Here is a 55684-nt window from a genome sequence, read left to right as displayed (position 1 = left end):
AAGCGGAATTCGTCCCGTCCGTCCTCCTGGTGGTAGATCTCGCTGCCGGTGATGTCGGCGGGCAGGAGGTCCGGGGTGAACTGGATGCGGGAGAGCCTTGCCGCCAGATGGCCGGCGAGGCTGCGCACCGCCCGGGTCTTGGCCAGTCCCGGCAGGCCCTCCACCAGCAGGTGGCCGTTGGCCAGGAGGCCGAGGATCAGGCCCTCCACCAGGGCCTGCTGGCCCAGCACTTCGCGGTTGAGGCGTTGCTGCAGTTCGAGAATGGCGCTACGCGGGTCCATGGTCACACGCTGAAAGGACAGTTAGCCCGAATATTTCACGAAAGTAGGTCGGCGGAATCGCCGTGAGGCGCGTTAATACTGGTGTCGAGACAGGGTTAACGGAGTATTCCGCCGATGCCAAATTGTACGCGTGGGGACATGGAGTTTGGGCGCCTGGGTCGTTGCACGATTGAGGCGAATTTTGAGGGTGGCGCGCTCAGTTCCGATGGCGGCCTGATGCTGCTGCGGCAAGTCGACCGGCGCATTGGATTGTCACGTGCGGTAGCGGAAGCACTGCACGACCCACGGGATCAGGATCGCATCACGCATGGGATGCGCGACCTGGTCGCCCAGCGCCTGTATGCCCTGTGCTGCGGGTACGAGGATCTGAACGACCATGCCGCCCTGCGCAACGACCCGCTGATGCAAACCGCCGTCGGCACGGGTGATGAATTGGGCAGCAGCCCGACCCTGTGTCGGCTGGAGCAGCGGGCCACGCGATCGGACATCGTGGCCTTGAACCGGGTACTGGTCGACCAGTTCATTGCTAGCCAGGCGACCTGTCCGGAGGAACTGGTGCTGGACATCGACGCCTCCGACATCCCGCTGCACGGGGAACAGGAACAGACCGAGTTCCACGCCTACTACGACCACTACTGCTACCTGCCCCTGTATGTGTTCGCTGGCAAGGCCATGCTCGCCTGCGTCCTGCGCCGCAGCCGGATCGACGGTGCCAAGCATGCGGCCGCCGTAATCAAGCTGATCGTGACCCGGCTACGCCAGACCTGGCCGGCCCTGCGGATCATTGTGCGCGGGGATTCGGGATTCTGCCGCCAGCGCCTGATCCGCTGGTGCGAACGCCACGGCGTCGGCTACATCATCGGGATGGCGAGGAATGCCCGTCTGCATCGCCACGTAGCTGACTGGGAGCAGACGATGGCGCAGGCTTTCCACGACACCGGGGTCAAGCAGCGACTGATCCGGCAATTCTCCTACGCCGCCAAGAGCTGGGATCGGGAACGACGCCTGATCACCCGCCTGGAGTTTGGCGTCCAGGGCACCAATCCGCGTTTCATCGTGACCAACCTCGACCGTCCTGCCGAGGAGCTGTATGACGACCTCTACTGCCAGCGGGGCGAGGCCGAGAACCGGATCAAGGAAACCCAGTTGGATCTGTTCGGTACGCGCGCCAGTTGCCACAAGTTCCTGGCCAACTGGCTGCGCATCTTGTTCTCGGCATTGGCTTACACGCTGATGCAACGCCTGCGCGAGATCGCGCTCCGGCACACCGATCTGGCGAAGGCCACGGCGGCGACGATTCGCGTAAAACTGCTCAAGATCGGGGCGGCGGTGATTCGCAATACGCGGCGCATTCGCATCCTGCTGGCGTCGCACCATCCGCTGCGCGATATCTACTTCATCGCCGCCAACGCCTTGGCGTCTCCATAGCCGCAACCGAGTGCGTCCCCGACATGGTGAGCTTCGGGGGTTGGGGGAAGTCCGTCTGAAATTCGCTTATTTGATCAAGATTTGATCAAATGCCTCCACACGCATCACGATCAACCCGTCCAGCATATCTACGCGCCCAAATCATAGGGCTGGTGAAATATCCGGGTTAGGACAGTTGCACGGAATGAAAAGGGCTGTCGCGGCCGAACCGGGACAGCCCTCGCCGAGGTGCTCGGGTCTCAGTTGACTTCGATACTCAGGCTACCGCCTTTCTGGCGCGGGGGGAACTGCCTCAGGCTCATCATGTGCTGGCCCAGCACGTCCTTGAAGAGGCCGCCGATCCAGCTCTTTTCCATGGCCATGTGCTGGCTCTTTTCGCCATCCTGTTTCTCGAACGGGTCCATGCGCAGATTGAACAGCAGGGCCGCCGGTTTGTTCCAGTCGAAGAAGCCTTCGCGAGTCTTGAAATGGCCCTTCCAGGGACCGACGCGCACGGCGGTCAGTTCGCGCTCGTTGTAGTAGATGAAGAAATTGCGGGCCGATGGCGCCTTGCCCTGCCAATGCTCCAGATTGTTCACCCCATCGAGATGAACTTTCTGACTGGTCTTGAGTTCTTCCACGGTATTGGGATCGCCGGCCGCCGCCGCCAGGGTGGGCAAGATGTCCAGGTGGCTCTGGATGCCATTGGAGACGGAACCCGGCTTGATCCTGCCCGGCCAGCGTACCAGCATCGGCACCCGCACGCCGCCTTCCCAGGTAGTGGCCTTCTCGCCGCGGAAGGGCGTCGAACCGCCATCGGGCCACCAGGCGGACATGGCGCCGTTGTCGGTGGTGAAGATCACGATGGTGTTGTCGGCCAGTTTCTTGTCCTCCAGCCACTTGAGGATGCGCCCCACGTTCTTGTCCAGTTCCATCATGCCGCTGCCGTAGACGTCATAGTCCGACGAATACGGCTGGGCCAGATAGCGGCTCTCGGACTTGAGATGGGTATAGACGTGCATCCGCGTGGTGTTGAGCCAGGTGAAGAAGGGCTTGCCGGACTTGGAGGAACGATCCATGAAGTCGAACGCCGCGTCGGTGAACTCGTCGTCGATGGTCTCCATGCGCTTCTTGGTCAGCGGGCCCGTATCCTGGATCTTTTGCTTGCCGACCTTGCCGAAACGCGGATCGACCGTGGGGTCGTCTTCCGTGCTGGCCGTAGCGCGGATCACGCCGCGCGGCCGGTAGCGCTGGTTGAAGCCCGGGTCCTTGGGCCAGTCCATCTGCTCGGGCTCCTCTTCGGTATTCATGTGGTAGAGGTTGCCGTAGAACTCGTCGAAACCATGCACGGTAGGCAGGAACTCGTTGCGGTCGCCCAGATGGTTCTTGCCGAACTGGCCGGTGCGATAGCCCTGCTTCTTCAACACCTCGGCCACGGTCGGGTCCTTCTCGCTGATGCCGATGCGGTCGCCCGGCTGGCCGACGGTGGTCAGGCCCGTTCGGATCGGCATCTGGCCGGTGATGAAGGCGGCGCGGCCGGCGGTACAACTGGGCTCGCCGTAGTGGTCGGTGAACAGCATGCCTTCCCTGGCGATGCGGTCGATATTGGGGGTGGGCACCATCATGCCGTGGTTATAGGCGCCGACGTTCCAGTAGCCCACGTCGTCGGCCATGATGACCAGGATGTTGGGCTTGCCGGCCGCCTGGGCCAGGGGGAGCAGGCCGAGTGCCAGCAGGCACCCCAGACATAGCCGCCAGAATCCGCGTAGGGTCCGCATTGTTCTCTCCTTGTCGTCCGCTCCGTCGGCGGAGTTTTCGTGAATTTTCGTTATTGGGCCGCCCTTGGCGGCGCGATGAAGGAACGCTGGCATGATCGCGCCGTTCCTCGGCCAAGGGACACGAATTTAGCAGGAATGGGTCGGGGGTCGCGGACGGGGCCGCCCAAAAAGGGCGACAGGGCCGCCTGCCTGTGTGCAGGCCACAAGATCAGGAAAAACGCGCGCCCTCACCCCGGCCCTCTCCCGTGAGGGGAGAGGGCGCCTCCTGCGATATTCATCCCGCACCAGGAAATTGGCCTCAGGCGTCGTGCGCCGCGCCGCCGAAGGCCAGGCGCTCCAGCCGCCGCAGTTCGTCGCGCGCCGCGGCGGCTTCCTCGAACTCCAGGTTCCTGGCGTGACCCTGCATCGCCTTTTCCAGGCGCTTGATCTCGCGCGCCAGCTGCTTCTCGCTCATCGTCTCGTAGCGGGCCTGCTCCTCGGCCGCCTTGAGCTGCGCCCGCTCCTGGGCGGCCGACTCGGCGTCATAGACGCCGTCGATGATGTCCTTGATGCGTTTCACCACGCCCTTGGGGGTGATGCCGTGCTCGGCGTTGAAGGCGAGCTGCTTCTCGCGCCGGCGCTCGGTTTCGGCGATCGCCTTGGCCATGGAGTCGGTGATGCGGTCTGCGTAGAGAATGGCGGTGCCGTTCAGGTGGCGCGCTGCGCGGCCGATGGTCTGGATCAGGCTGCGGGTGGAACGCAGGAAGCCCTCCTTGTCCGCGTCGAGGATGGTCACCAGCGACACCTCGGGGATGTCCAGGCCCTCGCGCAGCAGGTTGATGCCGACCAGCACGTCGAATTCACCCAGGCGCAGGTCGCGAATGATCTCGACGCGCTCCACGGTGTCCACGTCGGAATGCAGATAGCGCACGCGAACGCCGTTGTCGGCGAGGAATTCGGTGAGCTGCTCGGCCAGGCGCTTGGTCAACGTGGTGACCAGCACCCGCTCCTCGACGGCGACCCGCTTCTTGATCTCCCCCAGCAGGTCGTCCACCTGCGTGGTGGCGGGACGCACCTGGATCACCGGGTCTACGAGACCCGTCGGCCGCACCACCTGCTCCACCACCTGGCCCTGGTGTTGCGCCTCGTAGTCCGCCGGAGTGGCGGAGACGAAGACCGTCTGCGGCATCAGGCTCTCGAATTCGGCGAATTTCAGGGGGCGGTTGTCCAGCGCCGAGGGCAGGCGGAAGCCGTAGTTGACCAGATTCTCCTTGCGCGAGCGGTCGCCCTTGTACATGCCGCCGATCTGGCCGATGGTGACGTGGGATTCGTCGATGAACAGCAGCGCGTCCGGCGGCAGGTAGTCGATCAGGGTCGGCGGCGGCTCGCCCGGCTGGCGGCCGGAGAGGTGGCGCGAGTAGTTCTCGATGCCCTTGCAGAAGCCGAGCTGGTCCAGCATTTCCAGGTCGAAACGGGTGCGCTGCTCGATGCGCTGGCACTCGACGAGCTTCTGTTCCTTCTGGAAGAACTCGATGCGGTCCCGCAGCTCGACCTTGATCGCCTCGACGGCCTTCACCACCGTCGCCCGCGGCGTGACGTAGTGGCTCGACGGATAGACGGTGAAGCGGGAGAGCTTCTGCCGCCGCTGCCCGGTCAGGGGATCGAACAGCGCCAGCGACTCCACCTCGTCGTCGAACAGGGTCACGCGCACGGCGTTCTCGGCGTTCTCCGCCGGGAAGATGTCGATCACGTCGCCCCGCACGCGGTAGATGCCACGCTGGAAATCCAGCTCGTTGCGCTCGTACTGCATCTCCGTCAGACGCCGGATGATGTCGCGCTGGCCGAGTTTCTCGCCCTCGCGCAGATGCAGCACCATGCTGTGGTAGTCGACGGGATCGCCGATGCCGTAGATCGCCGACACCGTCGCCACAATCACGCAGTCGCGCCGCTCCATCAGGCTCTTGGTGGCCGAGAGCCGCATCTGCTCGATGTGCTCGTTGATCGAGGAATCCTTCTCGATGAACAGGTCGCGCGCCGGTACGTAGGCCTCGGGCTGGTAGTAGTCGTAGTAGGAGACGAAATACTCGACCGCGTTCTCCGGCAGGAACTCGCGGAACTCGGCGTAGAGCTGGGCCGCCAGGGTCTTGTTGGGCGCCATCACCAGGGCCGGGCGCCCCAGCCGGGCGATGATGTTGGCCATGGTGTAGGTCTTGCCCGAACCGGTGACCCCGAGCAGGGTCTGGAACGACAGGCCGTCCTCGATGCCCTCCACCAGTTGGTCGATGGCGGCGGGCTGATCGCCGGCCGGGGGAAAGGGCTGGTGCAGGCGGAAGACGCCGTTGGGAAACTGGATCACCTCGGCCATGGGGCCGTCTCCGGGTCGAAGGAAAACCTGGATTCAACCATGCCCGGCCGGGGCAAGGCCAGCTCAGACCCCGCTGGCCGGGCTGGGAAATGCCAGGGCAATCAGGCCGCGCCCAGGGCGGGGTAGCGCAGGCCCGTGAGCTGCTCCGTCACTTCCCACAGGCGCTTGGCGGCCTCCATGTCCTGGCCGGCGGGCTTGACGACGGCGGCCTTCGGCGCCCCCTTCATTTCGCCGAAGCCGTCGGGCCCGTAGAAGCCGCCGCCCGTCGCCTCGGGCGACGCGGCCGCGTACATGGTCGGCAGGGCACCGGCCGCGGCCGGCTGGCCGAGGAAGGGCATGACCATCGACAGGATGGCGGTGATCATGTAATCGCCCAACTGGAACTTGCCCAGGTTCTTGCGATTGGCGCCGATGGCCGTCTGCGCCACGCCGGGATGAACGGCCATGCTCTTGATCCTGCCGCCGGCCGCGTCGATGCGGCGCTGGAATTCACGGGCGAAGAGCAGGTTGGCCAGTTTGGTCTGGTTATAGGGCCGCTGGGAGGTGTAGTTGCGCTCGATCTGCAGATCGTCCCAATCGAAATACCCCTTGCCGTGGACCATGCTGGACACCGTCACCACCCGCGGCGCGGGCGCTGCCTGCAACAGCGGCAGCAGCATGCCGGTGAGGACGTAGTGCCCCAGATGGCCGATGGCGAAGGTCAGTTCGAAACCGTCGGGACTCGTGCGCCGCTCGCTGATGGGCTGGATGCCGGCATTGTTGATCAGGACGTCCAGCGGTTTGCCCTCCGCCACCAGCGCGGCGGCGAAGTCCTTCACCGCCTGCTGGCGGCTCAGATCCAGGGGCAGGAATCGCACCCGGGCGTCGGCCCGCCGGGCGCGGATGCGCTCCATGGCCGCCTCGCCGCCCTTTTGATTGACGTCCGCCAGCAACACCTCGGCGCCATGCTCGGCCAGGGCGCGGGCCGCCTCGAAGCCGATTCCGCTCGCCGCCCCCGTCACCAGGATGCGCTTACCGTCCAACGCGGGAATGTCGCTCTCGTTCCATTTCGCCATGTTCTGCCGTCCCCATGCCTGCGCCCATCCGCCCGATGCGCGGATGGCGAATCAAAAAAGAGTGCATTGTAAAGAAAGTGCTCCACCGTTCAGGAGACATATAATTGGAAATCCATGAACGCCCAGCCCGCCCAGTTGCTCGACACTCGCGGCCGCCCGCTGCGGGATCTGCGGATTTCGGTCACCGACCGCTGCAATTTCCGCTGCCTGTACTGCATGCCGAAGACGGTGTTCGGCCGCGACTACCCCTTCCTGCCGCGCCAGGAATTGCTCAGTTTCGAGGAGATCACCCGCATCGCCCGGCTGTTCGTCGCCCAGGGCGTCACCAAGGTCCGTCTCACCGGTGGCGAGCCGCTGCTGCGCCACCGCGTCGAACAGCTGATCGAGATGCTGGCCGCGATCCCCGGCCTGGAACTGACCCTGACCACCAACGGCTCGATCCTCGCCAAGAAGGCGCAGACGCTCAAGGATGCCGGCCTGCACCGGGTCACCGTGAGCCTGGATGCGCTGGACGACGCCACCTTCCGCCGCATGAACGACGTCGACTTCCCCGTCGCCCAGGTGCTGGAAGGCATCGAGGCCGCCGGCAAGGTGGGCCTGGCGCCGGTCAAGATCAACATGGTGGTCAAGCGGGGCACCAACGACGAGGCCATCGTCCCGCTGGCGGAGCATTTCCGTGGCAGCGGCCACATCGTCCGCTTCATCGAGTTCATGGACGTGGGCAGCAGCAACGACTGGAAGATGGACGAAGTGCTGCCTTCCAGGGACGTGATCCGCCGCATCGACGCCGTTTTCCCGCTGGAGGCCATCGACCCCAACTATTCCGGCGAAGTCGCCCAGCGCTGGCGCTACAAGGACGGCGCGGGCGAGATCGGCGTGATTTCCTCGGTGACCCGGGCCTTCTGCTCCACCTGCACCCGGCTCCGCCTCTCCACCGAGGGCAAGCTCTACACCTGCCTGTTCGCCGACCACGGCCACGACCTGCGCGCCCTGGTCCGCGGCGGCAGCACGGACCAGGAGATCAGCGACCGGATCGGCGCCATCTGGCGGACGCGCGATGACCGCTATTCGGAAATCCGCACGGCGGAAACCGCGGCTCGGCGCAAGATCGAAATGTCCTACATCGGCGGCTGAGGGGTGACGGAACAAGTCACCGGCCTGGTCCTGGCGGGCGGCGAGGGGCGCCGCATGGGCGGTCGGGACAAAGGGCTGCTGGACTGGCACGGCCGCCCCCTGGCGGCCAATGCGCTGGCGCGGCTGCGGCCCCAGGTGGACGCGCTGCTGATCAGCGCCAACCGCCACCAGGCGGACTACGTGGCCCTGGGCGCCCCGGTCATCGGCGACCGGATGCCGGACTACGCCGGCCCCCTGGCCGGACTGCAGGCCGGGCTTCACGCCTGCGCCACGCCATTACTGGTCGCGGTGCCCTGCGACGTACCGGCCTTTCCCACCGATCTGGTGACGCAACTGCGGGCCGCGCTGGACCGCGCCGTCGCGCCGGTGGCCTACGCCGCAACGGCGCAGCGTCAGCACGCCACCTTCATGCTGGTCCGACGCGAAGCCTTGCCACACCTGGAGGTCTATCTGGCCGAAGGCGGACGCAAGATACGCGAATGGCTGCAACGCGTCGGCGCGACGGAAGCCCGCTTCGCCGACGAAGCCGCTTTCGCCAACCTCAACCGGCCGGAAGACCTGCTGCCCTCGCCATAGCCGGCCTCACGGCTCGCCGGCGACGGGCAAGGCCGTCCTGTCGATCACCCGGCGCAGCACGAAGCTGGAATGGACGCCCGTCACGCCCTCGATGCGGGTGATCCGGTTCAGCAGCAGCTCCTGATAGGCGTCCATGTCCTTCACCGCCACCTTCAACTGGTAATCGGCGGATTGCCCGGTGATCAGCAGGCACTCCAGCACCTCGGGGATTTCGCCCACCCGGGTTTCGAAATTGCTGAAGCGTTCCGGGGTATGCCGGTCCATGGCGATATGCACCAGCGCCATCAGCGACAACCCCAGCGCCTTGGCGTCCAGCAGCGCCCGATAGCCGACGATCAATCCGCTCTCTTCCAGCGCCCGGACCCGGCGCAGGCAAGGGGAAGGCGAGAGGCCGATGCGATCGGCCAGCTCCTGGTTGGTCAGCCGCCCATCCTCCTGGAGGATGCGCAGAATCGCCCTATCGTACCGATCCAGTCCGTGAATATTCTCCATGCCAGCCCCACTACGAAATAAAAATTCAATATCCGACTATTTTTAGTTATTAAATTCCAAAACAAGACGAATAGCCAGCAATATTCGCAAGCACATTTCCCGCCTCCCTGGATAGCATGAACACCGTCGCAGCATCGCTGCATCCCTATCCGGAGCCCCACCATGTTGCAAGATCCCGCCGGCAAATACCGCCCCTTCCCGCCCGTCGCCCTCCCGGACAGGCAGTGGCCCCAGCGCACCATCACCCAGGCCCCAGTCTGGATGAGCACCGACCTGCGCGACGGCAATCAGGCCCTCTTCGAACCCATGGACAGCCGCCGCAAGTTGCAGATGTTCCACATGCTCTGCGACATCGGCTTCAAGGAAATCGAAGTGGCCTTCCCTTCCGCCTCCCAGACGGATTTCGATTTCGTGCGCACCTTGATCGAGGATGACCATATCCCGCCCGACGTCACCATCGAGGTGCTCACCCAGGCCCGCGAACCCCTGATCCGCCGCACCATGGAATCCTTGCGCGGCGCCCGCCGGGCCATCGTCCACGTCTACAACGCCACCTCCCGCCCCTTCCGGGAATTCGTCTTCGGCATGAGCCGCGCCGAGGTCGTCCACATGGCGGTGTCCGCCGTGCAGTTGATCAAGGTCTTGGCCGAGGAACAGCCGGAAACGGAATGGGTGCTCGAATACAGCCCGGAAACCTTCACCGCCACCGAACTCGATTTCGCCCTCGAAATCTGCAATGCGGTCTCGGCGGCCTGGGATGCCCGACCCGAGCGGAAGATCATCCTCAACCTGCCCACCACGGTCGAGATCGCCACACCCAACGTCTATGCCGACCAGATCGAATGGATGCACCGACACCTCGAACGCCGCGACAGCGTGATTCTCAGCCTCCATCCCCACAACGATCGCGGTACTGCGGTCGCCGCCGCCGAATTGGCCCTGATGGCCGGCGCCGACCGGGTGGAAGGCTGCCTCTTCGGCAACGGCGAGCGCACCGGCAACGTCGACCTCCTCACCCTCGCCCTGAACCTCCACACCCAGGGCGTCGCCCCCGGCCTCGACTTCTCGGACATCAACGCCATCGCCCGCAGCTACGAGCAGTGCACCCAGTTGCCGGTGCCGCCGCGCCACCCCTACGCCGGCGATCTGGTGTTCACCGCCTTTTCCGGCTCCCACCAGGACGCCATCCACAAAGGCTTCGCCCGCCAGGCACCCGACACCCTCTGGGAGGTGCCCTACCTGCCCATCGACCCGGCCGACCTCGGCCGCAGCTACGACTCCATCATCCGCATCAACAGCCAGTCCGGCAAAGGCGGCGTCGCCTACCTCATGGAAAGCGAATTCGGCATCCGCCTGCCGCGCCGTCTCCAGGTGGACTTTTCGCGCATCGTCCAGGCCCATAGCGACCGCCATGGCAGCGAAGTGGATGCCGCAACCCTCTGGGCGCTTTTTACCGAGCACTACCTCGAACCCGCCGGGCCGTTCCGTTTCGGCAGCCATCAGCTGTTCGATCATGAAGGTAGCCAAGGCATCCGATTGACGGTCGAAACGCCCGCCGGACTCCGAAGTCTCGCCGGCACGGGCAACGGCCCCATCGATGCGGCGATCCACGCCTTGAACGCCCTCGGCATTCACGCCCAGGTCCGCAGCTTCGAAGAGCGCTCCCTGGGCCCCAGCGGCGAAGGCGGCAATGCCCGGGCCTACGCCCTGATCGAGCTGGCCGACGAGCAGGGGGAGGCCGAGGCCTTCGGCGCCGGCATCGACGGCAACATCGTAACGGCCTCCCTCAAGGCACTGTTCAGCGGCATCAACCGCCTGGCGGCCATGCATCCGCCGCAGCAAGCATCCCAAGCCGCCTGATTCCTGTCCGTTCCTTCGATAAGGAAGTAGGCGTTCTCTTTCACTTTCTCAGACACCTGAGTAAATCAAGCAGTGCTGCGGGCCTAGCCAAGTGGCGAAGACTGAGGGATTCAGCAAGGCAGGCGCTGACGGGTGTGCCCGAACAGCCCCTCGAACAACATCCAGATCCAGAAGAACACTGTCCAGCCCAGCAGCAGGTTGGTAATGAAGATCGCATCGGTGGCTACATGCCGCCGGACGACTGCCATCAGCGTCGGCAGGAAGTAGATCAGCAACAGGAACGAAAGCAGTGACATCACATCCTCCTGCTTCAAGAATAGGACATAGCCATGACATTTAAAGTCGGTAGCCTGGTGGTCGAAATGAGCGCCAACGTGGTGCGACGTCGCCGCCGCGCTGGCCGTCTATTCCCTCTTCGGGTTTCAATCCTCGCCCCTCGTTGCCGAGGGGCGCCACCCTCTGCGCCCAGACGCGGCCTCCCTGCTCCCGGAGTTTCAATCCTCGCCCCTCGTTGCCGAGGGGCGCCACGTCCAGGCGCAAGGGCCGAAGCAATCCGTACTCAAGTTTCAATCCTCGCCCCTCGTTGCCGAGGGGCGCCACGTGCTTGATTGCGACCGTTCCGCCAATGACCGCGAGGTTTCAATCCTCGCCCCTCGTTGCCGAGGGGCGCCACTCGGCGCAGGAAACAAGCCCGGCACGATGATCGTGTTTCAATCCTCGCCCCTCGTTGCCGAGGGGCGCCACGTAATCACTTGATAGTGATAACTCTGGCGTTGCGGGTTTCAATCCTCGCCCCTCGTTGCCGAGGGGCGCCACTCTGGTATAACACGACAAAAGGAATCCCCTATTTTGTTTCAATCCTCGCCCCTCGTTGCCGAGGGGCGCCACCTGGCGGGGCACGTCGACCGGCCAATAGGTGTTGACGTTTCAATCCTCGCCCCTCGTTGCCGAGGGGCGCCACCCGGAGCGGGTTGACGATTACTCGCCGCCACCTTGTTTCAATCCTCGCCCCTCGTTGCCGAGGGGCGCCACGCATGCAGAAGCGGCCGAAATTGCCGCCCGACAAGTTTCAATCCTCGCCCCTCGTTGCCGAGGGGCGCCACGCGGCTCTCTGAAACGCTAGGAAAATTTGTGTATGTTTCAATCCTCGCCCCTCGTTGCCGAGGGGCGCCACCGGGAACATTGCCAGCACTTCCGGCGACCCGTCATGTTTCAATCCTCGCCCCTCGTTGCCGAGGGGCGCCACCGAGACAAGCGGTAACCACGCCTTCGATACTGGAGTTTCAATCCTCGCCCCTCGTTGCCGAGGGGCGCCACCATCGATCTTGTCCTCAATGCGGTCTAGCTTGCTGTTTCAATCCTCGCCCCTCGTTGCCGAGGGGCGCCACTCGTGAGTAAGGCGGCCCCTGCTTTATCCTTGGGGTTTCAATCCTCGCCCCTCGTTGCCGAGGGGCGCCACACGAAATACCCGCGCTGGATGGCGTTTTTATCCTGTTTCAATCCTCGCCCCTCGTTGCCGAGGGGCGCCACTTTCTGTACCGCGCCGCCATCGACATACCAGAAATGTTTCAATCCTCGCCCCTCGTTGCCGAGGGGCGCCACGCCGTCGATCTGCGCCGCAATGACTGCTCCCGAGGGTTTCAATCCTCGCCCCTCGTTGCCGAGGGGCGCCACTCCTCCTGTTGCTGAGATTAAACTACCGAAGGAAGTTTCAATCCTCGCCCCTCGTTGCCGAGGGGCGCCACGTTTAACGCGGTATTCTCCGGGGGCTTCGGCTCCCGGTTTCAATCCTCGCCCCTCGTTGCCGAGGGGCGCCACTTTTGGGGCATCCGACTATTGCAGATCGCCGAGTTGTTTCAATCCTCGCCCCTCGTTGCCGAGGGGCGCCACAACCGCCTGGCCCTTCGGGGCCGGGCCTACTTCAAGGTTTCAATCCTCGCCCCTCGTTGCCGAGGGGCGCCACAATTGAAATGGCAAAACGACCGAATCATCGTTGAGTTTCAATCCTCGCCCCTCGTTGCCGAGGGGCGCCACGTGGGATGGCCGCATTCATGCCGGCACGAAGCGCAAGTTTCAATCCTCGCCCCTCGTTGCCGAGGGGCGCCACACGAAGCTCACCACGCAGCAAGCGCAAGCTGGCAGTTTCAATCCTCGCCCCTCGTTGCCGAGGGGCGCCACCAGGCACTGGTCACCGTCAAGCAGATGGAGACCGTTTCAATCCTCGCCCCTCGTTGCCGAGGGGCGCCACAGCCCGACCACTTTTTGACGGAACCGGAGATAGTGGTTTCAATCCTCGCCCCTCGTTGCCGAGGGGCGCCACCAATCCGATCATCCGCATGAGCATGGACATCCGGGTTTCAATCCTCGCCCCTCGTTGCCGAGGGGCGCCACCATAACCAACACCAAGAGCATAAAGGTCTAGATTTGTTTCAATCCTCGCCCCTCGTTGCCGAGGGGCGCCACGGCTTCGCTATCGTAAAAATAGCGGTCGGATTTTGTTTCAATCCTCGCCCCTCGTTGCCGAGGGGCGCCACATATTTTTGATGATATAGTGCTCGGCCCGTCGGTGTTTCAATCCTCGCCCCTCGTTGCCGAGGGGCGCCACCCCCCCGGGCGGCCCGCGACCTTGATGGCCGCGTTAAGTTTCAATCCTCGCCCCTCGTTGCCGAGGGGCGCCACGATTGCAAGCCCAGCAACCCTAAAGATGCTATTGGTTTCAATCCTCGCCCCTCGTTGCCGAGGGGCGCCACGGACGGCTTGCCGTGGGATTCCCGCATTCACGTTGTTTCAATCCTCGCCCCTCGTTGCCGAGGGGCGCCACAACGCCGAAACAAGCCCTTAAGTCGGGTGTTGACGTTTCAATCCTCGCCCCTCGTTGCCGAGGGGCGCCACACCGCCTGGCCCTTCGGGGCCGGGCAACCTTGGAGAGTTTCAATCCTCGCCCCTCGTTGCCGAGGGGCGCCACCCCGACGTTGCCAGCTATTACCCGCGGCTTATTCTGTTTCAATCCTCGCCCCTCGTTGCCGAGGGGCGCCACCTATGGCCTGTTGCACCATGAACGCAATATTGTTGTTTCAATCCTCGCCCCTCGTTGCCGAGGGGCGCCACAGCTGATGGAGTCCTGCAGCCTGCCGGCCATGGCGTTTCAATCCTCGCCCCTCGTTGCCGAGGGGCGCCACGTAGCCAGCATCTCTCTCCGCACTGGCCAGTCGCAGTTTCAATCCTCGCCCCTCGTTGCCGAGGGGCGCCACGTCCTCGAGATGCTTGGTGGTCACGCCGTACTTGGCGTTTCAATCCTCGCCCCTCGTTGCCGAGGGGCGCCACGAGCGTGGCACCGTTCCAGACGAGAGACCTCAGAAGTTTCAATCCTCGCCCCTCGTTGCCGAGGGGCGCCACCCGGGTGGGCCCCGCCTTCCACCATGCAATGGTCGTTTCAATCCTCGCCCCTCGTTGCCGAGGGGCGCCACTTCGACGGTGTGATCCTGGACGAGTCCAGCATTCTGTTTCAATCCTCGCCCCTCGTTGCCGAGGGGCGCCACTCCTCGCCGCCCGCACCCATGAGCTGACCGGGGGTGTTTCAATCCTCGCCCCTCGTTGCCGAGGGGCGCCACGCTGGCTGATCTGGCGCTATGAGCAGACACCGGGGGTTTCAATCCTCGCCCCTCGTTGCCGAGGGGCGCCACACGAGATCCGCAACCGGCTCATGCCTGCCATCCAGGTTTCAATCCTCGCCCCTCGTTGCCGAGGGGCGCCACCCTATACGTTGCCGGCGTCATTATTTGGAGTCACTGTTTCAATCCTCGCCCCTCGTTGCCGAGGGGCGCCACTCCCCAGCGGCTGGATCAGGGCGCTCATGACGTTGTTTCAATCCTCGCCCCTCGTTGCCGAGGGGCGCCACGGTTCGCGCATAACAGGTGGAAAATACGAAGATTTCGGCCCGCTTTGCGCGAACCGATGCACGAACCATTTCCCGTATTCCATTGGCAATCCAAGCGACTTTTACCGCCCTGAAAATTCATAGTGTTAGCCCTTGCGCGAACTTCCCAGGTATTTTCCATTACTCGGAGTTCGCGCAGGGAATAACAAACAATGCTGATGGTTACACCACAAGCGGCCCATCAAAATCCGTGGCGCGGAAGGTACCGTGCTCTCTGACCTCGCAGCCCCGGCTGCTGGCCAGGCGGTAGAGACGCAGGTTGTCCTGCTCGGGATCAATCTCGGCCAGCAGCTTGCGTTCCAGCGCTTCCAGTTTCGCCAGATCAACCTGGCATTCGAAAACGGATTTCTGCACCCGCTGCCCGACGGCCTCGCAGGCTTTTGCCACACGACGCAAACGGCGACGCCCTTCCCGGGTTTCAGTATTCACGTCGTAGCAAACAATGACCAGCACGATGTCACCTCAACAGGAAAGGCAGGTAGCTATCCATATCGCCGCGCAGGGTCCGGGCAAGAAAGCGGGCCTGGAGTTGAGGCAACAAACCCAAGACTACGGGCTGCTCCAGCAGAGGATGGGTAAGTAGTTCCTGTTTGCGCTCCTGCCAAGCCACCACCACCGCCTTTCGGCCTTTTTCTTCCAGGCTGACACCTCCGCCCTCATGGACCATGAAATCACCGGCCTGGACCTGTCCACGGTTGATCAGCGTCAATGCCAGCCGATCCGCCTGATGACGGAACTCTTCCATGAGATCGAGGGCCAGGGCCGCCCTTCCCGGCCGAACCGCATGCAGAAAACCCAACTGTGGGTCCAGACCCACCGTTTCCAGGGCGGAGCGGCAATCATTCATCAGCATGGCGGTAGAGGAAAGATAGCAACGCATTCATCCGATCACGGGGAGGACGGCGGGTACGGCCATCCAGGGCGAAATCCTGTCGCGCATCGGCCCGTACCAGATTATTGAGACAGCCGAAATACTGGCGCGCCGCCTCCCCCTCCACGCCGCGCACCGTGTCAAGGTCCGCTGCAATAGGCAGGGCGCGCAGCGAGGCGGCCAGATCGTTCGCTCCTCGGGAAAGAATGGCTGCATCGTCTTCGCTCTTGGCCTCCCGAGCGCCACGCAACAACACCTGCCGGCAGTTACGAATCTTGCCCGCCACACAGGCCCGGGCCACGGCCAGGGCAAATGCGGCATCGCCCGCTTTCTCATGCTGTGCCCTACGTAGCAGGATGTTCCCCGACACCGGCCCTTCCAGCCGGGCCTTGAAGCGGCCGTGGCCGTCCAGCAGCACCAGACTCTGGCCATTGTCGGCCAGTCGATGCATCAACGCCGGCGAGACCAGGACATTGCCGAATACCACGATGCCGCCCAGATGGTGCAAGGGCACCCGCAAACGGGTTTCCCGTTCCACCTCGATACGCACGGTATCGTTGTCCAGGTGCAGATAGGCAAGGGGCGTGGTGACATAAAGCGTGTTAAGCAGGGTTTGCATGATCAAACCCCGTCGTCGGGTTCAAACAACTTCTTCGCCAGACCGGAGCGCCGCTCCCGGGCGGACATGGCTTCCGGCTGGCACAAATCAATCAGCGAGCACTCCCGACAGCGTTTGTCGTTAACGGGCGGGGGCAATTAGGGGGCAACAAGAGCGGCGCGTACCTCGGCGATGCAGACCTCCACCGCCTGTCGTAATTCGACCGTAATCGCCACCTCGCGCCGATGCCGCGAACTGGCATGGTAGATGGCGCCGAAGGGAACAGGGCGCCCCTCCATTTCCTCCAGGCACAGGGCCTGAGCGGCGAGTTGAATATCGTCGTGGAGCTTCTCGCGCTTCCTGCCGTGCTTGTACTCCACGGGGTAAGGTGTGCCATCGGCCAGAAACTCCACCACGTCGGACTTACCCACCAGCCCCAGCCGGTCACACCACAGGGGCACAGCCCGGGCGATTCGCCGACCCTGGCAACCGACCTCGACGCCCGGCTGATCGGTGCGGGCATGAACGGCCTGTCCGCGCAGGGTATGGATATTTTCCGCAAATGCCTGTTCGGCGTGAATCAGGCAGCACTGGCGCGGGCAATAGCTCCAGTGCTCAAGGGCGGAAATGGAAATCTGCTCAGTTTCGGTCACGCTCAGAGCGCTACGGCTTCGGCATGGAGCCGGAAACCCAGGGCCTTGACCACTTTCATCACCGTACCGAATTCCGGATTGCCCTCACCCGAGAGCGCCTTATACAGACTCTCTCGGGAAAGTCCGGTATCCCGCGCCAGTTGCGTCATGCCTCGCGCCTTGGCGATCACACCCAAGGCATGGGCGATCAGGGCAGCGTCCCCCTCCTCCAGACATGCCTCCAGATACAAAAGCATGTCCTCTTCGGTTTTCAGGTACTCGGCAGAGTCCCAAGGTCGCAATTTTGTCGATCCCATGATGGCTCCTATACATTCCGTGCCAATTCCAGGGCGCACTTTGCCTTGGCCAGGGTGGCCGTTTCATCACGGAGTTCCTGGGACAGTGCCGAACCCGGCGCATCATCGGGATGCCAGTCGGGGAGGCCGGCGTGATGACCAGCGATTAAGTAGGCCAGCAGCCGGCCATAAGGACCACAACTATCTACCCCATGAATCGCACCGGCAATCGCATGCTTGACCTTGCCGGGCGCGGTTTCGATATGGGCGTCGAAACCGCTTGTCGAACGGATGTATTGCTGGAATTCAGGCTGGTATTTGCCTAGATCGTGCCAGAGCCCGGTGCGGAAGGCCCAAGCCGGCGGAGCGAAAGGTGTCGAGAAATGGGCGGCCAAGGTTGCCACTTCGCGCAGATGCTCATCCAGCACATGGTGTTCCCAATTGTCATCACCGCAACCCAACTTGATATGGGCAATCAACGCCACCATTACCTCCATGACGATAAGTTATGCAGGGATTGTATCCAGTGTTGTCTCGTGCTCAGGCTATATGAATCACGCAACAACGATCCCAACCGTGATGACACCCTCAAACTAGTTTGCATTAGAACTTTACCCTTGATATAGTTCTCATGCGAACTAATATCCCATTCATGACCTCCATGTCCGGCAGCCGTTTTCTCCCGATGATCCGCGAACTGGCCCAATGCTTCCAGGCGTTCGAGAGCTACTCGGCCGCCCATATCCGCAGTCTGGGACTGACGCCGCCGCAGTTCGACATCATTGCCACCCTGGGCAACCAGCGCGACATGAGCTGCAAGGAGCTGGCCGAGCAGACCCTGATCACCAAGGGCACCCTGACCGGGGTGCTGGACCGCCTCGCCGCGAAGGGCCTGCTGAGCCGCCTGCCCTCGCCGGTCGACGGACGCAGTTGGATCGTCCGGTTGACGGCCGCCGGCCAGGCGCTGTTCGAAGACGTCTTTCCGGCCCATGTGGCGCACCTTCAGCCCATTTTCGAGTCCTATTCCGACGCCGAGCTGGATGCCTTGCGCACGCAGTTCGCCCGCCTGCGCCATGCCTTCGGCGAGAATTCCCCTGATAACCATCAAGAGGAGAACCATCCGTGACCAGCAACCGCTACACCACCGGCGCCATTCATCTGCATTGGCTGATCGCCGTCCTGATCGCCATCACCTTCGGCGTCGGCGTCTATATGCACGAACTGCCCCTGTCGCCCTGGAAACTGAAGGTCTATTCCTGGCACAAGTGGGCCGGCGTCACCATCTTCCTCCTGGTGCTGGTACGCCTGGCCTGGCGCCTGGGCCATCGGCCGCCGCCCCTGCCCGAAACCATGTCCCCGCTCTTGCGCCGATTGGCCGAAGCCACGCACTGGCTGCTGTACCTGCTGATGTTCGCGGTGCCGCTGAGCGGCTGGCTGATGAGTTCCGCCAAGGGTTTTCCGGTGGTGCTGTTCGGCGTGCTGCCCATTCCCGACCTGCTGGCGAAGAATCCGCCGCTGGGCGATCGACTGGCCCAAGTGCATCAGGCGCTGAATTTCCTGTTCCTGCTGCTGGTCGGCGGCCATGTCGCCGCCGCCCTGAAGCATCACTACATCGACCGGGACGACGTGCTGACCCGGATCCTGCCCGTCAGAAAGGAGACCCGCTGATGAACAAGATACTGACCGGCCTGTTACTGGCCTGCGCGCTGGCGGCATCGGCCGGGGCCGTCGAATACAACGCGGTGCAGACCGACAAGAGCCGCATCGACTTCGTCTTCAGGCAGATGAACGTGCCGGTGGATGGCCGCTTCAAGAAATTCACCAGCACCCTCGCCTTCGACCCGGCCAGGCCGGAAGCCGCCAAGGTCGGCCTCACCATCGAGTTGGCCAGCATCGACACCGGTTCCAAGGAGGCCGATGACGAGGCGATCGGCAAACAGTGGTTCAACGTCAAGGCGTTCCCAACGGCCAGCTTCGTTTCCAGTCGGGTCCGCAGTCTGAGCAAGGACCGCTATGAGGTCGGCGGCACCCTGACCATCAAGGGCAAGTCGCGCGAAATCGTCACGCCCGTCAGCGTCAAGACCGACGCCAGCGGCGCCGTCTTCGAAGGCGGCTTCAACCTGAAGCGCGCCGACTACGGCATCGGCGAAGGCCCCTGGGCCGATTTCGACACCGTCGGCAATGAAATTCAAATCAAGTTCCGCGTCGTTGCAGCAAGCACCACCCCTCGCAAGTAATCAACACCCCCAATCCTCAGGAGATACATCCATGAAAAAACTGACCATCCTGGCTCTCGCCGCCGCCTTTTCCAGCGCCACCTTCGCCGCTCCGGAAACCTACAACCTCGAACCCAACCACACCTTCCCGCGCTTCTCCTACAGCCACCTCGGCTATTCCGTGCAAGTCAGCCGCTTCGACAAGACCTCCGGCAAGGTCGTGTTCGACAAGGCCGCCAAGACCGGCGCCGTCGACATCGTGGTCGACGCCAAGTCGGTGAGCACCGGCTCCGCGCTGTTCAACGAACACATCCAGGGCGAGGATTATCTGGACACGGCCAAGTACCCCACGGCCACCTTCAAGTCCACCAAGGTCACCTTCGAAGGCGACAAGCCGGCCAGGATCGAAGGCAACCTGACCCTGAAGGGCATCACCAAGCCGGTGACCCTGACCGTCACCTCCTTCCAGGCGATGCCCCATCCGATGCTGAAACGGGATGCGATCGGCGCCAACGCCACCACCAAGGTCAAGCGCAGCGACTTCAACATGGGCAAGAACGCACCCTACGTCGGCGACGAGGTGACGATCGACATCGCCATGGAAGCGATCAAGGAGTAAATCTTCCCTGCCTCCGGAAGGCGGAACCTCTCCTTCCGCCTTCCTGGCGACGGATCAGTCGATGACCGCCACCGCCGATATCTCCACCAGCATGTCCGGAAAGCCCAGCGCCTGCACGCCGACCATGGTCGAGGCGTTGGGCGGGAAGGGTTTGCCGTCCAATGCCTCGCTCACGGCGCGGGAAAACTGCTCCAGGACCGCCGGGTTCAGATCCTTGACGTACATGACGCTACTGACCACGTCCGAGAGCTGCGCGCCGGCAGCTTCAAGGGCGGTGGCGAGATTCTGCAAGGCCTTGACCGTCTGGGCGTAGTAGTCGCCCGCCCCGATGAGCCGCATCTCGCTGTCGAAGGCTCCCTGGCCGGCCACGTAGACCGTCCGGCTCCCGGAAGCGACGACCACTTGCGAGTAACTGGACATTTTCATCAGGGTATCGGGATTGATGTGCTGCCTGGGCATGGCTGATCCTTTCGCGGTCCATGGTGGTTCGGTTATTCCGGTTTCAGCAGGGTCAGCGGGCTGCCGACCGCAATCGACCCGGCCCGCTCGACGACGACATTGACACCCAGGCGGCGCTCGCAGTGTTCGACCAGGCTGCGCATCAGTCCTTTCCGCTCCGCCACCCCGCACCAGGGCTGGGCGCGCACGGGCATGCCGCAGCGCACGGTCCGGCTATCCACCCGCAGCACGGCTTCGCCGATCCGCAGACGGGCGCCGACCCAGCCGTTCTCGGTCAGGGCCGCGGTCCCGGTCGCCTCGATCAACAGGTTCGGCCGAAAGCGCTGCACAACCGCATCCGCGTCCGTGCGATCTTCCAGATAGGCAAGCGAATCGGTGGTCAGCAGGTGCAGGGGAAAAGCGTCGAAATAGGTACCGGGCGGTGTCGCATACTCCTTGAGGAGCGCCAGCAGATCGGGCGGCGCCTCGGAAAAGTCGGGAATGGCCTCGCCAGCCTGCAAGGCCATGGCCTCGCTGAACTCCTCGGGCGTGGACACCGACGCCAGGCGATAGTGATCCCGATTGGAGGGGTGCGCCCGCGGAGCGAGCCGCAGCGCCTTTCCCAACGCCTCGCCGAGACGGATGCCGGTATCCGGATCGCGGGCGCTGAGCCGTTCGCCCCGAGGGGTCTCGATCACCACGTCGGGAACGTCGGCGTCGTAACAGTCGGCGGACGGCACCGCGCCGGACAGATGCCAGGCCCGGTATTGCAACAGGGCCGGCCACTTTTTCGCGTTACGGATTTCCCGCTTCTCCATATCGACGACCGCCCAGCAACGATCGCCGGGAATACCAAGAGGCGTCAGGAAAGCGGCGTCGATCCTCTCTCCCCCCATGCTCTTGACCGGATAACGCCATATCTCCTTCAGATGTCCAAGCAACATCGCCGCCTCCTGTATGTTTTTTATAGGCTCCCAACCATTTCACCGAATTATGTCACCGCCGTTCACCGACAAGGCGGACCGGAGCGAAGCACGGGCTGCCGGCATGGGCGGCATGAAAAATGGACGACCAGGGTAGACTCCGCCTCCAAATGAGACTCGGCGCCGTCTATCCCCGCTCCTTCCTGCAACTGCTCTCCATCGGCTTCATCCTGGTGGCTTTGCCCCTGGTGATCGGCCTGATCGCCAACGCCGTCTCCATTCGCCGCCTGTCCACGCAGAGCCAGCAGGCGGTTTTCCAAGCCTCGCAGGTCAGCCAGGCCAGTCGCGGGCTGATCGAGACCCTGGCCTCCCAGGAGCGAGCCGCCAGACAGTACCTGATCCTGCGCGATCCGGCCCTGCAGGAGCGTTACCTGACCCTGCACCAGTACCTGGACGACACCGCCGGCCGGCTCGCGGCTCTGCCTCTGAACGATAGTCAGCAGCAGGAACTGGCCGCGTTGCGGCGCCAGGCAGCCGAGCTGCACCGGGCGCTGACCGTTCCACCCAGCCCCTCCGCGCTGACGGACCGGCAGGTGGCCGAGCGCTTTGCCTCGCTCGCCACTGCCGCGCAGCTGATGCTCCAGCACAACAACGAGGCCATCGACCACGAGATCGCCGGCCTGCGCGAACTGGCGGCCGACGCCGAACGCATGATGCTGCTGCAACTGGCCGCGCTGCTGCCGGTCGTCGCCTTCCTCGTGATCGGTTTCACCCGCCTGCTCGCCCACCCCATCGCCCAGATGGAAGCGGCGATCGGCGGCCTCTGGGCCGGCCGCTTCGAACGCAGGATCGCGGTGGACGGCCCGCGCGACCTGCAATCCCTGGGCGAGCAGCTGGACCGGCTGCGGCTGCGCCTGGTGGCCCTGGAGGAACAGAAAAGCCGCTTCCTGCGCCAGGTGTCCCACGAACTCAAGACGCCGCTGACCGCCTTGCGCGAGGGTTCGGACCTGCTGGCGGAGGAAGCGGTCGGTCCGCTCAACTCCAAGCAGAAGGAACTGGCACGCATCCTGACCGACAACAGCCTGCATCTGCGCCAGTTGATCGAGGATCTGCTCAACTACAGCGCCGCCGACTTCGAGCAGGCCGCCCTGCGCCGTCAGGTGTTCCCGCTCGAGGAACTGGTGGCGGCGGTGGTGGAGAAACAGCGCCTGGCATGGAGCGCCCGCCAGCTGGCGGTGGATCTCGACTTGGCGCCGATCGCCCTGAATGCCGACCGGGAGCGCATCCGCACCGTGCTCGACAACCTGCTGTCGAATGCCATCAAGTATTCGCCGCCGGGCGGCCGCATCACCATCGCCGCCCGCAACGAAGACGGCGGCGCCCTGATCGAGGTCGCCGATCAGGGGCCGGGCATTCCCGAAGAAGACCGGGAACACATCTTCGACCCCTTCTACCAGGGCCGCATCCCGGCCGCCGGCCCGGTCAAGGGTTCGGGGCTGGGGTTGTCCATCAGCCGCGAGCACGTGCTCGCCCACGGCGGCCAGATCAGCCTGCTGCCGGGTGCCGGTGCCCGCTTCCGGGTGCGCTTGCCCCTACAATGAGCGCCATGCCACGCCTCGCTTGTCTTTTGTTGTCGCTGGCGCTGTCGGCCTGTTCCTCGGTCTCACTGCGCGGCAGCGGCAACCAGTATTGGCTGAAAGCCTCCGCCCCCGCCATCGTCACCGCGGCCGATTCGCTGTTCGCCTACCACGCCTACGTGCGCGGCCTGTCCGCGGCCGAATGGAGCAAGGAGAACGAGCAGGTGCGCGAAACCGCGAACCGCGAGAACAGCGAGTTCCAACGGATGCGCCAGGCCATCGCGGCGGCGGCCCCGGCCGCGGGAGCGCGGGAACACGTCCGAGCCCTGCAGCAGTTCGAGCAGCTCGAACGCGAGAGCGCGAAGCAGAACTCGTCCCTGCGCGGTCTGATCGCCGCCCTCAGGAGCGAACTGGCCGAACGGCGCCGGCTGGAGGACGCCCTGCGCGAGGAATCGCGGCGCGCGGAAGACCTGGAACAGAAGCTCGACGCCCTGAAGGCGATCGAGCGCAACCTGCAGGACCGCAGCCCGTCCGCGGTTCCCGCCGTCAAGAAAAGCCGATGAGCCAGGGCAGACTCCTGCTGGTGGATGATGACCGCGACCTGCTGCGCCTGCTCACCATGCGCCTGGAGGCCGCCGGTTACGCGGTGACGGCCGCCGACAGCGGCGAGCGAGCACTGGCCCTGCTGGCGGTGGAGCGTCCCCATGCGGTGATCACGGACATGAGGATGCCCGGCCTCGACGGCTCGGCCCTGTTCGAGGCCATACACCGGGGCTACCCGACCCTGCCGGTGATCATGCTCACGGCCCACGGCAGCATTCCGGAAGCGGTCGAGGCGACACGGCGGGGCGTCTTCGGCTACCTGACCAAGCCCTATGAGCCCCAGGCGCTGCTGGCCGAGGTGGCACGGGCGGTGAAGCTCGGCAACGTCGCCGCTCCCGGCGATGCCGCCGACGAAGAATGGCGCAACGAGATCATCAGCCGCAACCCGGCAATGGCGGCCCTGCTGGCCCAGGCCCGGCTGGTGGCGGCCGGCGAGGCGCGGGTGCTGATCCGCGGCGAATCGGGCAGCGGCAAGGAACTGCTGGCGCGGGCGATCCATCGGGCCAGCCCCCGCCACGCGGGCCCCTTTCTGGCGGTGAACTGCGGCGCCATCCCGGAGCAGCTGCTGGAATCCGAACTGTTCGGCCACCTGAAGGGTTCCTTCACCGGCGCCGTGCGCGATCACCGCGGCCTGTTCCAGGAAGCCGCGGGCGGCACCCTGCTGCTCGACGAGATCGGCGACATGCCCCTGCCCCTGCAGGTGAAACTGCTGCGGGTGCTGGAAGAGCGCCAGGTGCGGCCGGTGGGCGCGACCCGCAGCGTGCCGGTGGACGTGCGCATCCTCTCGGCCAGCCATCGCCGGCTGGAAGAGGAAATCGAGGCCGGGCGCTTCCGCGAGGATCTGTTCTACAGGCTCAACGTCGTCACCCTCAAACTGCCCGGCCTCGATGAGCGGCGCGACGACATTGCGCTGCTGGCGACCCATTTCCTGACGACCCTGGGCGCCAAATACGGCAAGACCCTGGGCGGCTTCGCCCCCGACGCCATGGAGCTCCTGACCAGCGCCGCCTGGCCGGGCAACGTGCGCCAGCTCTACAACGTGGTGGAACAGGCGGTGGCGCTGTGCACCGGCGGACTGATTCCCGCCACCCTGATCCGGAACGCCCTGGCCAGTCCGCAGGGCATGGCCTCCCTGGAAGAGGCCCGCACCGAATTCGAGCGCGACTACCTGGCCAAGCTGCTGCGCATGACCGGCGGCAACGTGGCCCAGGCCGCGCGCCTGGCCAAACGCAACCGCACCGAGTTCTACAAGCTGCTGCAGCGCCATCGCCTCGACCCGGCCTTGTTCAAATAGCTGTCGTCTACCGGCGACAAGCGCTTTCCCCTTCCGATCAGCCACTTGCCGTCCCATGGGGCGACTCCTGTCGTCCACCGGCGACAGAACCTCTGCGCCGATTTTTGGTGCGCTCTCCCAACACACTGATTCATCATTGTTTTTCATCCTGGCACGGGCATTGCCATAGGTAGCCCAGGACGGCCGCATCCTGGCCGTCGTCACCAGGAGAAAAACATGAATATCCAACGTTCAGCCACGCTGCTCGCCACCCTGTCCATCCTCGGGCTCGCCGGCTGTTCCTCCAACCCCAGCAAACAGGAGATCGGCATGGTCACCGGCGCCGTGATCGGCGGCGTGATGGGCTCGACCCTGACCGGCGGCAGCGGCGCCGGCACCGTGGCGGGCGCCGCCGCCGGCAGCTATGTCGGCAACCGCATCGGCCGCGACCTGAGCAGGAAATAGACCGGACACCCAGCCATGAGCGCCCGCAGCCCATTCCCTACCCTGTTTCCCACCCTGCGCCCGGCCCTGGCATGCGCCGCCGCACTGGCCGTGTTCGCCCAGGCACCGGTCCGGGCCGCAGTGGTCGCAGTGGTCGCAGTGGTCCTGGACCCGCCGAGCCAGCCCGGGCACGGCATCCGGGCTTCCCGCCCGGCGGGACCAAGCGCCGCGACCCGTCCCTGGTACGCCAGCCATGATGTCGCCACGATCCGCTGCGACACCGCGGCAATCAGCGCGCGGGCGGGCGCGCTACCCTCGATCCACATCGCCAGCCAGTTCGGCGCGGCGATGGACAACGTGGATCGCGCCTGCCTGGTCCATGCCCTGGAATGGGCACCGGAACGGCGCCTGGTGCGCTGGAAAAGCCGCCAGCCCAGTGAAGCCATGTATGACGTCATCCTCCTGCGCAAGGAGGACCGCGTCAACATGCATTGCCGATTTTTCGAAGCCGCGTCAGCTCGCGGCGGCCAGCGCCTGCCCTGGCGCGGCAAGGCCTGCCGTGCCGCGGACGGCATCTGGAAAATCACTTGACCCCGCAACAAGGAGAATTGAATGGAAACCGCCTTCCTCGTCAAACGCAGCCCTCCCAGACTGCTCTATCCGGCGCTGATCGTCGCCGCGATCTGCGTCACCCTTTTCAGCCTGCTCGGCATCGCCGCCATGACCGGTCATCTACCGCAGGCGTCGGCCGGTACCGCCGCGAATGCCGCTGAGTCCGCATCCGCAAACGAGTCGGCGGATCAAGCCCGATCGCTGCCGGAAAACCGGCACGGCGGGCCGGCGCGAGCCGCCCCCTGCGGCAACTGCGGCGTGATCGAATCGATCCGTGCCACAGAGGCCAAGGGCAGCGGCTCCGGCACCGGTGCCGTGATCGGCGGCATCGCCGGGGCCGTGCTGGGCAACACCATGGGCCGCGGCAACGGCCGCACCGCGATGACCCTGATCGGCGGCGGTGCCGGCGCCTACGCCGGCAACGAGATCGAGAAGAACTCCAACCGCCGCACCATCTGGCAGACCCGGGTGCGCATGGAAAACGGCAGCAGCCGCACCCTCAGCAGCAGCCACCCGCCGGAATTCGGCGTCGGCGCCAAGATCAAGCTGGTCGACGGCCAGTTGGTCGCCGATCGGATCGGACAATGAGCCCTCGCACCGCACTCGAAGTCCTGGCGATCGGGAGCCATCGCTGAAAGGCAACGCCGCCGGGCCCGGATGATGGGGCCTGGCCCCGAGCCGGATGACCGAGAGCCGGCCCGGCTCGGGTACACTTGCGCCATTTCCTTCCGGACCCACCAAGGCAATGGCTCAATACGTAATGTCGATGCTCCGCGTGAGCAAGATCGTCCCCCCCAAGCGCCAGATCATCAAGGACATCTCCCTGTCCTTCTTCCCCGGCGCCAAGATCGGCCTCCTGGGCCTCAACGGCGCCGGCAAATCCACCGTGCTGAAGATCATGGCCGGCGTCGAGAAGGAGTACGACGGCGAGGTGCAGTGGCAGCCCAACCTGTCCATCGGCTATCTGCCCCAGGAGCCGGAACTGGACCCGGCCAAGACGGTGCGCGAGGAAGTGGAGTCGGCGCTGGGCGAGGTGATGCAGGCCCAGCAGAAGCTGGAGGCGGTCTATGCCGCCTACGCCGAACCCGACGCCGACTTCGACAAGCTGGCCGAGGAACAGGCCCGGCTGGAGGCCATCCTCGCCGCCGCCGGGTCGGACACCGAGCACCAGTTGGAGATCGCCGCCGACGCCCTGCGCCTGCCGGCCTGGGACGCCACGATCGGCAACCTTTCCGGCGGCGAGAAGCGCCGCGTCGCCCTGTGCAAGCTGCTGCTGTCCCGTCCCGACATGCTGCTGCTGGACGAGCCGACCAACCACCTGGACGCCGAGTCGGTGGAATGGCTGGAGCAGTTCCTGGTGCGATTCCCCGGCACCGTGGTGGCCGTCACCCACGACCGCTACTTCCTCGACAACGCCGCCGAATGGATCCTTGAACTCGACCGCGGCCAGGGCATCCCCTGGAAGGGCAACTACTCCTCCTGGCTGGAGCAGAAGGAAGCGCGCCTGGAGCAGGAGAACAAGCAGATCGACGCCCACATGAAGGCGATGAAGCAGGAGCTGGAATGGGTGCGGCAGAATCCCAAGGCCCGCCAGGCCAAGAGCAAGGCCCGCCTGGCGCGCTACGAGGAGATGTCCAGCGTCGAATACCAGAAGCGCAACGAGACCCAGGAAATCTTCATTCCGCCCGGCGAGCGCCTGGGCGACAAGGTGATCGAATTCAACGGCGTCAGCAAAGCCTTTGGCGACCGGCTGCTGATCGACAACCTGTCCTTCGCCGCGCCGCCGGGCGCCATCGTCGGCGTGATCGGCCCCAACGGCGCCGGCAAATCCACCCTGTTCAAGATGATCCGCGGCCTGGAGCAGCCCGACAGCGGCGAAGTGGCGATCGGCTCCACGGTGAAGATCGCCGCCGTGGACCAGAGCCGCGAGGGCCTCGCCAACGACAAGACCGTGTTCGACGTGATCGCCGACGGCGCCGACGTGCTGACCGTGGGCAAGTTCGAAATGCCCAGCCGCGCCTACATCGGCCGCTTCAACTTCAAGGGCGCCGACCAGGGCAAGATCGTCGGCAAGCTCTCCGGCGGCGAGCGGGGCCGCCTGCACCTGGCCAAGACCCTGATCTCCGGCGGCAACGTGCTGCTGCTGGACGAGCCTTCCAACGACCTCGACGTGGAGACCCTCCGCGCATTGGAGGACGCCTTGCTGGAGTTTTCCGGCTGCGTGCTGGTGATCAGCCACGACCGCTGGTTCCTGGACCGGATCGCCACCCATATCCTGGCCGCCGAGGGCGACAGTCAATGGACCTTCTTCAACGGCAACTACCAGGAATACGAAGAGGACAAGAAAAAGCGCCTGGGCGAGGAAGGCGCCAAGCCGAAGCGCATCCGCTACAAGCCGATCAGCCGCTGACGCCCGCTCGGGCGCGGTCCTCGGCCCGCCACCCCTCGGGATGGCGGGCGTTCAGCGGATGGATCAGTGGCGAACCCTCAGGCTGGCCGCGAAGACCTGTTCGGCCGAGGAGGAGAAGTGGAACTGCTCGAACACGCGCTGAATGCTGGCCTCGTCCAGTTCACGCTCGGGATTCTCGAAGCGGATGCCCAACGGACCGCCGTTCGAAGCCAGGGTCATGAAGGCGAAACGCCAGCGCTGCACTTCCGCCAGGCGTTCGCGCAGTTCGCGCTCGTTGCTGATCACCACGCCGGCAGCCTTGAGGGAATCCAGGAATTCTTCAAAGGACTCGTCGCTGTAACTACCCATTTGTATCCTCGTTATCGGAAGCAGGTGTTTAGCCACCTGCATCCGATAACGCACTCGCCCGCCTCGGGTTGACAGGTCCTCAGGCCAGCCAGCGACCGAGGGTGGCGATGGCGATGGTCACCCCCGCCAGTACCAGGTTGAGCCCCACCAGCCGGCGGATGCGGTTCAGCGCCGCCGCCCCGGCGGGCCAGTCGGCCGCCGCGATGGCCCGCTTCAGGGCGCGGTAGGGCGCGAAATAGACGTGCGCGAAAATGGCCATCATGGCGAGCCCGACGGCCAGCATCAGGTGCCAGTTGAGCGGCGCTGCGGCGAAGCCCACTTCGACCAGCCGCACCAGCCCGCTGACCAGGATCAGCGCCACCGCCGCCCAGACCCAGGCGAAGAAACGCCCGAACACCGCCCGCCACAGGCGCAGGCGCTGGGGCGGCTCCAGCACCTCAACAGCCGCCGGACGCAGGCAGACATAGGCGAAGAACATGCCGCCGACCCAGACCACGACACCGCTGACGTGAAGAAAAAGCGTTATTGCTTGCAGGGACATTGCAGACTCCAGACTCCTTGCGCGGACCGTCCGCGGGACGTCACCATAGCATTTCACGCCAGACCGGGCACCGAGGAATAGAATCCGGTTCCGCTTTTTGCTCCTTTCGTCCATGGCTTCATCCCGCACCACCCTGGAACTCCTCGCGCCGGCCAAGAACCTGGAGTTCGGCATCGCCGCCATCGATCACGGCGCCGACGCCGTGTATATCGGCGGCCCGGCCTTCGGCGCCCGCGCCGCGGCGGGGAACTCGGTGGCCGACATCGAACGGCTCGCCGCCTACGCCCACCGCTTCAACGCCCGGGTGCTGGTGGCCGTCAACACCATACTCACCGACGCGGAGCTGGAAGAGGCGGAACTCCTGACGCACCAGTTCTACGACGCCGGCGCCGACGCCCTGATCGTCCAGGACATGGGCCTGCTGGAGCTCGACCTGCCGCCGCTCCAGCTCCACGCCAGCACCCAGACCGACATCCGCAGCCCGGCCAAGGCCCGCTTCCTGCAGGACGCCGGCTTTTCCCAGATCGTGCTGGCGCGCGAGCTGTCCCTGAAGCAGATCCAGGCGGTGGCGGCGCAGACCGACGTCGCCCTGGAATTCTTCATCCACGGCGCCCTTTGCGTCGCCTACAGCGGCCAGTGCTACATCAGCCACGCCCACACCGGCCGCAGCGCCAACCGCGGCGAATGCTCCCAGGCTTGCCGCCTGCCCTACGCCCTGGAGGGGCCGGACGGCCAGGTGGTCGCCCGCGACCAGCACCTGCTGTCGATGAAGGACAACAACCAGAGCGACAACCTGCGCGCGCTGGTGGACGCCGGCATCAGCTCCTTCAAGATCGAGGGCCGGCTGAAGGACCTCAGCTACGTCAAGAACGTCACCGCCCACTACCGGCTGCTGCTCGACCAGTTGCTGGAGGATCTGCCCGGTTACCGGCGCAGTTCCTCCGGCCGCAGCCACCTGCTGTTCACGCCCCGCCCGGAGAAAACCTTCAACCGCGGCACCACCGACTATTTCGTGCGCGAGCGCCAGACCGACATCGGCGCCTTCGACTCCCCCAAGTTCGCCGGGGAACCGATCGGCCGGGTGCGGGCGCTGGGCGCGCGCCACGTGGAGGTGGACGCCACCGAGCCGATCCACAACGGCGACGGCCTCAGCTACTACGACGCCGAGGGCAAGCTGGCCGGACTGCGGGTCAACCGCGCCGAGGGAGACCGGCTGTTCCCGGCGGAACCGGTGGCGGACCTGGCGGGCCTGACCGTGGGCGCCGCCCTCTACCGCAACCGCGACCAGGCATTCGAGCGCCTGCTGGAGAAGAAATCGGCCGAGCGCCGGATCGACGTCCGTATCGCCCTCGCCCGCACCGCCGCAGGACTGCGGCTCACCCTGGAAGACGAGGACGGCCACCAGGCCGCCGCCGAACTGCGCCAGACCCTGGAGCCGGCGCGCGATCCGGCGAAGGCCCGGGAAGCGCTCGCCGAGCAGCTGGGCAAGCTCGGCAACACGATGTTCGCCGCGCGGGAAGTCCGCATCGAAATGGAGACGCCCTGCTTCCTGCCCGCCGCCGCCATCAACGCGCTGCGCCGACAGGCGGTGGAGGCGCTGGAAGCGGCGCGCCTGGCGGGCTATCGGCGCCCGCCCCGGGCGGCGGCCGTGACCCCACCGGCGCCCTATCCGGAAAACGAACTCAGCTACCTGGGCAACGTGCTCAACCGCAGGGCCCGGGATTTCTACGCCCGTCACGGCGTACAGTTGATCGCCGACGCCTACGAGGCCAACCAGGAAACCGGCGCGGTATCCCTGATGATCACCAAGCACTGCCTGCGCTACAGCTTCAATCTCTGCCCCAAGCAGGTGAAGGGCATCCGCCCCGAGCCCATGACCCTGGTCAACGGCAAGGAGCGGCTGACCCTGCGTTTCGACTGCAAGCCCTGCGAAATGCACGTGATCGGCAAGCTGAAGAAAAACCGGGTGATCCCGATCCTGGACCGGGCCACCGCATCCTCCTGACGATCATGAAAAAAGCCTTGCTCCTCACCGCCGCGACGCTCCTCCTGGCGCTCGGCCTGCAATTCCTGATGCCGCCCGGCGCCGAACGGGCCGCCGGCAACGCCGTGCCGCCGCCCTGGCGGATCGAGAAGCTGGCGGACGGCCATACCCGCGTCCTCGGCCTGGTGCCCGGCGTCAGCACCCTGGGCGAAGCGCGGCAGCGCTTCGGCGCCGACCTGTTCATCGCGGTGATCGCCGCGCCGAACGAAACCGGCGCGCTGGAGGCCTACCTCGACGGCATGAACGCGGGCTCGATCACCGGCAAGCTGATCCTGACCATCGACGCGGCGCCGGAAATCGTCGCGGCGATGAAGCAGCGCTCGACCAAATCCGAATACATGGAAAGCAGCACCCGCAAGTACCGCCTCGCGCCCGCCGACCTGGAGGCCGCCCTGCGCCTGCCGATCCGCGCCGTCGGCTTCATCCCGTCGGCCAACCTGGACGCCGCGACGGTGGAACAACGCTTCGGCCGTCCCGTCGAACGCCTGCGCGCCTCGGCCGAGAGCGAACACCTGCTCTACCCCGACCTGGGACTGGACGTCGCGGTGAACGCCAAGGGCAAGGAGCTGCTGCAATACGTCGCACCGGCCCGCTTCGGCCTGCTGCGCGACAAGCTCACCGGCCCGGTACCGGGAGCCGCCGCTCAGTAGTGCGGCGGGATCTCGTCGCGCAGGCTGCGGAATTCGACGAACAAGCCATCCCTCCGCCATTCGCCATGGCTTTGTCGCCAAAATGGCGACAGTGATACACTGAAAACTCAAGTAATCGTTGGAGGTGAAGAATGAGTACCGCTGCTACCAAACAAGATCGTATCGGCGCCCGGGTTCCACACGAGGTCTACGAGACGCTGTGCCGCGCCGCCGAATTGACGGGCGCCACAGTCAATCAGTTTCTGGTGCAGGCCGCGCTGAAAGAGGCCCAGGAAGTCATCGAGCGCGAGGAGGTCATCCGCCTCAGCCCGCGCGACTGGAACTGGTTACTCGACTTGATGGAAAACCCGCCCAAGCCGAATGCCAAGTTGAAGGCTGCCCTGAATCGCTATCAAAAAGCCAAGCGAGACGATGCAGGTACTGCCTTTAACTGGGAACCATGACCGGCAGGCGTTCGACTGCGGCCGCCAGGAACTGAACGACTGGCTGCGGCAGGTCGCACGCCAGCATCAGGACAAGGGGTTGTCAAAAACCTTCGTCGCCCTCCGCGAAGAAGAGCCGGCGCGCATCTGCGGCTACTACGCGCTGACCTTGGCCGAACTCGAAAATCGGCATCTGCCGGAGGCCTGGCACAAGAAGCTGCCGCGCCGCATTCCCGGCGTGCGCCTGGGGCGACTAGCGGTCGACCGGCAATATCAGGGCAAAGGTCTGGGCGAACTGCTGTTGATCGATGCCCTGACGCGGGCGCGGCGCATCTACGCTGAGGCCGGTGGCATCGGCCTGTTCGTCGATGCGCTGGATGAGCAGGCGGCGGCGTACTACCGGCGCTTCGGCTTTCAGTCAGCACCGGACAATCCGCTGCTGCTATTTCTATCGGCACAAGCCGAAGGCGAAGGACGCCCGAAGGGCGGTCCCGCGCAGCGGGATGCCGTCACGAGCGAAGCGAGGCGGCACAAAGGTCGTGGAACGAGAATGATTGAAAAGTGAAATGACCAACAACAATAAAGAAACCGAACGGGCGGAACTCCACAAAACCATTTGGCGCATCGCCAATGACCTGCGTGGCAGCGTGGACGGCTGGGACTTCAAGACCTACGTGCTCGGCATGTTGTTCTACCGTTTCATCTCGGAAAACCTCACCAACTTTTTGAACGAGCACGAGCGCAGGTCGCCCGACAGCAGCCCCGATTTCGACTACACCATACTCAGCGATGAAGATGCCGAGTTTGGTCGTACGTCCACGGTAGATGCCAAAGGCTTCTACATTCTGCCCTCGCATCTATTTGCCAACGTGCGCAAGCGTGCTCGTCACGACCCTGACCTCAACCAAACCCTGTCCCGCGTGTTCAAGGACATCGAAGGCTCGGCCATCGGCGCAGACAGCGAGGATGATTTCAAGGGCTTGTTCGACGACCTCGACGTCAACAGCAGCAAGCTCGGCCTCACGGTCGCCAAGCGCAACGAAAAACTCGTGAAGCTGCTCGACGCCATCGGCGATCTTCCACTCGGCAGCTTCTCCGACAACACCATCGATCTGTTCGGTGACGCCTACGAATACCTGATGCAGATGTACGCCTCCACCGCCGGCAAGTCCGGCGGCGAGTTCTACACTCCGCAGGAAGTCTCCGAACTGCTGGCGTGCATCGCGGTCAGCGGCAAGACCGAAGTCAACAAAGTGTACGACCCCGCTTGCGGGTCGGGATCGCTGCTGCTCAAGTTCGCCAAGGTACTGGGGCAGGACAAGGTACGGCAGGGCTTCTTCGGACAGGAAATCAACCTGACCACCTACAACCTGTGCCGGATCAACATGTTCCTGCACGACGTCAATTACGAGAAATTCGACATCGCCCACGGCGACACGCTGACCGATCCGGCCCACTGGGACGACGAGCCCTTCGAGGCCATCGTTTCAAATCCACCCTATTCGATCAAATGGGACGGCGACGCCAACCCGCTCCTGATCAACGATCCGCGCTTCGCCCCGGCGGGCGTGCTCGCTCCCAAGAGCAAGGCTGACCTTGCTTTTACGATGCACATCCTGAGCTGGCTGGCGGTCAACGGCACGGCGGCCATCGTCGAGTTTCCCGGTGTGCTCTATCGCGGCGGCGCGGAACAGAAAATCCGTCAATACCTGATCGACAACAACTATATCGACGCCGTGATCCAGCTGCCGCCCGATCTGTTCTTCGGCACCACCATCGGCACCTGCATCATCGTGCTGAAGAAGTCGAAGCGCGACAACGCCACGCTGTTCATCGACGCCAGCGCCGAGTTCGTGCGCAGCGGCAACAAGAACAAGCTCACCGAAGCCAGCCGGCAGAAAATTCTCGGCGCCTTCAGCGCCCGCAAGGACGCGGCGCACTTTGCCAAGCTGGTCGAAAACGCCGACATCGCCACCAACGGCTACAACATCGCGGTCTCGTCTTATGTGGAACAGGAAGATACGAGCGAAGCGGTGGACATCCGGGTGCTCAACGCCGAAATCGCCCGCATCGTGGCGCGGCAGGCGAAACTACGCACCGCCATCGATGCCATCGTTGCCGATCTGGAAGGAGAAAGCGCATGACCAACGGTGACAGCAAGGTAAAACTCTTTGAATCCAGCCAAGTCCGTGCCGAATGGGACGCTGACAACGAGAAGTGGTGGTTCTCGGTGCTGGACATCATTGCCGTCCTGACCGACCAGCCGGACTACAAGAAGGTCAGGAACTACTGGAAGTGGCTGAAAAACAAGCTGATGACCGAGGGCAGCCAGTTGGTTAGCGCCACTAACCAACTGAAATTGAGAGCCGCCGACGGCAAGCTCTACAAGACCGACGTCGCCGATACCGAGCAGATCCTGCGGCTGATCCAGTCCATTCCCAGCAAACGCGCCGAGCCCTTCAAGCTGTGGCTGGCGCAGGTGGGCAGCGAGCGTCTGGACGAAACCGTCGACCCCGAGCTTTCCATCGACCGCGCCATTCAGAACTATCGCCGCCTCGGCTACAGCGAGAACTGGATCAACCAGCGCATCAAGTCGATCGAAGTGCGCAAGGCGCTCACCGACGAATGGGACAAGGCCGGCGTGCAACAAGGGCAGGAGTACGCCGCGCTGACCGACCTGATGAGCAAGGTCTGGAGCGGCATGAGCACACGCGAATACAAGCAGCACAAGGGGCTGAAACAGGAGAACCTGCGCGACAACATGACCAACACCGAACTGGTGCTCAACATGCTGGCCGAAGTGGCCGCCACCGACATTTCGCTGGTGCGCAACCCGCAAGGGCTGGCCGAGAGCGCCCAGGTCGCCGCCGAAGGCGCCCAGACCGCCAAGGCCGCACGGCTGCAATTGGAGAAAAGCACCGGCCAGCCGGTGGTGAACCGATTGAATGCGAAGAAGCTGGGCACGCGGCAACTGGAAGGAAAGAAAAAATGAGCCGCATCGATGCCCTGATCGCGGAGCTTTGCCCGGAGGGAGTGGAGTTCAAGCGTCTCGGGGACATTGCACGTATCAAGAACGGCAAGGATCACAAGACGCTCGATGACGGAGACATTCCTGTATACGGCTCTGGCGGAATCATGAGGTACGTCGACACCTACGCCTATGACAAACCATCAGTTTTGATTCCCAGAAAAGGCTCCCTTGGAAACCTGTTCTACGTCGACGTCCCATTTTGGAATGTCGACACCATCTTCTATACAGAGATCGACAAATCACGAGCGCTGCCGAAATTCCTCTACTACTTTTTGACCACTATTGGCCTTGGTGAGATGAACCAAGCTGGGGGAGTACCAAGTCAAACTCAGTCAGTTCTGAACGAATTGAAAATCCCCATCCCGCCGCTCAAAATCCAACGCGAAATCGTGAAAGTGCTCGACACTTTCACCAAATTGGAGACAGAACTGGAGGCAGAACTGGAGGCACGTCGACGACAGTACCAGTACTACCGCGACGCGCTGCTCACCTTCGATGAAACTTCTTGCGCGAGCGAAGCGAGCGCAAGCAAGCAAGCAAGCAAGCAAGCAAGCAAGCAAGCAAGCAAGCAAGCAAGCAAGCAAGCAAGCAAGCAAGCAAGCAAGCAAGCAAGCAAGCAAGCAAGCAAGCAAGCAAAATATGGTGGACGACGTTGGGTGACGTTGCAACCATCGTTCGTGGCGCGTCACCACGGCCTATTCAATCGTTCCTCACGGATGCCGAGGACGGCGTGCCGTGGATCAAGATCGGTGACATTGCCGCAGGCGGCAAGTACATCACCGATACCGCAGAGTGCGTAACGGAAGCTGGCGCGGCAAAGTCAAGACGGGTTTATCCTGGCGACTTCGTACTGTCCAACTCGATGAGTTTTGGACGGCCTTATATCTCTAAAATTGAAGGCTGCATCCACGACGGTTGGCTTTCCATAAGTGGTTTCAATGCCACGTTCGTACCGGATTTCCTGTATCACCTTCTTCGATCAACCCCTGTACAAGCCGAGTTTGCAAGACGGGCCGGGGCAGGAACGGTTCAGAACCTTAATGCTGATGTCGTGAAATCAGTTTTGGTTCCGGTGCCGTCATTGGATGAACAGAAGTACATCGTCGCCATCCTCGACAAGTTCGACGCATTGGTGAACGACATCTCCATCGGTCTGCCCGCCGAGATCAAGGCGCGCCGCCAGCAATACGAACACTATCGCGACCGTCTGCTCACCTTTCGGGAGGCGGCATGAGCGAAAACCTCAAGTCTTGCCGCTACGAACCGATTGCGCTTTCCAACGAAAGCACAGTCGTCGCCGAATTCGTGCGCCCGAACGAGGTGCGCGAGGAACGCTACCAGTCCGAGGTCGAGCTTGAGCGCGACTTCATCGAGCGCTTGCGGGTGCAGGCTTATGAATACCTGCACATCGCCAGCGAGGCGGAACTGGTCGCCAACCTGCGCCGCCAGTTGGAGGCGCTGAACAAGATCGCGTTTTCTGATGCCGAATGGCAAGCCTTCTTCGGCGAGAAGATCGCCGGGGCCAACGACGGCATCGTCGAGAAAACCGTGCGCATCCAGGAAGACCACGTGCAGGTGCTCAAGCGCGACGATGGCAGCACCAAGAATATCTACCTAATCGATAAACAGAGCATTCACAACAACCGCCTACAGGTCATCAACCAGTACGAAGTAGAAGGCAGGCGCGCCAATCGCTACGACGTGACCGTGCTGGTCAACGGCCTGCCGATGGTGCATGTCGAACTCAAGCGCCGGGGCGTGGATATCCGCGAGGCGTTCAACCAGATCGACCGCTACCAGCGCGACAGCTTCTGGGCCGACTCCGGCCTGTTCGAGTATGTGCAGTTGTTCGTCATCAGCAACGGCACGCTGACCAAGTATTACAGCAACACCGTGCGCGACGGCCATCTTGCCGAACAGTCGCCAGCCAAACGCCGCCGCAAGAAAACCTCCAACAGCTTTTCCTTCACTTCGTGGTGGGCCGATGCGAGGAACCGACCGATCACCGAGCTGGCCGACTTCACCAAGACCTTCTTCGCCAAGCACACGCTGCTGAATGTCCTCACCCGGTATTGCGTGTTCGACGTGGATCGCAAGCTGCTGGTAATGCGGCCTTACCAGATCGTCGCCGCCGAACGCATCCTGCAACGCATCGCCACCGCCACCAATCACCGTCAGCTTGGCACCGTTTCGGCGGGCGGCTACGTCTGGCACACCACCGGCAGCGGCAAGACGCTGACCAGTTTCAAGGCTGCGCAACTGGCGCGCGGGCTGCCGGAAATCGACAAGGTGCTGTTCGTGGTGGATCGCAAGGATCTGGATTACCAGACCATGCGCGAGTACGAACGCTTCGAGAAGGGCGCGGCCAATTCCAACACTTCGACGGCGGTGCTGCAAAGGCAACTGGAAGATGCGAACGCCCGCATCATCATCACCACCATCCAGAAGTTGAGCCGCTTCGTCGCCAAGAACAGGAAGCACCCGGTCTACGACGCGCATGTGGTGGTGATCTTCGACGAGTGCCACCGCAGCCAGTTCGGCGACATGCATCAGGAGATTACCCGCGTCTTCAAACGCTACCACCTGTTCGGCTTCACCGGCACGCCGATCTTCGCCGACAACGCGGGCACGGGCGGCAACCCCAGGCTGCGCACCACAGAACAGGCCTTCGGCGACAAGCTGCACACCTACACCATCATCGATGCGATCAACGACAAGAACGTGCTGCCATTCCGCATCGACTATATCAACACGATCAAGACATCACCGAGTATCAAGGACAAACAGGTGTCGGCCATCGATACCGAGCGGGCGCTGCTGGCGCCGGAACGCGTTGCGCAGATCGTCGGCTATATCCGCGAGCACTTCGACCAGAAGACCAGGCGCGACGCCAGCTATCGGGTGGGCGGCAAGCGGCTCAGTGGTTTCAATTCGCTGTTCGCCACGGCCTCCATCGACGCCGCCAAACGCTACTACACGGAATTCGCCAATCAGCAGAAGGACGTTCCGCCCGCAAAGCGGCTGAAGATCGGCCTGATCTACAGCTTCGCTGCCAACGAGGAGGAACCCGACGGGCTGCTGGGCGACGAGGAGTTCGAGACCGAAGGGCTGGATCAGGGCTCGCGCGATTTTCTGGACGCGGCCATCAAGGACTACAACGCCCTGTTCGCCACCAGCTACGACACCTCCGCAGACAAGTTCCAAAACTACTACAAGGATTTGTCGCAGCGGCTGAAGAACCGCGAGCTTGACCTCGTGATCGTGGTCAACATGTTCCTGACCGGCTTCGACGCCACCACCCTGAATACACTGTGGGTGGACAAGAACCTGCGCGCGCACGGACTGATCCAGGCGTATTCGCGCACCAACCGCATCCTCAATTCGGTCAAGACCTACGGCAACATCGTTTCCTTCCGCGATCTGGAGCAGGAGACCAACGACGCCCTGGCGCTGTTCGGCAACAAGGACGCCAAGGGCATCGTGTTGCTCAAGCCTTACGCCGAGTACTACGAGGAATATCAAAAGCGGATCGAGGAACTCATCACCAGTTTCCCGCTCGGCAAGGCGATCATCGGTGAAGCGGCACAGAAGGCGTTCATCAAACTCTTCGGTTCGATCCTGCGGCTGAAAAACATCCTTACGTCCTTCGACGATTTTGCCGGCAACGAAATTCTCAGCGAGCGCGATTTCCAGGATTACCAGAGCCTGTATCTGAATCTCTATGCCGAATTCCGCAGCATGTCAGATGTGGATAAGGAATCGATCAACGACGACGTGGTGTTCGAGATCGAGTTGATCAAGCAGGTCGAAATCAGCGTCGATTACATCCTGATGCTGGTCGAGAAATACCTGAAAGCCAAGGGCAGCGGACAGGACAGGGAAATCCGCGCCACCATCGAACGCGCGATCAACGCCAGCCCCAGCTTGCGCAACAAGAAAGACCTTATCGAACAGTTCGTGGACTCCGTCTCTACGAAGGCCAAGGTGGATGCGCAATGGCAGGCTTTCGTAACAACCAGAAAGGCCGAAGAGCTGGAACGAATAATCGCCGATGAGGGGCTCAATGCCGATGAAACGAGAGCATTCATCGACAATGCATTCCACGATGGGGTGATTCCGGTGACCGGCACTGCCATCACGAAAATACTGCCACCTGTTTCAAGGTTTACCAGAAACAACAACCATTCGGCGAAGAAGCAGGTGGTGCTGGACAAGCTTGCTGCATTCTTCGAGCGGTATTTCGGGCTGGCCTGAGTTCAAACCGTATTTCCCGCCACAGAGAGTGGCAGTCAATAGTGCGGCGGGATCTCGTCGCGCAGGCTGCGGGATTCGGCGGGCATCGATTCCTGCAACTGCTGGCGCAGCGCGCGCACCTCGCGCTGCAATTGCTCGATCTGCTGCTGTTGCCGGAACACGGTCTGATTCAGAGCCTCCAGCAGGTCCTCGGCAAAGCCGGCCTTGATCTCCAGTTCGGTCAGGCGATGCTCCTGCGCCGTGTCCATCGTCACTCCTCGGGCATGCCGCCGGTCCGGGTGGCCGGCCGGCGCAGATAATCGACCACCCCCGCCGCCGCGGCGCGGCCGCTGGCGAAACAGGCGGTCAGCAGGTAGCCGCCGGTGGGCGCCTCCCAGTCCAGCATCTCGCCGGCGCAGAAAACGCCGGGCAGCGCGCGCAGCATTAGCCCAGGCGTCAGCGCCTCGAAGCGCACCCCGCCGGCGCTGCTGATCGCTTCGTCCAGCGGGCGCGGCCGTTGCAGCACCAGATGCAGATCCTTGATGGCCGCCGCCAGGCGGACGGGATCGGCGTAGGTCTCCCGCACCGTGCATTCCCGCAGCAGGCCCGCCTTGACACCGGCGATGCCGGCCTTGCTCTGCAGATGGCTGGCCATCGAGCGGGCGCCGCGCGGATGGGAGACTTCGGCCTCGATCCGTTCCAGCGACTTGCCCGGTGCCAGGTCCAGCCGCAGCAGCGCCGTGCCGCCCGCCTCCAGCGCATCGCGCAGCGGTGCCGAAAGCGCGTAGATCAGGCTGCCTTCCACGCCGGTGGCCGTGACGACGAACTCGCCGCTGCGCTGGTGGCAGATGCCCTCGCGGTCGATGAAGGTCGCCGTCACCGACTTCACCGGCTGCCCGGCGAAGCGCTCGCGGAAATGCTCGCTCCAGACCACGTCGAAGCCGCAGTTGGCGGGCAGCAGCGGCGCGATATCGACGCCCCGCCGCGCCAGCAGCGGCACCCAGGCACCATCGGAACCCAGTTGGCGCCAGCTGCCGCCGCCCAGCGCCAGCACCACCGCGTCGGCCTCGACCTGCCGCTCGCCCTGGGGCGTGGCGAAGCACAGGCGGCTCTCCACCCAGCCCAGCCAGCGATGGCGCATGTGGAAGCCGACTCCGGCCCGGCGCAGCCGGTGCAGCCAGGCCCGCAACAGCGGCGCGGCCTTCATGTCGACCGGGAAGACCCGCCCCGAGGAGCCGACGAAAGTCTCGGTCCCCAGCTCCCGCGCCCATTCGCGCAGGGCGTCGGGACCGAAGGCCGCCAGCCAGGGCGCGACCTGGCCGCTACGGGCACCGTAGCGGGCGAGGAAATCCGGCGCCGCCTCGGCGTGGGTCAGGTTGAGTCCGCCCTTTCCCGCCATCAGGAACTTGCGCCCCACCGAGGGCATCGCATCGTAGAGATCGACCCGCAGACCGGCCGCCGCCAATCCCTCGGCGGCCATCAGGCCGGCGGGGCCGCCGCCGACGATGGCGACGCGGGATGAGGACACGGCATCGGCGGTCATGCGGCCTGGCCCCTAGTTCGCGCGCCGCGCCCGCTGCCAGGCGAGCAGCGCCCGCGCCGCGTGCGCCATGATGCGGTCGTGGTCCTGGCGCGGCAGGGTCTGGCGCAGGGATTCGAACAGGGCCTGGGTGGTCTCCTGGGCCAAGCCTTCCCGGGCCAGCCCCTCGTCCAGGCACTGGATCTGGATGTGGGCCAGGGCGTCGGCCACCAGGCGCCAGCCCAGGGTCGGCATGGCGCGGAGCAGCGCCAGCATCATGCCGCCCAGCTGCGCCAGCACGCGCAGCGCATCGTCGCGGCTGTCGCCGGCGATCATCGCGTGCCAGAGCGCCAGATGGAGATGACGGCGCAGTTCCACCTTGAAGTCCTGAGCGGCGAATTCCTCGGCCTCGACGGCCTCGAACTGACGCAGGAAGCGGGCGTCCGCCGCCGCGTCGAGGCCGGTGCGCAGATCGCCCAGCAGCCGGCTCAGCGCCGGGATGCCGACCAGGCCGAAGGCCTGGGTGTAGGCCAGTCCCCACTGGTCCAGTCCGCCCAGCAGCAGCGCCAGGCGCAGGGCGCGCGCCTCCGCGTCCGGCGTCGCCTCCAGCCACAGGCGCAGGGCGTCGGCGATGCCGGCCAGTTCGGCGTCCTCGGCGGCGGCGCCCTCCCCCACCGCCAGACGGAACACGCGGGCGAAAGTCTCCTGCACCGTATGCGCGGCCTGGCGCTGCGCCTCCGGCGAGAGCAGCGCGGCCAGCGGATCGGCGGGAATCGGGGCAATGATTGTGCTCATGGCCGGGGCGTCAGCCAGCGCGGTTCGACGGCGACGGTGCGCTCGCCGTCGGTCAGCCAGACGTGGCCGTCCTGGATCGTGCATTGCAACTCCATGGTGCGCCGGGTCAGCGCCGCCAGCCCGGCGCAGGTCTCGTCGTCTACGGCCAGCACCCGCACATTGGACAAGCGGCCGATGGCGTCTCCTTCCTTGGCCCACCAGGCATCCATCGCACGTCCGCCGTAGGCCAGCACCATCACCTCGGCCGCCCGCGACGAGGCGCGCCGCAGCAGGCGCTCGTCGGGCTGGCCGACCTCGATCCAGAGCCGCACCTCGCCGGAATATTCCTTCAGCCAGAGCGCCGGCTCGTCGTCGGCGGAAATACCGCGGCCGAACTCCAGCCGTTCATCGGCCGCCAGGACGAAGGCCAGCAGGCGCACCATCATCCGCTCGTCGGTCTCGGACGGATGCCGCGCCAGGGTCAGTCCGTGCTCGGCATAGTAGTTGCGGTCCATGTCCGCGATGTTCAGCGCGGCCTTGAAAACGGTGGATTTGAGCGCCATGAATCGAAAACGCCGGATCGTGACAAAGGGCGTGACTATACCCGACGCGGGACCGCCGCCCCCGGTTTCGGCAGGTGGGCTAACGCCCGCGCGCCAGCGTCTGGGAGGGCAGTTCCCCGAACAGTTTGCGGTAGGCGCGGGCGAAGACGCTGCCGTGGTAGAACCCCCAGCGCGCGGCGACGTCGCCGACGTTGCAGCGCGCCGGATCGGCGGCACGCAGCGCGTCGTGGACGCGGCGCAGGCGCGCCTGCTTGAGATAGGTGGCGGGCCCGATGCCGAACCGTTCCATGAAGCCGTACTGCAACGTGCGCAGCGAAACCCCCGCCGCCCGCACCAGGTCGGCGATGCCGATGTCCTCGTCGCAGCGGGCGTCGATCAAGGCCAGCGCCCGCGCCAGGTAGGCATGGCACTGGGTGCCGTTGGCGCCGCCGCCCAGCTGGCGGGGGGCGGCGCTTTCCGCCTGCGCCGTCAGCAGCGACAGCAGCAGCGTCTGTTCGATGGAGCGGGTGGTCATGCCGCGGCTGAAGGCCGATTCGGGATCGACGCTCTCCTGGCAGATGACGCCGAGCGCGTTGGCGAAGCTGCGGCCGCAGCCGGTGCCCAGCGCCATCCGCGGACGCAGCGGCAATGGCCCCGCCTCCAGGCCGGGAAAGGCGTCCCGCGCCAGCGCCCGCAGCCGCTCCCCCGGAATCGACAGCACCACGCTGATGCATTCCTCGCTCCAATAGGTGTCCAGACAGTCGCGCGGGGAATACACCAGGGCGCTGCCCGGCGCGACGGCGATCTCGCCGTGGCGGGTATGGCCCACCAGGCTGCCGCGCAGCGGCACCATCACCTGGTAGGAACCGATCGGGCCGGAGGTCGCGGTCACGGCGGCGCCGTGGGCGACGCCGAACAGATGGCCGAGATCCATCGCCACGTGGCTGATGCGGATGTCGGCCGGCCGGCGGCCGCCGCAGGTGACCAGCCGGCGCGGCTCGATCAGGTTGCTCACCGTCCGCTCGGCAAGCATGGGATCGTCGCAACGCAAACGCGTCGCGGCTCCCAGCGGAAAGCCCTTGATACCCGGAACAGCGTGCGTCATGAAGCGTCTCCTCGGGCCCGTGCCGGACAGGAGCGCCCTGTGCCGGGCCTCATGGTGGTGGCCTGACTCGCCGGATGCGACGGCGCATCCAGGAGACGCTTATAACAAAGGCCCATCCGGGTGTCGATGGATCAGACTGCAATCCCGCGGCAACGCCGCGACCGGATCAGGCCGGCGGCGGAGTCGTGCCCGGTAACGGGGCGGCGGGCTCGGGACGCCCGGCCCGTTCCGCCTCCTCCAAGTAGGGGTAGCGGAGATGGCCGTAGCGGATCACCAGCACGGCCACGGTCAGCAGCAGGATCGCCATGGCGATCGCCAACATCCGCGTCTCGCTCATCTCCTTGAGGTCGAGGATCAGGTAGCGGGCCAGGGCGACCATCGCGATGTAGAGCGGAAAGCGGACCGGGAGCTGCCCGGCCCGGAAGTACTGGCCGATCATGGCCAGCACCTCCAGATAGAGGAACATCAACAGCAGGTCGGAGAGCCCCACCCGGCCGGCCGCGACCATGGTCTGGGTCTCCTGGAACATCGAGTAGCTGGTGGCGAAGCCGACCACCAGCAGGCCGACGTATTCCACGGCGCTGAGACCCAGGGTGAAGAATCCGCGCACCTGTTTGAAACCCTCGGTTCTGGTATCCATCTCTCGGCTCCCGGTTTCGGCGTCCGACCGCCACAGGGGATTATCCCCTCATCGCCGACGCCTCAGCTATGTCCCAGATAACTGTGGAACACGCCGTTCGGATCGTACTGCTTGCGCAATTTCTGCAGCCGGTTCCAGTTTGCCGCCGTGAAGCACTGCCGGTAGCGATCCGGATTCAGGCGCCCCTCGACCTCGTTCACGTAGTGGCCGACCGCGTATTGGTCCAGCAGCGGGATGTTCTTCGCCAGCCAGTCGTAGATGCGCGGGTCGTCCTGTTCCTCGTCCCAGATCCCGTAGGCGCCGACGTAGCAGTCGGCCGCCCAGGAGAAGCATGCGTCGGCGCGGGGCTTGGTGGCCATGTTGAAGGAGGCGAGCACGTGGCAGTCCTTGGTCGGCGCGCTGCGGAAGTGGTCCGCCACCGCCAGCAGTGCCTTGCCGCCTTCGTTGGTCAGCACGTTGTCCACCGCGTAGCGGGCGCAGCGGCCGGCCGGATCGTTGAGACTGAAGTAGCGCTCGTACAAGCCCTCGAAGCTGAAGGGCTGGTTCTCCATTTTCACCAGGCACTTGGTGGCCAGGTCGGAAGCGGCGAAGGGCTTCAGGACCTCCAGGCACTTCTGCTCGCTGTCCTCGAACACGAAGGCGGTGAAGAAGACGATCTTGGACTTCTCCGGCGGCGCATCGGCGGGAACCTCCGGATGGTGCATCAGCACGGTGATCAGCTCCACCCCCGCGACATTGTTCTCCTTGCGGATCCTGTCCAGCGTGGCGGTCACCATTTCCAGTTGGGACAGCGGGAAGATGTAGGAACTGGCCAGGATGGCCTTGGGCACCGGATAAAGTTGCAGGTGCAGGCGGGTGACGACGCCGAAGAAGCCGGGACCGACGCCGCGCACCGCCCAGTAGATGTCCGGGTGCTCCCTGGCCGAGACGTGCAGCAGCCGGCCGTCGGCGGTGACCACGTCGGCGCCGACGATGGAGAGCGTGGCCATGCCGCCGCGCTGGGCATAGTTCCAGCCGATGCCGCCGCCCATGGTGAAGCCCCCCAGCCCCACCGAGGGACAATGCGGCACGGGGAAGCTCAGGCCCTTCTCCCGCGCGGCGGTGACCAGCTCCAGACTGCGCACGCCGGGCTGGATCGAGGCGATCCGCCGGTCGACTTCGATGCTGATCTCGTCCATCGCGGAAAGGTCCAGCAGCATGCCGCCGTCGCGCAGCGAGGGACCGCAGGAATTGTGGCCGCCGCTGCGCACCGCGACCCGCAGCTTGTGCTGCGCGGCGTATTTGACCGCCGCGACCACGTCCTCCGCCGACCTGGCCTGGACGATCATCTCCGGATAGCGCTTCGGCTTGGACATGTGCCAGACCATCGACTGGCGCCACATTTCGTAATTGGCGTCCTGGCGCCGGATGATCTTGCCGGCGACGCCGGGAATCGTGAAACGGGCCGGCTTTTCCGCGGCCAGCGCGCGCGGCGCGCGCAAGGCATTGACCGCACCCAGGGCGGTCAGGCCGACCAGTTGCTGCAAGGCCCGGCGGCGCGATGACGATTGTTGGTTCATGAGTTCCTCCCATGACATGAAAATGGAGCTTTTCCGCCGGGCAGACTTTCCCACGAAGAGGAGCGAGCCCGACAGAGCTTTTCCGCCGGGCCGCCCCAAGGAAAAGCGGCACGCGCCGGAGGCGCAAACGGCACACTGCTGCCACGAAGACCCCCAAACATCCGAGCGCAGCGAGCCATATCGAACCCCCCGGAGGGGGGCGAAGGGGGGTGAGCCTTTTTCAATTGACGTTCTCGAAGTAAGCCGCGAGGTTGGCGATATCCTCGTCCGACAGCGGCTTGGCCAGCGCGTTCATGTTGGAATCCTTGCGCTCGCCGGAGCGGAAGGCCTTGAGCTGCTTTTCCAGATAGGCCGCCTTCTGGCCCTGCAGATTGGGATACTGGGGCGCCTTGCCGATGCCGTCGGCGCCGTGGCAGGCGACGCAGCCCCCCACCTTGGACATCGCGGCGGCGGCATTGCCGGCGGCCAGCGCTGCCGGCGCCAGCAAGGCCAGCGCGGCGACGGACAAAGCGGCCGCGAAACGATCACGAATGCTCATTGAGAAACTCCTCCTGTTTTATTTTTTTCAGGGACGCAGCACGGCCTTCACCACCCGGCCGCTCTCCGAATCGCTCATCGCCTGGTTGATCTCGTCCAGGCGATAGAACTTGACGATCTTCTCCAGCGGCAGGCGCCCGCTGCGGTACAGATCGATCAGCTTGGGAATGAAGTTGTCGGGCACCGCCTGTCCCTCGATGATGCCCATCACCGTGCGGCCGAACATGATGCTGTTCATGTCGAAGGTGACCTCGGTGCCCAGCGGCGGCGCCCCCACCAGGCCGCACACACCGGGCACCACCAGGCTTTCCACCGCCTGGCGGAAGACCGCCGGAATGCCGGTGCATTCGAGAGAGAAATCCATGCCGCCGAGCTTCTGGGCCTCCTCCACCACATCCACCTGGCGCGGGTCCAGCGCATGGGTGGCGCCCAGCTCCAGCGCCACCTTCCTGCGCTCGGCGTTGGGCTCGACGGCGACGATCGTGGTGCAGCCCACGGCGACGGCGGCCATCACCGCCGACAGGCCCACCGCGCCGCAGCCGAAGATGGCGATGCGCGATCCGGCCGGGGGCCGCAAGGCGTTGATCACCGCCCCGGCGCCGGTCTGGATGCCGCAGCCGAGCGGCCCCAGCAGTTCCAGGGGCACGTCCTTGGGCACCTTCACCGTGTTGGCTTCGCTCGCCAGCGCATAGGCGGCGAAAGAGGACTGGTTGAAGAAGTTGGCGAAAATCGGAATGCCGTGCTGATGCACGGTGGGGGAACCGTCGATCCGGACCCCGGCGAAGTTGCAGCCGAAGATGTTGGCGCAGTGGGTGGGATCGCCGTTCCGGCAGGCCGGACAGTGGCCGCAGGCGCGATAGCTCATGACCACGTGGTCGCCGGGCTGGAGCTTGGTGACCCGGGCGCCCACCTTCTCCACGACGCCCGAGCCCTCGTGGCCGAAGACGGCCGGGAAACGCACCGGATACAACTGGTCGCGGCCGATCATGTCGGTGTGGCACACGCCCACGCCGACCACCCGCACCAGCACCTCGTCTTCGCGCAACTCCGCCAGTTCGACCTCGGTGACATCGAACTTGCCCGACTTCTCGCTGACAACGGCAGCCTTGGTTTTCATCTTTTCCTCCTCCTTGATTGCGACGGTCCCTCAGCGGGACGGTTTTTTCCAGATGCCGCGTTCCTGCATCAGGGCGATCTGGCGGTCGATCACCTTCTCCTTGTACTCGGCGTGCATCATCGGCGCGCGATCCAGGTACAGGTTCTTCGGGTAGATCTCGCGGTCGTAGATGATCTGCGCCAGTTCCGATCTGACATCCTTCATCCAGTTCGACACCTGGGCATTGGCGCGATGGTGGCGCAGTTGCTCGATGTCGATCACCCCGGCCACGTAGGTCGAGCCGGCGCCGTATTCCTGCCTGCCGACGATGGCGCCGCGATGGTTGATGATGTAGGAGCGGCCGCCGAAGGTGTCGATCGGCGTGGTCGAGTCCGGGAACAGGTAGTAGGTGCCCATGTTCGGCGACAGCACGTACATGTTGTTCTCCAGCGCCCGGGCGCGCGAGGAGATCTCGAAGAAGTCGTTGCCCGTGCCGGGATGGGGGAAGGAGGCGCGGTAGGCCACCTCGCAGCCGTTCATCGCCAGGCCGCGGCCGTTCTCGGGATAGGAAGCCTCGTTGGCCATCATGACGCCCAGGCGGCCGATCTCGGTATCCACCACCGGCCAGAACGCGTCGAGGGTGCGGCCGTACTTCTCGATCCACCAGTCGAAGATGTCGTGGGGCGTCATGCTGTGCTCCACCGGGTACAGCGTCGCCAGCTTGTAATGCTTGAGGATCACCTCCCCCTGCGGGTCCAGCACGAAGCCGACGTTGAAGAAGCGGTCCGGCCAGTCCGGATGCCGGGCCTTGGCCTGGGCCATGATGAAGACGTCGTATTCGCGGGCGATCCTGCCCAGGGCGTCGGTCTCCGGGCCGGGAATGTCGATGGCGCAGGTGTTGGCGAAGTCGGCGTGGTCGACGTCGAGCACCTCGTCGTTGAAGCCCTGCAGCCCGCCCTCCGGAATCACCAGCAGGCGCACCGGGATGTCCAGGCGCGACAGCCAGGCGGCGGCCTTGGTCAGGTGGCCCAGGTGCTCGATGTTCTTCATCATGTCCGAGCGCTGGCGGATGCCCCAGACGGTGGGGATCAGGCCGACGCAGTTGTACGGTTCGATCATGTGGTTTGCTCCTTGTCGATCGCGGAACGGGGTCAGGCCGGCAGTTGCACGGTGATCCACTTCCATTCGGTGAAGGTGTCGACGTCGATGTCGGTGCCTTCGCGGCCGAAGCCGCTGTCGCCGACGCCGCCGAAGGGCACGTGGGGCTCGTCGTGGAGGGTGGGCGCGTTGATATGCACCATGCCGGCATGGACGCGCTGGGAGAACTGCATGGCCTTGGTGATGTCGCGGGTGAAGATCGCCGCGCTGAGGCCGTAGCGGGTGTCGTTGGCGCGGGCGACGGCCTCCTCGAAGTCGGCGACCGGATAGATCGAGGTGACCGGACCGAAGGTCTCCTCGCGGCAGACCGTCATCGACTCGGCGACGCCGGTCAGGACCGTGGGCCGGCAGCGGTTGCCGATCCAGTCGCCGCCGGTGAGCAGCGTCGCGCCCTGGGCCACGGCGTCCTCGATGTGGTGGCGCACCCGCTGGCGCTGGCGTTCCGAGATGATCGGCCCGACCCAGGTGTTCGGGTCGCGCAGGTCGCCCATGCCCAGGCTTTCCGCCTTCGCCTTCAGGCGCCGGCAGAACTCGGCCTCGACGCCGCGCTCGACGTAGATCCGGCTCGACGCCATGCAGGCTTGCCCCTGGAAGAAGAACTGGCCCAGGGCGGCCGCTTCCACGGCGGCATCCAGGTCCGCGTCGGCCAGCACCACCAGCGGGTTCTTGCCGCCCAGCTCCAGCACCACGCGGCGCATCAGGGGGCCGCACAGGCCGGCGATGTGCTTGCCGACGCGGCTGGAGCCGGTGAACATCACCACCTTGACCAGGGGATGGGTGGTCAGCGCGTCGCCGATCTTGTCGCCGAAGCCGGTGACCACGTTGAAAGCGCCGGCCGGAATGCCGGCCTCGTGATATACCTCGGCGAGCAGGTGGGCCACCCGCGGCGCCTCCTCGGAAGTCAGCATCACCACGGTGTTGCCAGTGGCCAGCGGCGTCGAACTCAGCTTGACGTTCTTCAAGAGCGGCACGTTGAAGGGCGTGATACTGGCGATCACGCCCAACGGTTCGCGCACCGTCATGCTGAAGCGCCCCGGCGTCTCCGACGGAATGGTCTGCCCCGTCACCCGCCGCGCCACACCGGCGGCGGCGCGCAGGCAGTTGATCGCGTACTGCACCTCGAACTGCGCCTTGCCGAAGGGTGAGCCCACCTCGTCGGTGAGCACGTCGACGAACTCCTGGCGCCGCCGCTCGACGATCGCCGCGGCCCGCGACAGCCAGGCTTCGCGGTCGGCGGCGAGGGTCCGCCGATAGCCGTCGAAAGCCGCGTGGGCGGCCTGCACGGCGCGATCCACGTCGTCCGCGCCCGCCTCCGCCACCTGGGCGTAGGGCGCGTCGTCCTCCGGGTTGCGATCGATGAAATACCGGCCTGTCGCGGGCGCCACGTGCTGGCCGCCGATCCACAGATCCATGGGCGATCGCACCGGCATTGCTGTTGTCTGCACCATCATTTCCTCCTGGGTTTCTTCTGTCATGGGACCGCTCCGTCCCGTCGCGGCAGCGCAAGGCGGAAGCAGCCTTCCCCTTCGCATCCGCGGCCAATATAGCCACGACCCGATTCCGGGCGGTAGCGCGCTCGTGCAAGCGATAGCCCTTTTGCGCAAAAAAAACGTTCGCACCGGCCGCCTTCCGGCACGCCGGGATCGACATGTCGACTTCTCGATATTCCTTGGCCTGTTGTAGCAAGAACCCCATCCCCGCCCCGAACTAGGATTCCCCCACAGTCGGGCCGTCAGAGCCGCGACCATTCAGGAGGGTTCCAGATGAATGCAAACGAGCAGTCGCGCAGGATCAGCGTCATCACCCCGGTGCCGGTGCCCGCCGCCGCCCAGCCCCTGTTCCGCGCCCAGGTGCCGCCGGAGTGCGTGCGCCCCGGCACCACCCTGGAGTTTTCCTTCGCCCGGGAAGGCGGGCATTTCCTCGACAGCCACTACGACAGCGCGCTGGCCACCGCGTTTGTGCTGGAGCAGGCCGAACAGGCCGAGGCCGACGGCTGCGATGCCGTCTGCATCAGCACGATGACCGACACCGGCCTCGACGCGGTGCGCTCCCGGCTCACCATCCCGGTGGTGGGGGCCGGCCTCAGCTCCTACCTGCTGGCCTGCAACCTGGGGGAAAGATTCTCGGTCGTCACCCTCTGGCAACGCTGGGTGCCCTTCTACCTCAAGAGCCTGAAGCAGTACTGCCTCGATGAACGGCTGGCCTCGGTGCGGCATATCAACACCCACCCCAATCTCGAAGCCCTGCTGACGGGGAAGGAGGAAGTCGTCTTCGCGGCCCTGGAGCAGGCCGCTCGCCAAGCCATCGAGGACGACGGCGCCGACGTGATCGTACTGGGGTCGACCACCATGTACCAGTCCCACCGATATCTGGCGCAAAAGCTCGCAGTCCCGGTCGTGAACCCGGCATTGGTGGGGGTCCAGGCATGCGAAAACCTGCTGGACCTGTCGCTCTCCCACAGCAAGGCCTGCTACGTCGAACCGGAATTCCGCAACGACGGCCTATTGAACAACGTGCTGTCGAGATTCTGATCCCGCACCGGCACGGATCGCACAACCAACCGCAAGGAAACAACACCATGGTGAAAATCAAAGTCAATGGAAAGGAACGCACGCTCGACGTGGACCCGGAGATGCCGCTGCTCTGGGTCCTGCGCGAAGAGCTTGAAATGACGGGGACCAAGTTCGGCTGCGGCATCGGCGCCTGCGGCGCGTGCACCGTCCATCTCGACGGTGTTCCGGTGCGCAGTTGCGGCCTGCCGGTGTCGGCGGCGGCGGGCAGGAACGTCACCACCATCGAAGGACTGGTCGGCCGGATCGCCAGCAGCCTGCAGGCCGCCTGGGTGGCCGAGAACGTCGCGCAATGCGGCTACTGTCAATCCGGACAGATCATGACGGCGGCGGCCTTGATCGCATCGAATCCGCATCCGTCGGACAAGGAGATCGAGGCGGCGATGAGCGGACACATCTGCCGCTGCGGCACCTATCAGCGCATCAAGAACGCCATCCGCGCCACCGCCAGGAACCTGGCCTCGACTCACGCCGCCGGAGGTCGATCCAAATGAAGATGACTCGACGCAGCTTCATCCTCTCCGGAGTCGCCGCCGCCGCGGGCCTGGTGGTGGGCATCTCCTTCGCCGGCGAGAAAGCGCCGGCCGTGCCCTATCCGCACGCGTCGGACAGCGACCTGCAACCGAACGCCTGGCTACAGGTGACGCCCGACAGCCGCATCATCTTCCAGTTCCACAAGGCCGAGATGGGCCAGGGCACGATGACCGGTTTCGTCACCCTCGTCGCGGAGGAACTCGGCGTCGCCCCGGAAACCATCGTCCGTGAATTCTCCGGCATCCATCCGGCCTACCTGAATCCGCTGTTCAAGCTGCAGATCACCAACGCCAGCAGTTCCATGATCACCTGCTACCAGCCCCTGCGCGAAGCGGCGGCGACGGTGCGGATGCTGCTGCTCGCGGCCGCGGCGCAGCGCTGGAACGTGCCGGCGGCCGAACTCGAAGCGCGGGACGGCGTGATCCATCATCGCGGCAGCGGCCGGCGGGACAGCTACGGCAGCTTCGTCGCCGTGGCCAGGACCCTGCCGCCGCCGGACAGGCTGGAGTTCATGCCGCGCGAAAAATATCGCTTCGTCGGCAAGCACAACCGTCGCCTGGAGTCCAGGGAGAAGACCAACGGCTCGGCCAAGTACGGCATCGACATCACGCCGAAAGGCACCGTGATGGCGGTGATCGTGCGCTGCCCCCAGTTCGGCGGCACGCTCAAGCGCTTCGACGCCACGGCGGCCCGGCAGATGCGCGGGGTGCTGGACGTATTCCCGATCGACAGCGGCATCGCCGTGGTGGCCAGCCACTACTGGTACGCTCGCCAGGCCGCCGGCAAGCTGGAGGTCGAGTGGGACGCGGGCGCCATGAAGGGCGTCTCCAGCGCCACGATCGCCCACGATCAGCGCCAGGCGCTGGATCGGGTTGAAGCCGCCGCCGCGCTGCCCGTCGCCGCCGATGGCATCAGCGCCGAATACTCGGCCGGCTTCATGGCCCATGCGCCGATGGAGCCGATGAACGCCACGGTCGCGGTCGAGGGCGACAAGGTCGATGTCTGGGTCTCCACCCAGGCGCCCGACATCGTGCGCGGCGCCGTCGCCCTGGCCCTGGGCTGCGCGCCGGAGAAGGTCACGGTCCATGGCTGCTATCTCGGCGGCGGCTTCGGCCGCAGGGTGATCGCCGACGTCTCGGCGGACGCCGCGATGGTCGCCAAACGTATCGGCAAGCCGGTCAAGGTGATCTGGAGCCGGGAGGACGACATCCGCCACGACCACTACCGTCCCGCCGTGGTGAGCCGGATGTACGGCGAACTCGAAGGCGGCCGGGTCAAATCATGGCGCTTCAGAATCGCCGGCGGCAGCCTGATCTACAACCTGTTCCACGTGCTGCGGCCGGTGATCTTCCCGCCGTCGATGCCGCCGTCCGAGGTGGAAAAGATCGCCCGGAAGAAGATCGAGACCGACGACAAGAACCTCGAAACCGTCAGCGAGCCGGTATACAAGCTCGGCGAGATCAAGGTGGACCAGGTCATCGTCGACAGCGGCGTGCCGGTCTTCTTCTGGCGCTCCGTCGGCCACTCCTTCAATTGCTTCTTCCTCGAAAGCTTCATGGACGAACTGGCCCACAAGGCCGGCGAGGACGGCCTGGCGTTCCGACTGAAGCATCTGGAGCAGGGATCGACCGAAAGCCGGCTGCTGAAACAGGTGGCGGAGAAGATCCGCTGGGGCCGTCCCGCGCGCGGCCGCTCCCTCGGCCTGGCGCTGGACAGGATCAAGGGCGCCATCGTGGCCATGGCCGCCGAGGTTTCCGTCCAGGGCGGGAAGATCCGCGTCCATCGGATCGTCTGCGCCGCCGACATCGGCCTGCAGATCAATCCGGACATCGCCCGGACCGTGATCGAGAGCTGCATCGTCTGGGGCCTGAGTTCCTGCCTGCAAGGCGAGATCACGATCGCCGACGGCCGCGTCGAACAGGGCAACTTCGACGATTACCCGCTGGCCCGGATGCATGACGCGCCGAAGATGGAAATCCATCTGGCGCAATCCGAGCGCAGCCCGGTGGGCGTCGGCGAATGCGCGGTGGCGCCGGTCGCCGCCGCCGTCGGCAACGCCGTGTTCCGGGCCACCGGCAAGCGGCTGCGCTCCCTGCCACTGAAAGTCTGACCAGGTCCGTTCGCACTGAGCTTGTCGAAGTGCAAGCCGCACTATCACCAGGCTTCGACAGGCTCAGCCCGAACGGGTGATGACTTTTTCATCTGTTATTTACTTAGTTTGATCATTACAACAACAGGAGGAAACAATGAAAACCACAACATTCAAGAAACTTTGCATTTCCGCACTGCTCGCGACCTCTGCCCTGTGCCACGCCGGCGAGCCGGCGGCGAACGCCCCCGCCCCCAAGACCGCCGATCTGCTGACCTACGACCGCCTCTACACCGGCAAGAACGGCGAGTCCCATTTCGACAAGGTCACGGTGAACTTCAAGGTCTTCCAGTACGCCAACGACGTACCGCCGGTCTGGGTGGAGTCCGCCGGGCTGCGGCCGGCCAAGGCCGTGCAGTTCATGGCGTCGCCCACCGGCTGGGACGGCCGCGCCAACCATCCTCCACCCCGCCGCCAGTTCTTCATCGTGCTGACGGGCGCCGTCGCCTTCACCGCCTCCGACGGCGAGACCCGTACCCTGCGCCCCGGCCAGGTGCTGCTGATGGAGGACCACCAGGGCAAGGGGCACGGCTCCTACAACGCCGACCAGGGCATTTCCACCGTCGTCGCCATTCCCTTGGCCGACTGAGCGCGGAGAACCCTCGTCATGATCGACTTCACCCTCACTGAAGAGCAGCGCCAGCTCCAGGACCTGGCCCGGCGCTTCGCCGAAAAAGAGGTCAAGCCGCGGGCGGCCGAATACGACCGGCAGCCCGACCCGCGCGACTCCTTCGCCGCCGAGGCTTCGCGCAAGGCTTGCGCGCTGGGATTCCACGCCATGCTGGTGCCCGAGGAATTCGGCGGCATGGGGCTGGGCATGCAGAACTTCTGCCTGGTCATCGAGGAACTGGCGGCCGCCGACATCGGCTTCGCGATGAACTTCGGCGTCAGTTGCGCCATCAGCAAGATGATCGCCGACCACGCCACCCCGGCGCAGGCGGAGCGCTGGCTGCGCCCCTATGTCGACACCAGCGGCGCCACCCACCACTTGCTGGCCTTCGGCGGCACCGAGCCCTCCGGTGGCACCGAAATCGTCTGCCCCGAACCCAATCCCGAGTATGGAACGCGCTCCACCGCCAAGCGCGTCGGCGACGACTATGTAATCAACGGCGCCAAGAACTTCATCACCAACGCCAGCCGTGCCGAACTCTACGGCTGCATGGTGCGCACCGACAAGAGCAAGCCCAATTTCGAGTCCAACAGCATCTTCTTCCTGACGCCGGACACGCCGGGATTCTCCGTCGGCAAGCTGGAGGACAAGATGGGCCATCGGCTGATGAGCAACGGCGAGCTCATCTTCGACAACGTCCAGGTATCCAAGGACGACATGCTGGGCGCGGAAGGCGGCGGCCTCCCGATTTTCGCCAGCGTCCTCGGGGTCAACAGCCTGGGCGCGGGCGCCCTGGCGCTGGGCCTGTCGCGCGCCGCCTACGCAATGGCGGAGGACTACGCCAGGCAGCGGGTCATCTGGGGCCGGCCGATCACCCAGTACCAGAGCATCGGCAACATGCTGGTGGACATGAAGATGCAAATCGAGGCCACCCGGCTCCTGGTGCAGCGCGTGGCATGGGCGGCGGACCACGACGTGCATGACGGCGCGATCCACCACTCGATGGTCAAGGTCTATGCCTCCGAGATGGCGCGCAAGGTCACCGTCGATGCGATGCAGGTGCTGGGCGGATCGGGCTACATGAAGGACTACCCGGCCGAGAAGTACGTGCGCGACTCGATGGTGATCCCGATCTACGACGGCACCAACCAGGTCCTGCGCCAGTTCATGGCGATGGACATGTATTGAACCTTAAGTAGTTAACCACGGCGACACGGCGGGCACGGCGAAACCACGAAGGCTTCTC

The 55684-nt window shown here is 64.7% G+C and carries 56 protein-coding genes and 1 CRISPR repeat array (1 of these 57 only partly in view); of the genes, 29 read left to right on the top strand and 27 right to left on the bottom strand.

The window, feature by feature from the left end:
- Nucleotides 1-281, bottom strand: partial view of an AAA family ATPase gene (locus tag B9N43_RS02805; RefSeq protein ID WP_145840818.1) — the 5' portion only. Its footprint begins 697 nt before the window's first position; only the first 281 of its 978 coding nucleotides appear in the window; its start codon is at nucleotides 279-281; its stop codon lies beyond the left edge, outside the window.
- Nucleotides 282-395: 114 nt separating this feature from the next.
- Between B9N43_RS02805 and B9N43_RS02800 the strand changes: the two genes are divergently transcribed.
- Entirely contained in the window at nucleotides 396-1709 is a 1314-nt protein-coding gene (locus tag B9N43_RS02800) for an IS1380 family transposase (RefSeq protein WP_145840817.1), read from the top strand.
- Between the two features lie 239 nt (nucleotides 1710-1948).
- Here the strand turns inward: B9N43_RS02800 and B9N43_RS02795 are convergent, their stop codons facing one another.
- The 3 genes from B9N43_RS02795 to B9N43_RS02785 form a co-directional block, all read right to left on the bottom strand.
- The gene (locus B9N43_RS02795) at nucleotides 1949-3466 is read right to left on the bottom strand and encodes an arylsulfatase (RefSeq protein WP_145840816.1); all 1518 of its coding nucleotides are present in this window, start codon (nucleotides 3464-3466) and stop codon (nucleotides 1949-1951) included.
- A 298-nt stretch (nucleotides 3467-3764) separates the two neighbouring features.
- Nucleotides 3765-5810 (bottom strand): excinuclease ABC subunit UvrB, encoded by a 2046-nt coding sequence (uvrB, locus tag B9N43_RS02790; RefSeq protein ID WP_145840815.1) that lies wholly within the window; start codon nucleotides 5808-5810, stop codon nucleotides 3765-3767.
- A 101-nt stretch (nucleotides 5811-5911) separates the two neighbouring features.
- Nucleotides 5912-6865, bottom strand: coding sequence for an oxidoreductase (locus tag B9N43_RS02785; protein ID WP_145840814.1), 954 nt, complete (start codon nucleotides 6863-6865; stop codon nucleotides 5912-5914).
- Nucleotides 6866-6979: 114 nt separating this feature from the next.
- On the opposite strand from B9N43_RS02785, the gene moaA reads away from it, so the two are divergent.
- Nucleotides 6980-7999 carry a GTP 3',8-cyclase MoaA gene (gene moaA / locus B9N43_RS02780; protein ID WP_145840813.1) on the top strand — a complete coding sequence of 340 codons (1020 nt, stop codon included), beginning with the start codon at nucleotides 6980-6982 and terminating at the stop codon, nucleotides 7997-7999.
- 3 nt (nucleotides 8000-8002) lie between these two features.
- The gene (gene mobA, locus B9N43_RS02775) at nucleotides 8003-8575 is read left to right on the top strand and encodes a molybdenum cofactor guanylyltransferase MobA (RefSeq protein WP_145840812.1); all 573 of its coding nucleotides are present in this window, start codon (nucleotides 8003-8005) and stop codon (nucleotides 8573-8575) included.
- 6 nt (nucleotides 8576-8581) lie between these two features.
- Here the strand turns inward: mobA and B9N43_RS02770 are convergent, their stop codons facing one another.
- Nucleotides 8582-9058: an Lrp/AsnC family transcriptional regulator gene (locus B9N43_RS02770; RefSeq protein ID WP_409994731.1), complete on the bottom strand. Its 477-nt coding sequence runs from the start codon at nucleotides 9056-9058 to the stop codon at nucleotides 8582-8584.
- A gap of 171 nt (nucleotides 9059-9229) precedes the next feature.
- Here B9N43_RS02770 and leuA point away from each other — a divergent pair, with 171 nt between their 5' ends.
- Nucleotides 9230-10927: a 2-isopropylmalate synthase gene (gene leuA / locus B9N43_RS02765; RefSeq protein ID WP_145840810.1), complete on the top strand. Its 1698-nt coding sequence runs from the start codon at nucleotides 9230-9232 to the stop codon at nucleotides 10925-10927.
- A gap of 110 nt (nucleotides 10928-11037) precedes the next feature.
- On the opposite strand, the gene B9N43_RS02760 is transcribed toward leuA, so the two are convergent.
- The 7 genes from B9N43_RS02760 to B9N43_RS02735 form a co-directional block, all read right to left on the bottom strand.
- Complete coding sequence (locus B9N43_RS02760; RefSeq protein ID WP_145840809.1) at nucleotides 11038-11223, bottom strand: superinfection immunity protein; 186 nt, start codon at nucleotides 11221-11223, stop codon at nucleotides 11038-11040.
- A 123-nt stretch (nucleotides 11224-11346) separates the two neighbouring features.
- Nucleotides 11347-14825: a CRISPR direct-repeat array (repeat unit 37 nt; unit sequence GTTTCAATCCTCGCCCCTCGTTGCCGAGGGGCGCCAC).
- Between the two features lie 201 nt (nucleotides 14826-15026).
- Entirely contained in the window at nucleotides 15027-15317 is a 291-nt protein-coding gene (cas2, locus tag B9N43_RS02755) for a CRISPR-associated endonuclease Cas2 (RefSeq protein WP_145840808.1), read from the bottom strand.
- Between the two features lie 4 nt (nucleotides 15318-15321).
- Complete coding sequence (gene cas1, locus B9N43_RS17485; RefSeq protein ID WP_261379375.1) at nucleotides 15322-15711, bottom strand: CRISPR-associated endonuclease Cas1; 390 nt, start codon at nucleotides 15709-15711, stop codon at nucleotides 15322-15324.
- Nucleotides 15704-16354, bottom strand: a complete 651-nt coding sequence (gene cas1, locus B9N43_RS17480) for a CRISPR-associated endonuclease Cas1 (RefSeq protein WP_261379374.1) — start codon at nucleotides 16352-16354, stop codon at nucleotides 15704-15706. Before cas1 (B9N43_RS17480) ends, cas1 (B9N43_RS17485) begins: the two co-directional genes overlap by 8 nt.
- 137 nt (nucleotides 16355-16491) lie before the next feature.
- Nucleotides 16492-16986 carry a CRISPR-associated protein Cas4 gene (cas4, locus tag B9N43_RS02745; RefSeq protein ID WP_261379373.1) on the bottom strand — a complete coding sequence of 165 codons (495 nt, stop codon included), beginning with the start codon at nucleotides 16984-16986 and terminating at the stop codon, nucleotides 16492-16494.
- Nucleotides 16987-16988: 2 nt separating this feature from the next.
- On the bottom strand, nucleotides 16989-17282 hold the full coding sequence (locus B9N43_RS02740) for an addiction module antidote protein (protein ID WP_145840807.1): 294 nt from the start codon (nucleotides 17280-17282) through the stop codon (nucleotides 16989-16991).
- Between the two features lie 8 nt (nucleotides 17283-17290).
- Nucleotides 17291-17749, bottom strand: coding sequence for a CRISPR-associated endonuclease Cas3'' (locus tag B9N43_RS02735; RefSeq protein ID WP_145840806.1), 459 nt, complete (start codon nucleotides 17747-17749; stop codon nucleotides 17291-17293).
- 143 nt (nucleotides 17750-17892) lie between these two features.
- Here B9N43_RS02735 and B9N43_RS02730 point away from each other — a divergent pair, with 143 nt between their 5' ends.
- From B9N43_RS02730 to B9N43_RS02715, 4 genes are read left to right on the top strand one after another with little or no spacing between them, the layout of a single operon-like run.
- Entirely contained in the window at nucleotides 17893-18387 is a 495-nt protein-coding gene (locus B9N43_RS02730) for a MarR family winged helix-turn-helix transcriptional regulator (protein WP_261379372.1), read from the top strand.
- Entirely contained in the window at nucleotides 18384-18929 is a 546-nt protein-coding gene (locus B9N43_RS02725; RefSeq protein WP_145840804.1) for a cytochrome b, read from the top strand. Before B9N43_RS02730 ends, B9N43_RS02725 begins: the two co-directional genes overlap by 4 nt.
- Nucleotides 18929-19498 carry a YceI family protein gene (locus tag B9N43_RS02720; protein ID WP_145840803.1) on the top strand — a complete coding sequence of 190 codons (570 nt, stop codon included), beginning with the start codon at nucleotides 18929-18931 and terminating at the stop codon, nucleotides 19496-19498. Before B9N43_RS02725 ends, B9N43_RS02720 begins: the two co-directional genes overlap by 1 nt.
- Nucleotides 19499-19529: 31 nt before the next feature.
- Nucleotides 19530-20096, top strand: a complete 567-nt coding sequence (locus B9N43_RS02715; RefSeq protein WP_145840802.1) for a YceI family protein — start codon at nucleotides 19530-19532, stop codon at nucleotides 20094-20096.
- A 54-nt stretch (nucleotides 20097-20150) separates the two neighbouring features.
- Here the strand turns inward: B9N43_RS02715 and B9N43_RS02710 are convergent, their stop codons facing one another.
- Nucleotides 20151-20555 carry a RidA family protein gene (locus B9N43_RS02710; RefSeq protein ID WP_145840801.1) on the bottom strand — a complete coding sequence of 135 codons (405 nt, stop codon included), beginning with the start codon at nucleotides 20553-20555 and terminating at the stop codon, nucleotides 20151-20153.
- Between the two features lie 32 nt (nucleotides 20556-20587).
- Entirely contained in the window at nucleotides 20588-21478 is an 891-nt protein-coding gene (locus B9N43_RS02705) for an MOSC domain-containing protein (RefSeq protein WP_145840800.1), read from the bottom strand.
- 149 nt (nucleotides 21479-21627) lie between these two features.
- On the opposite strand from B9N43_RS02705, the gene B9N43_RS02700 reads away from it, so the two are divergent.
- From B9N43_RS02700 to ettA, 7 genes are all read left to right on the top strand, one after another.
- Nucleotides 21628-23058 carry a sensor histidine kinase gene (locus tag B9N43_RS02700; RefSeq protein WP_186453952.1) on the top strand — a complete coding sequence of 477 codons (1431 nt, stop codon included), beginning with the start codon at nucleotides 21628-21630 and terminating at the stop codon, nucleotides 23056-23058.
- 5 nt (nucleotides 23059-23063) lie between these two features.
- Nucleotides 23064-23597 (top strand): hypothetical protein, encoded by a 534-nt coding sequence (locus B9N43_RS02695; RefSeq protein ID WP_145840798.1) that lies wholly within the window; start codon nucleotides 23064-23066, stop codon nucleotides 23595-23597.
- The gene (locus B9N43_RS02690; protein WP_145840797.1) at nucleotides 23594-24931 is read left to right on the top strand and encodes a sigma 54-interacting transcriptional regulator; all 1338 of its coding nucleotides are present in this window, start codon (nucleotides 23594-23596) and stop codon (nucleotides 24929-24931) included. The genes B9N43_RS02695 and B9N43_RS02690 overlap by 4 nt, the downstream gene beginning before the upstream one ends.
- A 216-nt stretch (nucleotides 24932-25147) precedes the next feature.
- Nucleotides 25148-25375 (top strand): glycine zipper domain-containing protein, encoded by a 228-nt coding sequence (locus B9N43_RS02685; RefSeq protein ID WP_145840796.1) that lies wholly within the window; start codon nucleotides 25148-25150, stop codon nucleotides 25373-25375.
- A 15-nt stretch (nucleotides 25376-25390) separates the two neighbouring features.
- On the top strand, nucleotides 25391-25945 hold the full coding sequence (locus tag B9N43_RS02680) for a hypothetical protein (protein WP_145840795.1): 555 nt from the start codon (nucleotides 25391-25393) through the stop codon (nucleotides 25943-25945).
- Between the two features lie 21 nt (nucleotides 25946-25966).
- Nucleotides 25967-26554, top strand: a complete 588-nt coding sequence (locus tag B9N43_RS02675) for a glycine zipper 2TM domain-containing protein (RefSeq protein ID WP_145840794.1) — start codon at nucleotides 25967-25969, stop codon at nucleotides 26552-26554.
- A 157-nt stretch (nucleotides 26555-26711) separates the two neighbouring features.
- Nucleotides 26712-28376, top strand: a complete 1665-nt coding sequence (gene ettA, locus B9N43_RS02670) for an energy-dependent translational throttle protein EttA (RefSeq protein ID WP_145840793.1) — start codon at nucleotides 26712-26714, stop codon at nucleotides 28374-28376.
- 63 nt (nucleotides 28377-28439) lie between these two features.
- On the opposite strand, the gene B9N43_RS02665 is transcribed toward ettA, so the two are convergent.
- Together B9N43_RS02665 and B9N43_RS02660 are read right to left on the bottom strand one after the other, a co-directional pair.
- Entirely contained in the window at nucleotides 28440-28724 is a 285-nt protein-coding gene (locus tag B9N43_RS02665; RefSeq protein WP_145840792.1) for a hypothetical protein, read from the bottom strand.
- 79 nt (nucleotides 28725-28803) lie between these two features.
- The gene (locus B9N43_RS02660) at nucleotides 28804-29265 is read right to left on the bottom strand and encodes a DUF4149 domain-containing protein (RefSeq protein WP_145840791.1); all 462 of its coding nucleotides are present in this window, start codon (nucleotides 29263-29265) and stop codon (nucleotides 28804-28806) included.
- Nucleotides 29266-29377: 112 nt separating this feature from the next.
- On the opposite strand from B9N43_RS02660, the gene B9N43_RS02655 reads away from it, so the two are divergent.
- From B9N43_RS02655 to B9N43_RS02615, 9 genes are all read left to right on the top strand, one after another.
- The gene (locus B9N43_RS02655) at nucleotides 29378-31270 is read left to right on the top strand and encodes a peptidase U32 family protein (protein ID WP_145840790.1); all 1893 of its coding nucleotides are present in this window, start codon (nucleotides 29378-29380) and stop codon (nucleotides 31268-31270) included.
- A 5-nt stretch (nucleotides 31271-31275) separates the two neighbouring features.
- Nucleotides 31276-31959 carry a hypothetical protein gene (locus B9N43_RS02650; protein WP_145840789.1) on the top strand — a complete coding sequence of 228 codons (684 nt, stop codon included), beginning with the start codon at nucleotides 31276-31278 and terminating at the stop codon, nucleotides 31957-31959.
- Nucleotides 31960-32090: 131 nt separating this feature from the next.
- Nucleotides 32091-32402 (top strand): DUF1778 domain-containing protein, encoded by a 312-nt coding sequence (locus B9N43_RS02645; protein WP_145840788.1) that lies wholly within the window; start codon nucleotides 32091-32093, stop codon nucleotides 32400-32402.
- The gene (locus B9N43_RS02640; protein WP_145840787.1) at nucleotides 32371-32946 is read left to right on the top strand and encodes a GNAT family N-acetyltransferase; all 576 of its coding nucleotides are present in this window, start codon (nucleotides 32371-32373) and stop codon (nucleotides 32944-32946) included. Before B9N43_RS02645 ends, B9N43_RS02640 begins: the two co-directional genes overlap by 32 nt.
- A 1-nt stretch (nucleotide 32947) precedes the next feature.
- A complete protein-coding gene (locus B9N43_RS02635) occupies nucleotides 32948-34525 on the top strand; it encodes a type I restriction-modification system subunit M (RefSeq protein WP_145840786.1) in 1578 nt (525 codons plus the stop codon).
- A complete protein-coding gene (locus B9N43_RS02630) occupies nucleotides 34522-35373 on the top strand; it encodes a BRO family protein (RefSeq protein ID WP_145840785.1) in 852 nt (283 codons plus the stop codon). The genes B9N43_RS02635 and B9N43_RS02630 overlap by 4 nt, the downstream gene beginning before the upstream one ends.
- Complete coding sequence (locus B9N43_RS17325) at nucleotides 35370-36212, top strand: restriction endonuclease subunit S (RefSeq protein WP_222428782.1); 843 nt, start codon at nucleotides 35370-35372, stop codon at nucleotides 36210-36212. Before B9N43_RS02630 ends, B9N43_RS17325 begins: the two co-directional genes overlap by 4 nt.
- Complete coding sequence (locus B9N43_RS02620; protein WP_261379432.1) at nucleotides 36110-36646, top strand: restriction endonuclease subunit S; 537 nt, start codon at nucleotides 36110-36112, stop codon at nucleotides 36644-36646. The genes B9N43_RS17325 and B9N43_RS02620 overlap by 103 nt, the downstream gene beginning before the upstream one ends.
- Nucleotides 36643-39666 carry a type I restriction endonuclease subunit R gene (locus B9N43_RS02615; protein ID WP_145840783.1) on the top strand — a complete coding sequence of 1008 codons (3024 nt, stop codon included), beginning with the start codon at nucleotides 36643-36645 and terminating at the stop codon, nucleotides 39664-39666. Before B9N43_RS02620 ends, B9N43_RS02615 begins: the two co-directional genes overlap by 4 nt.
- 35 nt (nucleotides 39667-39701) lie before the next feature.
- Here B9N43_RS02615 and B9N43_RS02610 read toward each other — a convergent pair whose 3' ends face one another.
- The 11 genes from B9N43_RS02610 to B9N43_RS02560 form a co-directional block, all read right to left on the bottom strand.
- Entirely contained in the window at nucleotides 39702-39914 is a 213-nt protein-coding gene (locus B9N43_RS02610) for a SlyX family protein (protein WP_145840782.1), read from the bottom strand.
- Between the two features lie 2 nt (nucleotides 39915-39916).
- A complete protein-coding gene (locus B9N43_RS02605) occupies nucleotides 39917-41188 on the bottom strand; it encodes a TIGR03862 family flavoprotein (RefSeq protein WP_145840781.1) in 1272 nt (423 codons plus the stop codon).
- Between the two features lie 12 nt (nucleotides 41189-41200).
- The gene (locus B9N43_RS02600; protein WP_145840780.1) at nucleotides 41201-41959 is read right to left on the bottom strand and encodes a hypothetical protein; all 759 of its coding nucleotides are present in this window, start codon (nucleotides 41957-41959) and stop codon (nucleotides 41201-41203) included.
- On the bottom strand, nucleotides 41956-42501 hold the full coding sequence (locus tag B9N43_RS02595) for a YaeQ family protein (RefSeq protein WP_145840779.1): 546 nt from the start codon (nucleotides 42499-42501) through the stop codon (nucleotides 41956-41958). Before B9N43_RS02595 ends, B9N43_RS02600 begins: the two co-directional genes overlap by 4 nt.
- A 79-nt stretch (nucleotides 42502-42580) precedes the next feature.
- The gene (locus tag B9N43_RS02590; RefSeq protein WP_145840778.1) at nucleotides 42581-43585 is read right to left on the bottom strand and encodes an AraC family transcriptional regulator; all 1005 of its coding nucleotides are present in this window, start codon (nucleotides 43583-43585) and stop codon (nucleotides 42581-42583) included.
- A gap of 166 nt (nucleotides 43586-43751) precedes the next feature.
- The gene (locus B9N43_RS02585; RefSeq protein WP_145840777.1) at nucleotides 43752-44225 is read right to left on the bottom strand and encodes a phosphate-starvation-inducible protein PsiE; all 474 of its coding nucleotides are present in this window, start codon (nucleotides 44223-44225) and stop codon (nucleotides 43752-43754) included.
- Nucleotides 44226-44287: 62 nt separating this feature from the next.
- Nucleotides 44288-45784 (bottom strand): FAD-binding oxidoreductase, encoded by a 1497-nt coding sequence (locus tag B9N43_RS02580; RefSeq protein WP_186453951.1) that lies wholly within the window; start codon nucleotides 45782-45784, stop codon nucleotides 44288-44290.
- A gap of 220 nt (nucleotides 45785-46004) precedes the next feature.
- Entirely contained in the window at nucleotides 46005-46322 is a 318-nt protein-coding gene (locus B9N43_RS02575) for a c-type cytochrome (protein WP_145840775.1), read from the bottom strand.
- A 27-nt stretch (nucleotides 46323-46349) separates the two neighbouring features.
- The gene (locus B9N43_RS02570; protein WP_145840774.1) at nucleotides 46350-47438 is read right to left on the bottom strand and encodes an NAD(P)-dependent alcohol dehydrogenase; all 1089 of its coding nucleotides are present in this window, start codon (nucleotides 47436-47438) and stop codon (nucleotides 46350-46352) included.
- A 30-nt stretch (nucleotides 47439-47468) separates the two neighbouring features.
- Nucleotides 47469-48536, bottom strand: a complete 1068-nt coding sequence (locus B9N43_RS02565) for a nitrilase-related carbon-nitrogen hydrolase (RefSeq protein ID WP_145840773.1) — start codon at nucleotides 48534-48536, stop codon at nucleotides 47469-47471.
- A 32-nt stretch (nucleotides 48537-48568) separates the two neighbouring features.
- Nucleotides 48569-50050 (bottom strand): aldehyde dehydrogenase family protein, encoded by a 1482-nt coding sequence (locus B9N43_RS02560; RefSeq protein ID WP_222428781.1) that lies wholly within the window; start codon nucleotides 50048-50050, stop codon nucleotides 48569-48571.
- A gap of 288 nt (nucleotides 50051-50338) precedes the next feature.
- Here B9N43_RS02560 and B9N43_RS02555 point away from each other — a divergent pair, with 288 nt between their 5' ends.
- From B9N43_RS02555 to B9N43_RS02535, 5 genes are all read left to right on the top strand, one after another.
- Entirely contained in the window at nucleotides 50339-51106 is a 768-nt protein-coding gene (locus B9N43_RS02555; RefSeq protein WP_145840772.1) for an aspartate/glutamate racemase family protein, read from the top strand.
- Between the two features lie 47 nt (nucleotides 51107-51153).
- Nucleotides 51154-51639: a (2Fe-2S)-binding protein gene (locus tag B9N43_RS02550; RefSeq protein WP_145840771.1), complete on the top strand. Its 486-nt coding sequence runs from the start codon at nucleotides 51154-51156 to the stop codon at nucleotides 51637-51639.
- Nucleotides 51636-53789 (top strand): xanthine dehydrogenase family protein molybdopterin-binding subunit, encoded by a 2154-nt coding sequence (locus B9N43_RS02545; protein ID WP_145840770.1) that lies wholly within the window; start codon nucleotides 51636-51638, stop codon nucleotides 53787-53789. The genes B9N43_RS02550 and B9N43_RS02545 overlap by 4 nt, the downstream gene beginning before the upstream one ends.
- Before the next feature lie 136 nt (nucleotides 53790-53925).
- Nucleotides 53926-54417, top strand: a complete 492-nt coding sequence (locus B9N43_RS02540; RefSeq protein ID WP_145840769.1) for a cupin domain-containing protein — start codon at nucleotides 53926-53928, stop codon at nucleotides 54415-54417.
- 18 nt (nucleotides 54418-54435) lie between these two features.
- Nucleotides 54436-55626, top strand: coding sequence for an acyl-CoA dehydrogenase family protein (locus tag B9N43_RS02535; RefSeq protein WP_145840768.1), 1191 nt, complete (start codon nucleotides 54436-54438; stop codon nucleotides 55624-55626).
- Nucleotides 55627-55684 lie beyond the last annotated feature (58 nt).

Source organism: Denitratisoma sp. DHT3 (genome assembly GCF_007833355.1).
Classification (GTDB): domain Bacteria; phylum Pseudomonadota; class Gammaproteobacteria; order Burkholderiales; family Rhodocyclaceae; genus Denitratisoma.
The sequence above is the reverse complement of the archived record's forward strand: the minus strand, read 5'-3'. Positions and strand labels throughout refer to the sequence as shown.

Excerpts from the sequence above, each read along its gene's own strand:
- B9N43_RS02800 (WP_145840817.1), top strand. The coding sequence starts at position 396 with ATGCCAAATTGTACGCGTGGGGACATGGAGTTTGGGCGCCTGGGTCGT.
- B9N43_RS02795 (WP_145840816.1), bottom strand. The coding sequence starts at position 3,466 with ATGCGGACCCTACGCGGATTCTGGCGGCTATGTCTGGGGTGCCTGCTG.
- uvrB (WP_145840815.1), bottom strand. The coding sequence starts at position 5,810 with ATGGCCGAGGTGATCCAGTTTCCCAACGGCGTCTTCCGCCTGCACCAG.
- B9N43_RS02785 (WP_145840814.1), bottom strand. The coding sequence starts at position 6,865 with ATGGCGAAATGGAACGAGAGCGACATTCCCGCGTTGGACGGTAAGCGC.
- moaA (WP_145840813.1), top strand. The coding sequence starts at position 6,980 with ATGAACGCCCAGCCCGCCCAGTTGCTCGACACTCGCGGCCGCCCGCTG.
- leuA (WP_145840810.1), top strand. The coding sequence starts at position 9,230 with ATGTTGCAAGATCCCGCCGGCAAATACCGCCCCTTCCCGCCCGTCGCC.
- B9N43_RS02760 (WP_145840809.1), bottom strand. The coding sequence starts at position 11,223 with ATGTCACTGCTTTCGTTCCTGTTGCTGATCTACTTCCTGCCGACGCTG.
- cas1 (WP_261379375.1), bottom strand. The coding sequence starts at position 15,711 with ATGAATGATTGCCGCTCCGCCCTGGAAACGGTGGGTCTGGACCCACAG.
- cas1 (WP_261379374.1), bottom strand. The coding sequence starts at position 16,354 with ATGCAAACCCTGCTTAACACGCTTTATGTCACCACGCCCCTTGCCTAT.
- B9N43_RS02740 (WP_145840807.1), bottom strand. The coding sequence starts at position 17,282 with ATGGGATCGACAAAATTGCGACCTTGGGACTCTGCCGAGTACCTGAAA.
- B9N43_RS02735 (WP_145840806.1), bottom strand. The coding sequence starts at position 17,749 with ATGGTGGCGTTGATTGCCCATATCAAGTTGGGTTGCGGTGATGACAAT.
- B9N43_RS02730 (WP_261379372.1), top strand. The coding sequence starts at position 17,893 with ATGCGAACTAATATCCCATTCATGACCTCCATGTCCGGCAGCCGTTTT.
- B9N43_RS02720 (WP_145840803.1), top strand. The coding sequence starts at position 18,929 with ATGAACAAGATACTGACCGGCCTGTTACTGGCCTGCGCGCTGGCGGCA.
- B9N43_RS02715 (WP_145840802.1), top strand. The coding sequence starts at position 19,530 with ATGAAAAAACTGACCATCCTGGCTCTCGCCGCCGCCTTTTCCAGCGCC.
- B9N43_RS02710 (WP_145840801.1), bottom strand. The coding sequence starts at position 20,555 with ATGCCCAGGCAGCACATCAATCCCGATACCCTGATGAAAATGTCCAGT.
- B9N43_RS02705 (WP_145840800.1), bottom strand. The coding sequence starts at position 21,478 with ATGTTGCTTGGACATCTGAAGGAGATATGGCGTTATCCGGTCAAGAGC.
- B9N43_RS02700 (WP_186453952.1), top strand. The coding sequence starts at position 21,628 with ATGAGACTCGGCGCCGTCTATCCCCGCTCCTTCCTGCAACTGCTCTCC.
- B9N43_RS02695 (WP_145840798.1), top strand. The coding sequence starts at position 23,064 with ATGCCACGCCTCGCTTGTCTTTTGTTGTCGCTGGCGCTGTCGGCCTGT.
- B9N43_RS02690 (WP_145840797.1), top strand. The coding sequence starts at position 23,594 with ATGAGCCAGGGCAGACTCCTGCTGGTGGATGATGACCGCGACCTGCTG.
- B9N43_RS02685 (WP_145840796.1), top strand. The coding sequence starts at position 25,148 with ATGAATATCCAACGTTCAGCCACGCTGCTCGCCACCCTGTCCATCCTC.
- B9N43_RS02680 (WP_145840795.1), top strand. The coding sequence starts at position 25,391 with ATGAGCGCCCGCAGCCCATTCCCTACCCTGTTTCCCACCCTGCGCCCG.
- B9N43_RS02675 (WP_145840794.1), top strand. The coding sequence starts at position 25,967 with ATGGAAACCGCCTTCCTCGTCAAACGCAGCCCTCCCAGACTGCTCTAT.
- ettA (WP_145840793.1), top strand. The coding sequence starts at position 26,712 with ATGGCTCAATACGTAATGTCGATGCTCCGCGTGAGCAAGATCGTCCCC.
- B9N43_RS02665 (WP_145840792.1), bottom strand. The coding sequence starts at position 28,724 with ATGGGTAGTTACAGCGACGAGTCCTTTGAAGAATTCCTGGATTCCCTC.
- B9N43_RS02660 (WP_145840791.1), bottom strand. The coding sequence starts at position 29,265 with ATGTCCCTGCAAGCAATAACGCTTTTTCTTCACGTCAGCGGTGTCGTG.
- B9N43_RS02655 (WP_145840790.1), top strand. The coding sequence starts at position 29,378 with ATGGCTTCATCCCGCACCACCCTGGAACTCCTCGCGCCGGCCAAGAAC.
- B9N43_RS02650 (WP_145840789.1), top strand. The coding sequence starts at position 31,276 with ATGAAAAAAGCCTTGCTCCTCACCGCCGCGACGCTCCTCCTGGCGCTC.
- B9N43_RS02645 (WP_145840788.1), top strand. The coding sequence starts at position 32,091 with ATGAGTACCGCTGCTACCAAACAAGATCGTATCGGCGCCCGGGTTCCA.
- B9N43_RS02640 (WP_145840787.1), top strand. The coding sequence starts at position 32,371 with ATGCAGGTACTGCCTTTAACTGGGAACCATGACCGGCAGGCGTTCGAC.
- B9N43_RS02635 (WP_145840786.1), top strand. The coding sequence starts at position 32,948 with ATGACCAACAACAATAAAGAAACCGAACGGGCGGAACTCCACAAAACC.
- B9N43_RS02630 (WP_145840785.1), top strand. The coding sequence starts at position 34,522 with ATGACCAACGGTGACAGCAAGGTAAAACTCTTTGAATCCAGCCAAGTC.
- B9N43_RS17325 (WP_222428782.1), top strand. The coding sequence starts at position 35,370 with ATGAGCCGCATCGATGCCCTGATCGCGGAGCTTTGCCCGGAGGGAGTG.
- B9N43_RS02615 (WP_145840783.1), top strand. The coding sequence starts at position 36,643 with ATGAGCGAAAACCTCAAGTCTTGCCGCTACGAACCGATTGCGCTTTCC.
- B9N43_RS02610 (WP_145840782.1), bottom strand. The coding sequence starts at position 39,914 with ATGGACACGGCGCAGGAGCATCGCCTGACCGAACTGGAGATCAAGGCC.
- B9N43_RS02605 (WP_145840781.1), bottom strand. The coding sequence starts at position 41,188 with ATGACCGCCGATGCCGTGTCCTCATCCCGCGTCGCCATCGTCGGCGGC.
- B9N43_RS02600 (WP_145840780.1), bottom strand. The coding sequence starts at position 41,959 with ATGAGCACAATCATTGCCCCGATTCCCGCCGATCCGCTGGCCGCGCTG.
- B9N43_RS02595 (WP_145840779.1), bottom strand. The coding sequence starts at position 42,501 with ATGGCGCTCAAATCCACCGTTTTCAAGGCCGCGCTGAACATCGCGGAC.
- B9N43_RS02590 (WP_145840778.1), bottom strand. The coding sequence starts at position 43,585 with ATGACGCACGCTGTTCCGGGTATCAAGGGCTTTCCGCTGGGAGCCGCG.
- B9N43_RS02585 (WP_145840777.1), bottom strand. The coding sequence starts at position 44,225 with ATGGATACCAGAACCGAGGGTTTCAAACAGGTGCGCGGATTCTTCACC.
- B9N43_RS02580 (WP_186453951.1), bottom strand. The coding sequence starts at position 45,784 with ATGAACCAACAATCGTCATCGCGCCGCCGGGCCTTGCAGCAACTGGTC.
- B9N43_RS02575 (WP_145840775.1), bottom strand. The coding sequence starts at position 46,322 with ATGAGCATTCGTGATCGTTTCGCGGCCGCTTTGTCCGTCGCCGCGCTG.
- B9N43_RS02570 (WP_145840774.1), bottom strand. The coding sequence starts at position 47,438 with ATGAAAACCAAGGCTGCCGTTGTCAGCGAGAAGTCGGGCAAGTTCGAT.
- B9N43_RS02565 (WP_145840773.1), bottom strand. The coding sequence starts at position 48,536 with ATGATCGAACCGTACAACTGCGTCGGCCTGATCCCCACCGTCTGGGGC.
- B9N43_RS02560 (WP_222428781.1), bottom strand. The coding sequence starts at position 50,050 with ATGACAGAAGAAACCCAGGAGGAAATGATGGTGCAGACAACAGCAATG.
- B9N43_RS02555 (WP_145840772.1), top strand. The coding sequence starts at position 50,339 with ATGAATGCAAACGAGCAGTCGCGCAGGATCAGCGTCATCACCCCGGTG.
- B9N43_RS02550 (WP_145840771.1), top strand. The coding sequence starts at position 51,154 with ATGGTGAAAATCAAAGTCAATGGAAAGGAACGCACGCTCGACGTGGAC.
- B9N43_RS02545 (WP_145840770.1), top strand. The coding sequence starts at position 51,636 with ATGAAGATGACTCGACGCAGCTTCATCCTCTCCGGAGTCGCCGCCGCC.
- B9N43_RS02540 (WP_145840769.1), top strand. The coding sequence starts at position 53,926 with ATGAAAACCACAACATTCAAGAAACTTTGCATTTCCGCACTGCTCGCG.
- B9N43_RS02535 (WP_145840768.1), top strand. The coding sequence starts at position 54,436 with ATGATCGACTTCACCCTCACTGAAGAGCAGCGCCAGCTCCAGGACCTG.